Below are 57,671 nucleotides of genomic sequence, written 5' to 3'. Positions count from 1 at the left end.
ATAATATCAATAAAAAACAGTCCGCGGGGGCATTATTATTATTTTTGACAGGTAATAATCTGAGGTTTGTTAATTTATATAAAACGTTGAAAAAAATTTAAAATTATCTGAGTTAATCCTTATTTAGGCTTATAAAAAGGGCGGGAATCGGTTAGAATATCGCCGTTAATATCAGTGATAGCCGGTAAGCACTCCGGTTGGATTGATGTTTAATATATTGTTATTACAGGATTTTATTGTTCATTCTTCCCTGTGTGAACGCGCGGTGGAAGAGAGACTTTCTCACCACCACTGGCCGCTTTTCCGGAGCGACGCATGACACCTGGCTGGCCGTGGTAATAAATAACAATGAGAAATACGAACAATATATTACTCCGTGGTTCTGCGCATTTGCCCAGACGAGTACTTTGGCATGTAATAACGTTCGTCCAGTTGTTTATCCGCCATCTGACGGTGAGCACGAGGCTCAGGGAATAGCCGGAAACCTGGCGTAAAGCATCAACAAGGCAGGTCAGCGTTAGCCACCTGTAAGTGAAGAAAGATGATTAATACAACACGTCCGATACTCAACCTTGATCTCGATCTGCTGCGCACCTTTGTGGCGGTCGCTGATTTGAACACCTTCGCCGCCGCCGCCGCCGCAGTGTGTCGTACCCAGTCCGCGGTCAGCCAGCAAATGCAACGCCTGGAGCAGCTGGTCGGCAAAGAGCTTTTCGCCCGTCACGGGCGTAATAAACTGCTGACTGAGCAAGGCATCCAGCTACTGGGCTATGCCCGCAAGATCCTGCGTTTTAACGATGAAGCCTGCATGTCGCTGATGTATGGCAGCCTGCAAGGTGGATTGACCATCGGCGCGTCGGAAGAAACGGCCGATACCATCCTGCCGTTTTTATTAAACCGCATCGGCTGCTTCTATCCCAGAATGACGCTGGAGATCAAAGTGCATCCCCATGCCGCCATCATGGCGATGCTGGCCGAGGGGCGGGTGGATCTGGCGCTGACCACCCATCAGCCTCCCGGCTTTACCTCTTTCATCCTGAGAACGTCACCGACCCTCTGGTACTGTGCGGCGGAATATGTGCTGGCGAAAGGGGAGTCTATTCCCCTGATCCTGCTCGAAGAGCCAGGTCCATTCCGCCAGGATATTATTGCCGCGCTGGAGGCGGCCCGCGTCCCATGGCATCTGGCCCATGGCGCTTCGTCTCTCTCCGGGGTGAAAGCGGCGGTCAAAGCCGGGCTGGGCGTCACCGCGCGACCCGTCGAAATGATGAGCCCCGATTTGCGCGTGGCTGGCATCAGCGATGGATTGCCTGGCCTGCCGGATACCCGGTATGTGGTCAGTTGCAATCCGCAGACGGTGAGCGAGCTGCCGCAGGTGATTTTTCAGTCACTGAGTCAGGAGAGCGACCCCTGGCGAACGGGGCCGGCACTTACTCCGCAAGAGGGAGATAACACCTTCATTTTGTGAGGGCAATTTTCTAACAAACATCACAAAAACTGGTAACAGAATGTAAGTGAGCAAAAAGAGCCTCAGGGGAGGGTTTCCCGCCTGGTGGCTCTTTTTTTTGCACTATTATTGATGTTTTGAAAGTTTTTTTTATTTCTTTCCTGAAAAATCAGCGTATTGGCGTGACCGGGCGCTCACCTTGTCGACTTTTCCCTGCACTTTCAACACTTCCTGCTAATGTTAAAAAACCGGACGGATTGTTGCCGATTTCCTGGGGTAATTAACAAAACCGTGTCACAGATCAAGAAAATACCCCTCTTTGGGGGGAGGAATCGAGGCTAAATCCTGTCAAAATAGAAGGGATTTTTGATTTACGACGGAAACGGACACGATTCAACAACACTAAAACCGAACAGTATGCAAGGTTATTTCGCATAAAAGGGCATTTAATGTTAATGAAAAGATTCCAATGTAAATTAATGTTATGAAAACTTTTGTTAAAGTTGACAAAAGGTTAAAGAAAGGGGTAAAAAGCCACGGCATCTGGGCTTCTCACATCAACCAGGGACGCTTTTTTGCACGGTTTTTTTTATTCCTCCCGTGAAACGCTGTGGCGTTCATCTGCCAGTAAGAGCAGAGGGTTTTGGCGCTACACTTTTTTGGTTAAGCAATGCGTATGTCAACATCCACTGAAGTCATCGCTCATCATTGGGCATTCGCTATATTTCTCATCATCGCTATCGGCCTGTGCTGCCTCATGCTCGTCGGCGGCTGGTACCTTGGCGGTCGCGCGCGCGCGCGTAGCAAAAACACGCCGTTTGAATCGGGGATCGACTCCGTTGGTTCGGCCCGCTTACGTCTTTCTGCGAAGTTTTATCTGGTTGCCATGTTCTTCGTTATCTTCGACGTGGAAGCCCTGTATCTCTACGCATGGTCGACTTCTATCCGCGAGAGCGGCTGGGTCGGCTTTGTGGAAGCCGCAATTTTCATTTTAGTGCTACTGGCTGGTCTGGTTTATCTCGTTCGCATCGGCGCACTGGACTGGACGCCTGCGCGTTCCCGTCGCACGCTGGTTAACCCGGAAACAGACAGTCCCACTAACCGTCATATGCAGTAAAAGCGAGGCAATAAGATGGATTATACGCTCACCCGCATAGATCCTAACGGTGAGAACGACCGTTACCCCCTGCAGAAACAGGAGATCGTCACCGACCCCCTGGAGCAGGAAGTCAATAAAAGCGTGTATATGGGGAAACTCGAGCACGCGCTGCATGACATGGTGAACTGGGGCCGTAAGAACTCAATTTGGCCGTATAACTTCGGCCTTTCTTGCTGTTATGTGGAAATGGTGACGTCATTCACTGCGGTGCATGACGTTGCGCGTTTTGGGGCAGAAGTTCTGCGCGCCTCTCCGCGTCAGGCGGACCTGATGGTGGTCGCTGGAACCTGCTTTACCAAAATGGCGCCGGTTATTCAGCGTCTGTACGATCAGATGCTGGAGCCGAAGTGGGTGATCTCCATGGGCGCCTGCGCTAACTCCGGCGGCATGTACGACATCTATTCCGTCGTCCAGGGCGTGGATAAATTCATTCCGGTCGATGTGTACATCCCGGGCTGCCCGCCGCGTCCAGAGGCCTATATGCAGGCGCTGATGCTGCTGCAGGAGTCCATTGGTAAAGAACGTCGTCCGCTCTCATGGGTGGTTGGCGATCAGGGCGTTTATCGCGCCAATATGCAGTCGGAACGCGAGCGTAAACGCGGCGAACGTATTGCAGTGACCAATCTGCGGACGCCGGACGAGATTTAATTTGCGCCTGCGGGCGGGAGTACCACTTCGCAAATCAATCTACAACAACGCGAAGTCTCGCCCGGCAGTCACCACGGACCTTTTGCAATGGTGAACAATATGACCGATTTAACCGCGCATGACGCCGCACCAGCCTGGCAAACCCGCGATCACCTTGATGACCCGGTGATCGGCGAACTGCGCAACCGCTTTGGGCCGGATGCCTTTACCGTTCAGCCAACCCGCACCGGCGTACCGGTGGTGTGGGTGAAGCGTGAGCAACTGCTTGAGGTGGGTGATTTCCTGAAGAAATTGCCGAAGCCTTACGTGATGTTGTTTGACCTGCACGGCATGGACGAACGTCTGCGCACCCACCGCGATGGCCTGCCCGCCGCGGATTTTTCCGTTTTCTATCATCTGATTTCTATCGACCGCAACCGCGACATCATGCTCAAGGTGGCGCTGTCTGAAAATGATCTGCATCTGCCGACTTTCACCAAACTGTTCCCCAACGCCAACTGGTATGAGCGTGAAACCTGGGAAATGTTTGGCATGACCTTCGATGGCCACCCGAACCTGCGCCGTATCATGATGCCGCCGACCTGGGAAGGCCACCCGCTGCGTAAAGACTATCCGGCGCGCGCTACCGAATTCGATCCGTTTGAGCTGACCAAAGCCAAGCAGGATCTGGAGATGGAAGCGTTGACCTTCAAACCGGAAGAGTGGGGCATGAAGCGCAGCACCGACAACGAGGACTTCATGTTCCTCAACCTCGGTCCGAACCACCCGTCGGCCCACGGTGCATTCCGTATTATTCTGCAGCTGGATGGCGAAGAGATCGTCGACTGCGTACCGGACATCGGTTATCACCACCGCGGCGCCGAGAAGATGGGCGAGCGTCAGTCCTGGCACAGCTACATCCCGTATACCGACCGTATTGAATACCTCGGCGGCTGCGTCAACGAGATGCCGTACGTGCTGGCGGTGGAAAAACTGGCCGGGATCACCGTGCCGGATCGCGTGAATGTGATCCGCGTGATGCTCTCCGAACTGTTCCGCATCAACAGCCACCTGCTGTATATCTCGACCTTTATTCAGGACGTCGGCGCGATGACGCCGGTCTTCTTCGCCTTTACCGATCGGCAGAAAATTTACGATCTGGTGGAAGCGATTACCGGGTTCCGTATGCACCCGGCGTGGTTCCGCATCGGCGGTGTCGCGCACGATCTGCCGCGTGGCTGGGATCGCCTGCTGCGGGAATTCCTCGAGTGGATGCCGAAGCGTCTGGATTCTTACGAGAAAGCCGCGCTGCGCAACACTATTCTGAAAGGCCGTTCCGTCGGCGTGGCAGCCTATACCGCCAAAGAGGCGCTGGAGTGGGGCACCACCGGCGCAGGCCTGCGCGCCACCGGTATCGGCTTCGACGTGCGTAAATGGCGTCCTTATTCTGGCTATGAAAACTTCGACTTCGAAGTCCCGACCGGGGGCGGCGTCTCTGACTGCTACACCCGCGTGATGCTGAAAGTCGAAGAGCTGCGCCAGAGCCTGCGCATTCTTCAGCAGTGCCTCGATAACATGCCGGAAGGCCCGTTCAAAGCGGATCACCCGCTGACCACGCCGCCGCCGAAAGAGCGCACGCTGCAGCATATCGAAACCCTGATCACCCACTTCCTGCAGGTATCGTGGGGCCCGGTGATGCCGGCCAACGAATCCTTCCAGATGATTGAGGCGACCAAAGGGATTAACAGTTACTACCTGACCAGCGACGGCAGCACCATGAGCTACCGTACCCGCGTGCGTACGCCGAGCTTTGCGCATCTGCAGCAGATCCCGTCGGCGATCCGCGGCAGCCTGGTATCCGACCTGATCGTCTATCTGGGTAGTATCGATTTTGTTATGTCAGACGTGGACCGCTAATTATGCACGAGAATCAACAACCACAAACCGAGGCTTTTGAGCTGAGTGCGGCTGAGCGTGAGGCTATTGAGCACGAGAAGCACCACTACGAAGACCCGCGTGCGGCGTCCATCGAAGCGCTGAAAATTGTCCAGAAACAGCGCGGCTGGGTGCCGGATGGGGCGATCTATGCGATCGCCGATGTGCTGGGGATCCCGGCCAGTGACGTCGAAGGCGTGGCAACATTTTACAGCCAGATTTTCCGTCAGCCGGTTGGCCGTCACGTGATCCGCTACTGCGACAGCGTGGTGTGCCATATCACCGGTTATCAAGGTATTCAGGCTGCGATTGAGAAGAAGCTCAATATCAAGCCAGGGCAGACCACCTTCGATGGCCGCTTCACGCTGCTGCCGACCTGTTGCCTGGGCAACTGCGACAAGGGACCGACCATGATGATTGATGAGGATACTCACAGTCATCTGACGCCGGAGGCAATTCCTGACCTGCTGGAGCAGTACAAATGAAAACCGTAATTCGTACTGCGGAAACGCATCCGCTCACCTGGCGTCTGCGCGACGACAAGCAGCCGGTATGGCTGGACGAATATCGCAGCAAAAACGGTTACGAAGGGGCACGTAAAGCCCTGACCGGGATGGCGCCGGATGAGATTGTCACGGCGGTAAAAGACGCTGGCCTGAAAGGGCGCGGCGGCGCGGGCTTCTCCACGGGTCTGAAGTGGAGCCTGATGCCGAAAGACGAATCCATGAACATCCGTTACCTGCTGTGTAACGCCGATGAAATGGAGCCGGGCACCTATAAAGACCGTCTGCTGATGGAGCAGTTGCCGCACCTGCTGGTGGAAGGCATGCTGATCTCCGCGTTTGCGCTGAAAGCGTACCGCGGCTACATCTTCCTGCGCGGCGAATATATCGAAGCGGCCCAGCATCTGCGTCGTGCGATTGCCGAAGCCACTGAAGCGGGCCTGTTGGGGAAAAACATCCTTGGCACCGGGTTTGACTTCGAACTGTTTGTCCACACCGGGGCAGGGCGCTATATCTGCGGTGAAGAGACGGCGCTGATCAACTCCCTGGAAGGCCGGCGTGCTAACCCGCGCTCCAAGCCGCCGTTCCCGGCGAGCTCCGGCGTGTGGGGCAAGCCGACTTGCGTCAACAACGTGGAAACCCTGTGCAACGTGCCGGCGATCCTCGCCAACGGCGTCGAGTGGTACCAGAACATTTCCACCAGCAAAGATGCTGGCACCAAGCTGATGGGCTTCTCCGGCCGGGTGAAGAATCCGGGCGTCTGGGAGCTGCCGTTCGGCACCACCGCGCGTGAGATCCTCGAAGATTACGCCGGCGGCATGCGCGATGGCCTGAAGTTTAAAGCCTGGCAGCCGGGTGGGGCAGGGACCGACTTCCTGACCGAAGCGCATCTTGACCTGCCGATGGAGTTCGAAAGCATTGGTAAAGCGGGCAGCCGTCTGGGCACCTCGCTGGCGATGGCCGTTGACCATGAGATCAATATGGTCTCGCTGGTGCGTAACCTCGAAGAGTTCTTTGCCCGCGAGTCCTGCGGCTGGTGTACGCCGTGCCGTGATGGTCTGCCGTGGAGCGTGAAGATCCTGCGCGCCCTGGAGCGCGGCGAAGGCCAGCCTGGCGATATCGAAACGCTTGAGCAACTGTGTCGATTCCTGGGCCCGGGTAAAACCTTCTGCGCGCACGCGCCGGGCGCAGTCGAACCGCTACAGAGCGCGATTAAATATTTCCGCGAAGAATTCGAGGCTGGCATTAAGCAGCAGTTCAGCAATACCCATGCAATCAACGGGATTCAGCCGAACCTGCTTAAGACGCGCTGGTAATCAAAGGTTTTTTATTTTTGGAAGCACGCAAATGGCTACGATTCATGTAGACGGCAAAGAATACGAGGTCAACGGGGCGGACAACCTGCTAGAGGCTTGTCTCTCTCTTGGTCTTGATATTCCCTACTTTTGCTGGCACCCGGCGCTAGGGAGCGTCGGTGCTTGCCGCCAGTGTGCGGTGAAGCAATATCAGAACGCGGAAGACACGCGTGGTCGCCTGGTGATGTCCTGTATGACTCCGGCATCCGACGGCACCTTTATTTCTATTGACGACGGCGAAGCGAAGCAGTTCCGCGAAAGCGTGGTGGAGTGGTTGATGACTAACCACCCGCACGACTGCCCGGTCTGTGAAGAAGGGGGCAACTGCCACCTGCAGGATATGACGGTGATGACCGGCCATAGTTTCCGCCGCTATCGTTTCACCAAGCGTACCCACCGCAATCAGGATCTGGGGCCGTTTATTTCGCACGAAATGAACCGCTGCATCGCCTGTTACCGCTGCGTGCGCTACTACAAAGATTATGCCGACGGCACCGACCTGGGCGTCTATGGCGCGCACGACAACGTCTACTTCGGTCGCCCGGAAGATGGCACCCTGGAAAGCGAGTTCTCCGGCAACCTGGTGGAAGTCTGCCCGACCGGCGTCTTCACCGACAAAACGCACTCCGAGCGTTACAACCGTAAGTGGGACATGCAGTTTGCGCCGAGCATCTGCCAGCAGTGTTCCATCGGCTGCAACATCAGCCCGGGCGAACGCTATGGCGAGCTGCGTCGTATCGAAAACCGCTATAACGGGACCGTTAACCGCTACTTCCTCTGCGACCGCGGTCGCTTCGGCTATGGCTATGTCAACCTGAAAGACCGTCCGCGTCAGCCGGTGCAGCGCCGCGGCGACGATCTGATTACTCTCAACGCCGAGCAGGCGATGCAGGGGGCAGCAGATATCCTGCGCCAGTCGAAGAAAGTGATCGGTATCGGCTCCCCGCGCGCCAGCATCGAAAGCAACTTCGCGCTGCGCGAGCTGGTTGGCGCCGACAACTTCTATACCGGCATCGCCAAAGGCGAACAAGCGCGCCTGCAGATGATGCTGAAAGTGCTGCGTGAAGGCGGGATCCATACCCCAAGCCTGCGCGATATCGAATCCTACGATGCGGTACTGGTGCTGGGCGAAGACATTACCCAGACCGGCGCGCGCGTGGCCCTGGCAGTCCGCCAGGCGGTGAAAGGGAAAGCACGCGAAATGGCAGCGGCGCAGAAAGTAGCCGACTGGCAGATCGCCGCGATCCTCAACATCGGGCAGCGCGCCAAGCACCCGTTATTCGTCACCAACATCGATGACACCCGCCTGGATGACATTGCCGCGTGGACCTACCGCGCGCCGGTGGAAGATCAGGCGCGTCTCGGCTTCGCCATCGCTCATGCGCTGGACGACAGCGCGCCAGCGGTTGACGGCCTGAGCCAGGACCTGCAGGGCAAAGTCGATGTCATCGTCCAGGCGCTGGCCGGGGCGAAAAAACCACTGATTATCTCCGGAACCAACGCCGGCAGCATGGAGATCATCCAGGCCGCCGCTAACGTCGCAAAAGCGTTGAAAGGCCGCGGCGCCGACGTCGGCGTGACCATGGTCGCCCGGGCGGTGAACAGCGTCGGTCTGGGCATGATCGGCGGCGGTTCGCTTGAAGAGGCGCTGGACGAACTGGAAAGCGGCGCCGCAGACGCGGTTATCGTGCTGGAAAACGACCTTCACCGTCATGCTTCCGCCGCGCGCGTTGACGCTGCGCTGGCGAAAGCCCCGCTGGTGATGGTGGTTGACCATCAGCGCACCGCGATTATGGACAAAGCGCACCTGGTGCTCTCTGCCGCAAGCTTTGCGGAAAGCGACGGGACTGTGGTGAACAACGAAGGCCGCGCCCAGCGTTTCTTCCAGGTTTACGATCCGGCTTACTACGATGCGAAAACCGTGATGCTGGAGAGCTGGCGCTGGCTGCATTCGCTGCACAGCACCGTCAACAACCGTCAGGTTGACTGGACGCAGCTGGACCACGTCATCGATGCGGCGATTGCCGCGCTGCCGCAGCTGGCGGGCATTAAAGATGCCGCGCCGGATGCGACCTTCCGCATCCGCGGTCAGAAGCTGGCGCGTGAACCACACCGCTACAGCGGCCGCACGGCGATGCGCGCCAACATCAGCGTGCACGAGCCGCGTCAGCCGCAGGATAAAGACACCATGTTCGCCTTCTCCATGGAAGGGAACAACCAGCCGTCCGCCCCGCGTTCGCAGATCCCGTTCGCCTGGGCGCCGGGCTGGAACTCCCCGCAGGCATGGAACAAGTTCCAGGATGAAGTGGGCGGGAAACTGCGCCACGGCGATCCGGGTGTTCGACTGTTTGAAGCGTCCGCCAACGGGCTGGAGTATTTCACCGCGGTGCCGGCCAGCTTCCAGGCGGAAGAGGGCAAATGGCGTATCGCGCCGTATTACCACCTGTTTGGTAGCGATGAGCTGTCACAGCGCGCGCCGGTGTTCGAGAGCCGGATGCCTGAGCCGTACATCAAGCTGAATCCGGCGGATGCCGCGAAGCTGGGCGTTAACGCGGGGGCAATGCTCTCCTTTAGCGTGGAAGGCCAGACCCTGCGTCTGCCGCTGGTTATCTCTGAAGGCCTGACCGCAGGACAGGTTGGCTTACCGATGGGCATGCCGGGCATTGCGCCGGTGCTGACCGGATCGCGTATTGATTCACTGCAGGAGGCGAAAGCATGAGCTGGTTAACGCCGGATCTTATCGACATTCTGTTAAGCATCCTGAAGGCCGTGGTCATTCTGCTGGTGGTCGTCACCTGCGGCGCGTTCATGAGCTTCGGCGAGCGTCGTCTGCTCGGCTTGTTCCAGAACCGCTACGGACCTAACCGCGTCGGCTGGGGCGGTTCGCTGCAGCTGGTCGCCGACATGATCAAGATGTTCTTCAAAGAGGACTGGATCCCGCGCTTCTCCGATCGCGTGATCTTTACTCTGGCGCCGGTTATCGCCTTTACCTCGCTGCTGCTGGCCTTTGCTATCGTGCCGGTCAGCCCGACGTGGGTGGTGGCTGACCTGAACATCGGCATCCTGTTCTTCCTGATGATGGCAGGCCTGGCGGTCTATGCGGTGCTGTTCGCCGGCTGGTCGAGCAACAACAAATACTCGCTGCTGGGGGCGATGCGTGCTTCCGCGCAGACCCTGAGCTACGAAGTGTTTCTCGGTCTCTCCCTGATGGGCGTGGTGGCGCAGGCGGGGTCATTCAATATGACCGATATCGTCAACAACCAGGCGCATCTGTGGAACGTCATTCCGCAGTTCTTCGGCTTCGTCACTTTCGCCATCGCCGGCGTGGCGGTGTGTCACCGTCACCCGTTCGACCAGCCGGAAGCGGAGCAGGAACTGGCCGATGGTTACCACATTGAATATTCCGGCATGAAATTCGGTCTGTTCTTCGTCGGTGAATACATCGGTATCGTCACCGTTTCAGCGCTGATCGTCACGCTGTTCTTCGGCGGCTGGAATGGCCCGTGGTTACCACCTTTCATCTGGTTCGCGCTGAAAACCGCGTTCTTCATGATGATGTTCATTTTGATCCGCGCATCATTACCGCGTCCGCGCTATGACCAGGTAATGTCCTTTGGCTGGAAGGTATGCCTGCCGTTAACGCTGGTCAACTTGTTGGTAACGGCGGCTGTCATTCTCTGGCAGGCGCAATAAGGGGTGAATTGAACATGACCTTAAAAGAATTATTGGTGGGGTTCGGCACCCAGGTCCGTAGTATCTGGATGATTGGCCTGCATGCCTTCGCCAAACGTGAAACCCGGATGTATCCGGAAGAGCCGGTCTATCTGCCGCCGCGCTACCGCGGCCGCATCGTGCTGACCCGCGATCCGGACGGTGCAGAGCGCTGCGTTGCCTGTAACCTGTGTGCGGTAGCCTGCCCGGTGGGCTGTATCTCGCTGCAGAAAGCAGAGACCAAAGACGGCCGCTGGTATCCGGAGTTCTTCCGCATCAACTTCTCACGCTGCATTTTCTGCGGCCTGTGCGAAGAAGCGTGCCCGACCACGGCGATCCAGTTGACCCCGGACTTCGAACTGGGTGAATACAAGCGTCAGGATCTGGTGTACGAAAAAGAGGATCTGCTGATTTCCGGTCCGGGCAAATACCCGGAATATAACTTCTACCGGATGGCGGGTATGGCAATCGACGGCAAAGATAAAGGTGAAGCGGAAAACGAAGCTAAGCCAATCGACGTCAAGAGCCTGTTACCGTAAGGAGAGGGCAATGGAATTCGCTTTTTATATCTGTGGCCTGATAGCCATCCTCGCAACCTTGCGGGTCGTCACCCACACCAATCCGGTACATGCGCTGCTGTACCTGATTATTTCGCTGCTGGCGATTGCCGGGGTGTTCTTTTCGCTGGGCGCTTACTTTGCTGGTGCGCTGGAAATCATCGTCTACGCCGGGGCCATTATGGTGCTGTTCGTCTTTGTGGTGATGATGCTCAACCTGGGCGGCAGCGAGATCGAACAGGAGCGCAAATGGCTGCAGCCGGGGATCTGGATTGGCCCGGCCATCCTTTCCGCAGTGCTGCTGGTGGTTATCGTTTACGCCATCCTGGGTATTAACGACCAGGGTATCGACGGCGCGGCGATCAACGCCAAAGAAGTGGGTATTGCGCTGTTTGGGCCGTACGTCCTGGCGGTGGAGCTGGCCTCCATGCTGCTGCTGGCGGGCCTGGTGGTCGCCTTCCACATCGGCCGCGAAGAGCGTGCCGGCGAGGTGCTGAGCAACCGCGTGAACGACAGCGACAAAAGAAAAACGGAGGAACACGCATGATCCCCTTAACACATGGACTGATCCTCGCGGCCATCCTGTTTGTGCTTGGTCTGACGGGGCTGGTGATCCGCCGCAATCTGCTGTTTATGTTGATTAGCCTGGAAATCATGATTAACGCCGCCGCGCTGGCCTTTGTGGTGGCGGGTAGCTACTGGGGCCAGGCAGATGGTCAGATAATGTATATCCTCGCCATCAGCCTCGCGGCTGCGGAAGCGAGTATCGGCCTGGCGCTGCTGCTGCAGCTCCATCGTCGCCGCCAGAACCTGAACATCGATTCAGTAAGTGAGTTGCGTGGATGAACATGCTTGCCTTAACCATTCTTTTGCCATTGATTGGCTTTGTGCTGCTGGCCTTCTCCCGCGGGCGCTGGTCGGAAAACCTTTCCGCCACCGTTGGCATGGGGTCGGTAGGCCTGGCGGCGCTGGTCACCGCGTACGTTGGCGTCGATTTTTTCGCTAACGGCAAACAGGCGGTCAGCGTACCGCTGTGGAACTGGATGTCGGTCGGTGATTTCAACATCGGCTTCAACCTGGTGCTGGATGGCCTGTCGCTGACCATGCTCTCTGTGGTGACCGGCGTCGGCTTCCTGATCCACATGTTCGCCTCCTGGTACATGCGCGGCGAAGAGGGCTACTCTCGCTTCTTCGCTTACACCAACCTGTTTATCGCCAGCATGGTCGTTCTGGTGCTGGCCGATAACCTGCTGTTGATGTACCTGGGTTGGGAAGGCGTGGGTCTCTGTTCTTACCTGCTGATCGGCTTCTACTATACCGATCCGAAGAACAATGCCGCAGCGATGAAAGCCTTCGTGGTCACCCGCGTCGGCGACGTGTTCCTCGCCTTCGCGCTGTTCATTCTTTATAACGAACTGGGTACCCTGAACTTCCGTGAAATGGTTGAGCTGGCGCCGCAGCACTTCGCTAACGGCAGCACCACGCTGCAGTGGGCGACGCTGATGCTGCTCGGCGGCGCGGTAGGTAAATCCGCTCAGCTGCCGCTGCAAACGTGGCTTGCCGATGCGATGGCTGGCCCGACGCCGGTCTCCGCGCTGATCCACGCGGCCACCATGGTGACCGCGGGCGTGTACCTGATTGCCCGTACCCACGGCCTGTTCCTGATGACGCCGGAAGTGCTGCATCTGGTGGGTATCGTTGGTGCGGTAACGCTGGTGCTGGCGGGCTTCGCCGCGCTGGTGCAGACCGACATCAAACGTGTGCTGGCTTACTCGACCATGAGTCAGATTGGCTACATGTTCCTCGCGCTGGGCGTACAGGCATGGGATGCGGCGATTTTCCACCTGATGACCCACGCGTTCTTTAAAGCGCTGCTGTTCCTGTCGTCTGGCTCGGTCATTCTGGCCTGCCATCACGAACAGAACATCTTCAAGATGGGCGGCCTGCGCAAATCTATTCCGCTGGTGTATGTCTGCTTCCTGGTGGGGGGCGCGGCGCTGTCCGCTCTGCCGCTTATCACCGCAGGCTTCTTCAGTAAGGATGAGATTCTGGCGGGCGCGATGGCCAACGGCCATATCAATCTGATGGTGGCGGGCCTGGTCGGCGCCTTTATGACCTCGCTGTACACCTTCCGTATGATTTTCATCGTGTTCCACGGTAAAGAGCAAATTCACGCGCACGCAGGGAAGGGGATTACCCATCATCTGCCGCTGATCGTTCTGCTGGTGCTGTCCACCTTTGTTGGCGCGCTGATTGTGCCGCCGCTGGAGGGCGTACTGCCGCAGACCACTGAGCTTGCGCACGGCAGCGTGATGACGCTGGAAATTACCTCCGGGATTATCGCGATTGCCGGCATCCTGATCGCCGCATGGTTGTGGCTGGGTAAACGTACCCTGGTGACCTCCATCGCCAACAGCGCGCCTGGCCGCTTCTTCGGTACCTGGTGGTTCCATGCCTGGGGCTTCGACTGGTTATACGACAAGGTGTTCGTGAAACCTTTCCTCGGGATTGCCTGGCTGCTGAAGAGCGATCCGCTGAATGCGTTGATGAATATCCCGGCGATTCTGTCCCGCTTCGCAGGCAAAGGTCTGCTGGTGAGCGAGAACGGTTATCTGCGCTGGTATGTGGCATCAATGAGCATCGGCGCGGTGGTGGTGCTGGCGCTGCTGATGGTATTGCGTTGAGTTTGAGGATTGGGATTGTTTCGCCCGGCGGCGCGGTGCTTGCCGGGCCTACGGGACCGTAGGTCGGGCAAGCGTTAGCGTCACCCGACAAAACAAGCCTCAATCCGAAGTGAATTTTCTGTGAGAATTCGTTGAAAATCAGGTCGTAAAGGACAGGCGTTATCGGCGAAGTCAGAGTGGACACCGCCTGCGCGGAGCAACCGGAGCGTATTAAAATGCGTGAGGATTGTGAGCACAGCCGACGTTCGCTATGACGAGTAAGATAGCCTGAACCGGACTTAAATAAGGAATAAAAATCACCATGTTATTGCCTTGGTTGATATTAATCCCCTTTATCGGCGGCTTCCTGTGCTGGCAGACCGAACGCTTTGGCGTGAAAGTGCCGCGCTGGATCGCGCTGATTACCATGGGACTGACGCTGGCGCTTGGCCTGCAGCTGTGGATGCAGGGCGGCTATTCTCTGACGCAATCCGCGGGTATTCCGCAATGGCAGTCGGAATTCGTGCTGCCGTGGATCCCACGCTTCGGCATTAGCATCCATCTGGCGATCGACGGCCTGTCGCTGCTGATGGTGGTGCTGACCGGTCTCCTCGGCGTGCTGGCGGTACTCTGTTCGTGGCGTGAAATCGAAAAATACCAGGGCTTCTTCCACCTCAACCTGATGTGGATCCTGGGCGGCGTCATCGGCGTGTTCCTCGCCATCGACATGTTCCTGTTCTTCTTCTTCTGGGAAATGATGTTGGTGCCGATGTACTTCCTGATCGCGCTGTGGGGCCACAAAGCCTCTGACGGTAAAACGCGTATCACGGCGGCCACCAAGTTCTTCATTTATACCCAGGCGAGCGGTCTGGTGATGCTGATCGCCATTCTGGCGCTGGCCTTCGTCCACTTCAACGCGACCGGCGTGTGGACCTTCAACTATGAAGATCTGCTGAAAACGCCGATGTCCCACGGCGTGGAATACCTGCTGATGCTGGGCTTCTTCATCGCCTTCGCGGTGAAAATGCCGGTGGTACCGCTGCACGGCTGGCTGCCGGACGCCCACTCCCAGGCGCCAACTGCCGGTTCCGTCGACCTCGCGGGCATCTTGCTGAAAACCGCGGCCTACGGTCTGCTGCGCTTTGCGCTGCCGCTGTTCCCGAACGCCTCCGCCGAGTTTGCGCCCATCGCCATGTGGCTGGGCGTGATTGGTATCTTCTACGGCGCGTGGATGGCCTTCGCCCAGACCGATATCAAACGTCTGATCGCTTATACCTCCGTTTCCCACATGGGCTTCGTGCTGATTGCTATCTACACCGGCAGCCAGCTGGCTTATCAAGGGGCGGTGATCCAGATGATCGCCCACGGTCTGTCCGCGGCGGGTCTGTTTATTCTGTGCGGCCAGCTGTACGAACGTCTGCACACCCGCGATATGCGTCAGATGGGCGGTTTGTGGAGCAAAATTAAATGGCTGCCGGCGATGTCGATGTTCTTCGCTGTCGCCACCCTGGGGATGCCGGGCACCGGTAACTTTGTCGGCGAATTTATGATCCTGTTCGGCAGCTATAAAGTGGTGCCGGTGATCACCGTTATCTCGACCTTTGGTCTGGTATTCGCTTCCGTTTATTCGCTGTCGATGCTGCATCGCGCCTACTTCGGTAAAGCGAAAAGCGAAATCGCGGCGAAAGCGCTGCCGGGGATGTCCCTGCGTGAACTGTCTATCATCTTGCTGCTGGTGGTGCTGCTGGTGCTGTTGGGCTTCTTCCCGCAGCCGATCCTCGACACCTCGCATGCTGCGATGAGCAACATTCAGCAGTGGTTTGTTAATTCTGTTTCTACTACAAGGCCGTAATTCGCCATGACAATAACTCCACAACAACTGATCGCACTGCTACCGCTGCTGATCGTCGGCTTGACGGTGGTGGTTGTGATGCTCTCCATTGCGTGGCGACGCAATCATTTTCTCAATGCCACGCTGTCGGTTCTCGGGCTTAACGCTGCGCTGGTCTCGCTCTGGTTTGTTGGTCAGAACGGGGCGATGGACGTCACGCCGATGATCCGCGTTGACGGCTACGCCATGCTCTACACCGGGCTGGTGTTGCTGGCGAGCCTCGCGACCTGTACTTTCGCCTACCCGTGGCTTGAGGGTTACAAGGACAACAAAGAAGAGTTCTACCTGCTGGTGCTGATCGCCGCGCTGGGCGGCATTCTGCTGGCCGGTGCGAATCATCTGGCGGCGCTGTTCCTCGGTATCGAACTGATTTCGCTACCGCTGTTCGGCCTGGTCGGCTACGCCTTCCGCCAGAAGCGTTCGCTGGAAGCGAGCATCAAATACACTATCCTCTCCGCTGCAGCCTCGTCTTTCCTGCTGTTCGGTATGGCGCTGGTGTATGCGAACTCCGGCAACCTGTCCTTCCTCGCGCTGGGTAAAAGCCTGGCGGACAATACGCTGCACGAGCCGCTGCTGCTGGCGGGCCTCGGTCTGATGATCGTCGGTCTTGGCTTTAAACTGTCGCTGGTGCCGTTCCATCTGTGGACGCCGGACGTTTACCAGGGCGCGCCTGCGCCGGTCTCCACCTTCCTGGCGACCGCCAGCAAGATCGCCATCTTCGGCGTGGTGATGCGTCTGTTCCTGTACATGCCGGTGGGCAACAGCGAAGCGGTACGCGTGGTGCTGGGCCTGATCGCCTTCGCCTCTATCATCTTCGGTAACCTGATGGCGCTGAGCCAGACCAACATTAAGCGTCTGCTCGGCTACTCTTCCATCTCCCACCTCGGTTATCTGCTGGTGGCGCTGATCGCCCTGCAGAGCGGCGAAATGTCGATGGAAGCCGTGGGCGTTTACCTGGCCGGTTACCTGTTCAGCAGCCTGGGCGCGTTCGGCGTGGTCAGCCTGATGTCCAGCCCGTACCGCGGTCCGGATGCGGACTCGCTGTTCTCCTACCGCGGCCTGTTCTGGCACCGTCCGATTCTGTCGGCGGTCATGACGGTGATGATGCTGTCGCTGGCCGGTATTCCGATGACCCTCGGCTTTATCGGTAAGTTCTACGTGCTGGCCGTCGGTGTGCATGCGCACCTGTGGTGGCTGGTTGCCGCAGTGGTTGTCGGCTCAGCGATTGGTCTCTACTACTATCTGCGAGTGGCAGTGAGCCTGTACCTGAGCGCACCGGAGCAACTGAACCGCGATGCGCCGTCGAACTGGCAGTACAGCGCTGGCGGTATCGTGGTGCTGATCTCCGCCCTGCTGGTGCTGGTGCTTGGTATCTGGCCGCAGCCGCTGATTAGCATCGTGCAGCTGGCGACGCCGCTGATGTAATCTGCGCTATAAATAAAAAAACCGCCGGGATGGCGGTTTTTTTATGCCCGGATTTTACGCCATCTTGTAGACCATAAAGTCTTCCGCCAATAGCGTATTGGCGAAAATCTCCCGGCATTCCGCCAGCATCTTCAGACAGCCTTCGGCATCGTAGCGCGAGCTAAAGTGGGTAGCGATTAGCGTGCCGACCCCCGCTTCTTTGGCAAGCGCCGCGGTCTGCTGGCTTGAGGAGTGGCCGCGGCTATTGGCTTTCTCCGCCATCGCCTGCTCAAGGGTGGTTTCGTGGACCATCACATCCGCCCCGCGAGCCATCTCCAGCGCCTGCGGGCAGGGGGCGGTATCGCCAAAGATGGCCAGCGTTTTACCCGGCGTCGCTGGCCCCAGATAGCGGCTGCCGTCGATGACCCGGCCATCTTCCAGCTCAACGCGCTGGCCGAGCTTGAGTTGATGAAACAGCGGCCCCGGACGCACGCCATCGGCAATCAGTTGGGCGGCGTCGAGGGTGCCGGGCTTGTCATGCTGCTCAATGCGATACCCGTAGCACTCCACCGGATGGCTGAGCGGGTACGCAGTGACCCGATAGCCCTCTTCGTCGAACACCAGACCAGGGCCGACTTCGATGATGGTGAGCGGATAGTCGGTCCACGAACCGCTCAGACGCAGCGCGGTCTCAACAAACTCTTTGAGCCCTTTTGGCCCGTAGAGGGTGAGGGGCAGAGAGTTCCCCTGCATCGAGCGGCTGCACAACAGGCCGGGCAGGCCGAACAGGTGGTCGCCGTGCAGGTGAGTGATGAAAATTTTATTCAGTTTGCCGGGGTGATAGGGCGTGCGAAGAAACTGATGCTGGGTCCCTTCACCGCAGTCAAACAACCACATTTCGGCGCGGGTCGGCTGTTGCAAATTCAGTATTATCGACGTCATATTACGCGTACGGGTCGGCACCCCGGCGGATGTTCCTAAAAAAGTTAATTCCATCGTCCAGTGTCCTCAGGGCGAGTCGCAAAGTATCAGTATATCAATAAGGAGCTACAGATGATGACCTGGCAGGATCTCCACCATAGTGAACTCACCGTTCCCCAGCTGTATGCGCTGCTGAAATTGCGCAGTGAAGTTTTTGTCGTGGAGCAGCAGTGCGCCTATCAGGATGTCGACGGCGATGATTTGGTCGGTGAAAATCGCCATCTGCTCGGCTGGCGCGATGGCGAACTGCTGGCCTACGCGCGGATCCTCAAAAGCGAAGAGGAGTTTGCGCCGGTGGTGATTGGCCGGGTTATCGTTAGCCCCGCCGCCCGCGGTGAGAAGCTCGGCTATCAGCTGATGGAGCAGGCGCTGGCCAGTTGTCAGCAGTACTGGCCGCAAAAGGCAATTTACCTCGGGGCGCAGGCGCACCTGCAATCCTTTTACGCCCACTTCGGTTTTACGCCGGTGACCGAGGTCTATGATGAGGATGGCATCCCCCACATTGGCATGGCGCGAGAAAAGCGCGCTATCTGACCCCTCTGCACCCTCGTCCACACGCTGCTTTGGCCCGGCGAGCGGGTAAGATAAAACCCGCTCCCTCGTCATGGGTACTGCTATTCCGCCGTCGAACCCCTTATAATGTGGGGTTTTACTACCGTGGAGGTTTGCGTGCTGTCTGTTTCCACTGCGCTGGCCCGTTTGCAAGACGGCCTGGGTGAGTCTTTTCCAGACTCGCCCGGCACGCGAATTATCGATATTGCCTTTCCGCTGAATGATGCCTTCGATCCGCTACTATGGTGCGGCCAGCAGGCGCAATGGCCGCAGTTTTACTGGCAGCAGCGCAATGGCGATGAGGAACTGGCGACGCTGGGGGCGGTAAAAACCTTTCCCTCGCTCGACGCGGCCAACCGCTTTTTACGCCAGACCGGGCGGCAGAATCTGCGCATCTGCGGCCTGAACGCGTTTGAACCGCAGCAGGGCAGACTGGTGCTGCCGCGTCTGGAGTGGCGCCGGTGCGGCGGCAGGGCCGTGCTGCGGCTGGTGCTGCATAGTGATATCTCCCTGCGTGAGGATGCCGCGACGGCCCGCGTGTTTCTCGCCAGTCTGACCACCACTCAGGCGACCCCTGGCGCTATCCCGCCGCTACTGAGCGAGCGCCATTCATCTGACTATTCTCAATGGCAGGCAATGATTGCGCGGGCGACTAAGGCGATTAGCGCCGGTGAAATGGATAAAGTGGTACTGGCGCGGGCAACCGACCTGCAGTTTGCCGCGCCGCTGGACGCCGTGAGCATCATGGCGGCCAGCCGCCGCAGCAATCTTAACTGTTTTCATTTCCTGATGGCGTTTAATGCCCGGCAGGCATTTTTCGGCTCCACGCCGGAACGGCTGTGGCGCCGGCGCGGCGCGCTGCTGCGCACCGAAGCGCTGGCAGGGACCGTCGCGAACCATCAGGAAGACGCGAAGGCGCAGCAACTGGCCGACTGGTTGATGAAAGATGACAAAAACCAGCGGGAAAATATGCTGGTGGTAGAGGATATCTGCCAGCGCCTGCAGAGTGAGGCCTCGACGCTGGACGTCCTGCCGCCGCAGGTGGTGAGACTGCGTAAGGTGCAGCATCTCAGGCGCTGCATCTGGACCGAGCTGGCGGCGCCTGACGACAGCCGCTGTCTGCTGCAGCTGCAGCCCACCGCCGCAGTGGCCGGCCTGCCGCGTCGGGCGGCGCTGGCATTCATTCAGCGCCATGAACCCTTTGCCCGCGAATGGTATGCCGGGTCCGCCGGCTATCTGTCGCTGGCGCAAAGCGAGTTTTGCGTGGCGCTGCGTTCGGCGAAAGTGGACCACGACACCCTGCGGTTGTATGCCGGAGCGGGGATCGTCAGCGGCTCCGATGCGCAGCAGGAGTGGCAGGAGATTGACAACAAAGCGGCCGGGCTGCGCTCGCTGCTGTGTCCATAAGGCGGGAATGACGATGCATATCAAAACGTCGTCACTTTGCCTTATCTATACTTAGCATCAATATTTGATACCGGACAATTTCATGTCAGTAAGCGCATTTAACCGACGCTGGGCGGCGGTGATCCTGGAAGCTTTAACGCGCCATGGCGTGCAGCATATCTGCATCGCGCCGGGTTCGCGCTCGACACCCTTAACCCTGGCGGCGGCGGAAAACCGCGCCTTTATCCATCATACCCATTTCGACGAACGCGGCCTCGGCCACCTGGCGCTCGGCCTGGCGAAGGCCAGCCGGCAGCCGGTGGCGGTGATAGTCACCTCCGGGACCGCCACCGCAAACCTCTATCCGGCGCTGATTGAGGCGGGCCTCACCGGCGAAAAGCTGATCCTGTTGACCGCCGACCGTCCACCGGAGCTGATCGACTGCGGCGCGAACCAGGCGATCCGCCAGCCCGGAATGTTTGCCTCCCATCCGTCGCAGACGATTTCTCTGCCGCGTCCCTCGCAGGATATTCCTGCCCGCTGGCTGGTCTCAACCATCGACCAGGCGCTGGGGGCGCTGCACGCCGGCGGGGTGCATATCAACTGTCCGTTCGCCGAACCGCTGTATGGCGATATGGATGAGACCGGCGTGGAGTGGCAGCAGCAGCTCGGCAACTGGTGGCAGAGCGATAAACCCTGGCTGCGTCAGGCGCTGCAGTTAGAGAGCGAGAAGCAGCGCGACTGGTTCTTCTGGCGGCAAAAACGCGGCGTCGTCGTGGCGGGGAGAATGAGCGCCGCGGAAGGGAAAAAAGTGGCTGAGTGGGCGCAAACTCTCGGCTGGCCGCTGATCGGCGATGTCCTGTCGCAGACCGGGCAGCCGCTGCCGTGCGCCGACCTGTGGCTGGGCAACGGTAAAGCGGTCAGCGAACTGGCGCAGGCGCAGATCGTGGTGCAGCTCGGCAGCAGCCTGACCGGCAAACGCGTCCTCCAGTGGCAGGCGACCTGTGAGCCGGATGAATACTGGCTGGTGGATAATCTGCCAGGCCGCCTCGACCCGGCGCAGCACCGCGGCCGCCGTCTGCTCGCCAGCGTTGAGCGCTGGCTTGAGCTGCATCCGGCGGAAAAACGCCAGCCGTGGGCGACGGTGATCCCGCAGCTTGCCGGGCAGGCGTGGCAGGCCGCGGTCGCCAGCAATGAGCCTTTTGGCGAAGCGCAGCTGGCGCAGCGCATTCGGCGCTATCTGCCGGAGCAGGGGCAACTGTTTGTCGGTAACAGTCTGGTGGTGCGCCTGATCGACGCCCTGGCGCAGCTACCGGCCGGGTATCCGGTTTACAGCAACCGCGGCGCCAGCGGGATTGATGGTTTAATCGCCACCGCCGCCGGCGTGCAGCGCGCCAGTGCGCGGCCGACGCTGGCGATCGTCGGCGATCTGTCGGCCTTATACGATCTTAACTCGCTGGCCCTGCTGCGCCAGGCGTCGGCGCCGCTGGTGCTGATCGTGGTAAATAACAACGGCGGACAGATTTTCTCTATGCTGCCGACACCGCAGGACGAGCGCCGCCAGTTCTATTTAATGCCGCAGGACGTGGATTTCAGCCACGCGGCGGCGATGTTCGGCCTGGCCTATCATCGTCCCGATGACTGGCAGTCGCTGGATGAGGCGCTGGCGGGTGCCTGGCGCAGGGCGGGGGCGACGGTGATTGAGCTGGCGGTCAACGAGACTGACGGCACGCAGACTCTCCAGCAGCTGCTGGCGCAGGTAAGCCGCCTGTGACCCTCAGCGCCGCGGTCGACAACGGCCAGTCAGGTTATCCCTGGCTGGTGTTTCTGCACGGGTTTTCCGGCGACCGCGACGAGTGGCGTGAAGTGGGCGACGCTTTTCCCGCCTGGCCGCGTCTGTATCTCGATCTGCCGGGCCACGGCGGCTCCGCGGATATCGCGGTGCAGGACTTTGCCGGGGTCAATACTCTGCTGCTGGCTACGCTTAATAGTTACAACATCCTTAACTACTGGCTGATTGGCTACTCACTGGGCGGCCGGGTGGCGATGAACTTCGCCTGTCAGCCGCGTGCGGGCCTGCGCGGCCTGATCGTTGAAGGCGGCCATCCTGGCCTGCAGGATGCAGAAGCGCGGCAGGCGCGGCGCAGCAATGACCGCGCCTGGGCAGAACGTTTTCGCCGCGATCCGTTGGCGCAGGTCTTTGCCGACTGGTATCAGCAGCCGGTTTTTGCCTCACTGGATGCCGCGCAGCGCGAGTCATTGGTCGCCTTACGTAGCCGCAATAACGGCGCCACGCTGGCGGCGATGCTGCAGGCAACCTCCCTTGCCGGGCAGGCCGATCTGCGCGCGCCTCTGCAGGCGCGCGATTTTCCTTTTCACTACCTGTGTGGCGAACGCGACGCGAAGTTTCGCGCCATCGCGCAAGCGCTCGCTGCCGATACCCATATCATTCACCATGCCGGACACAACGCGCACCGGGACAACCCCGCCGCGGTGATTGCTTGTCTGGCGCAGATTCTGGCAAGTTAACTGAAGGACATTCTATGATCTCTCTTGATGAAGCAATGCTCTATGCCCCTGTGGAATGGCACGATTGTTCCGAAGGCTATACCGATATTCGCTATCACAAATCGGCCGACGGCATTGCCAAAATCACCATCAACCGCCCACAGGTACGCAACGCCTTCCGCCCGCTGACCGTCAAAGAGATGATTCAGGCGCTGGCGGATGCCCGCTATGACGACAATATCGGGGTGATTGTCCTGACCGGTGAAGGTGAGAAAGCCTTCTGCGCCGGCGGCGACCAGAAAGTTCGCGGCGACTACGGCGGCTATCAGGACGACTCCGGCGTTCACCACCTTAACGTGCTCGACTTCCAGCGCCAGATCCGCACTTGCCCGAAACCGGTGGTGGCGATGGTAGCCGGCTACTCTATCGGCGGCGGCCACGTGCTGCATATGATGTGCGATCTGACCATCGCGGCGGACAATGCCATCTTCGGCCAGACCGGGCCAAAAGTCGGCTCCTTTGATGGCGGCTGGGGCGCCTCCTATATGGCGCGTATCGTCGGGCAGAAAAAGGCGCGCGAAATCTGGTTCCTGTGCCGTCAGTATGACGCCCAGCAGGCGCTGGACATGGGGCTGGTGAATACCGTAGTTCCGCTGGCGGAGCTGGAAAAAGAGACCGTGCGCTGGTGCCGTGAAATGCTGCAAAACAGCCCAATGGCGCTGCGCTGCCTGAAAGCGGCGCTGAACGCCGACTGCGACGGCCAGGCCGGTCTGCAGGAGCTGGCGGGCAACGCCACCATGCTGTTCTACATGACGGAAGAAGGGCAGGAAGGCCGCAATGCCTTCAACCAGAAACGTCAGCCGGACTTCAGCAAATTTAAACGGAATCCATAATGCGCGTTTCGCAGGTTTACCGCTGGCAGATCCCGATGGACGCGGGCGTGGTTCTGCGCGAACGGCGGTTAAAAACCCGCGACGGGCTGTTCATCCGCCTGCAGGAGGATGAACGCGAAGGCTGGGGGGAAATTTCTCCCTTGCCGGGATTCAGTAACGAGACGCTGGAAGAGGCGCAAACAGCGCTGCTGGCGTGGGCGCAGGCCTGGCGCGACGGCGCGGAACCGCCGCTTCCCACACTGCCTTCTGTCGCTTTTGGTATTAGCTGCGCGCAGGCGGAGCTTTACGGCGAACTACCGCAGGCCGCGGATTATCGCGCAGCGCCGCTCTGTTCCGGCGATCCGGATGAGCTGTTCGCCAAACTGGCGGCGATGCCCGGCGAGAAAGTCGCTAAGGTGAAAGTGGGTCTGTGGGAGGCGGTCCGCGACGGCATGGTGGTTAATCTGCTACTGGAAGCCATCCCCGATCTCCAGCTGCGGCTGGATGCCAACCGGGCGTGGACGCCGCTTAAAGCGCAGCAGTTCGCCAAATACGTCAATCCCGCATATCGCCAGCGCATTGCGTTTCTTGAGGAACCCTGCAAAACGCGGGAGGATTCGCGGGCCTTTAGCCGCGAGACGGGGATCGCTATCGCCTGGGATGAAAGCCTGCGCGAGGCGGATTTCCGCTTTGTCGCGGAGCCCGGCGTGCGCGCGGTGGTGATCAAACCGACGCTGACCGGCAGTGTGCAAAAGGTTCAGCAACAGGTCGCCGCGGCACACGCCCTGGGGCTGAGCGCGGTGATTAGCTCGTCAATCGAGTCCAGCCTCGGGTTAACCCAGCTGGCGCGGGTTGCCGCCTGGCTGACGCCGCAGACCATCCCCGGACTCGATACGCTGGCGCTGATGAGCGCCCAACTGGTACGGCCGTGGCCGGAGAGTACGCTGCCGATGATCAACATTGATGCGCTGGAGCCGCTGCTGTGATGTTTTCCGACTGGCCATGGCGCCACTGGCGCCAGTTACGCGGTGAGGCGCAGGCGTTACGCCTGAACGATCGGCTGCTGACCTGGCGTGAGCTATGCGCGCGGGTTGACGCGCTGGCGGCCGGCTTTGCCGCGCAGGGCGTTATGGAAGGTCATGGCGTGGCGCTCCGGGCCTACAACCAGCCGGAGACGCTACTCGCCTGGCTGGCATTGCTGCAGTGCGGGGCGCGGGTGTTGCCGCTGAATCCGCAGCTGCCAGAGGTGTTGCTGCAGGAACTGCTGCCTGCGTTAAACGTCCAGCATCAGCTGGTGCTGAATGGTGCTGCGCTACCGGGGGATTTACCGGCGTTAACTCTGCAGGCGGCCGAAGGCGTCCATGCCGTTTGCTGGCATGGCGAACGGCTGGTGTCGATGACGTTAACCTCCGGCTCAACCGGCCTGCCGAAAGCGGCGGTACATAGCGCCAGCGCCCATCTGGCCAGCGCCGCTGGCGTGCTGGCGCTGATGCCGTTTGCCGCAGAAGACGACTGGCTACTGTCGCTGCCGTTGTTTCATGTCTCCGGGCAGGGGATCATCTGGCGCTGGCTGCTGGCCGGCGCGCGAATGACGGTGCGCGACAAGCAACCGCTGGCGCAGATGCTGCAGGGCTGTACCCATGCTTCGCTGGTGCCGACTCAGCTGTGGCGCCTGCTGAATGATAATGCTGCGCTTTCCCTCAAGGCGGTGCTGCTCGGCGGCGCAGCGATCCCGGTCGAATTGACTGAGCGTGCCCTCGCGCAGGGAATACGCAGTTTCTGCGGCTACGGCCTCACCGAGTTCGCTTCCACGGTCTGTGCCAAAGCGGCCGACGGCGCGGCGGATGTGGGCGAACCGCTGCCGGGGCGGGAGGTGAAAATTGTTGCCGGCGAGATCTGGCTGCGGGCGTCGAGTATGGCGGCGGGTTACTGGCGCGACGGTCAGCTATTGCCATTAACCAATGATGAAGGCTGGTTTGCGACGCGCGATCGCGGGGAGTTACACAATGGTCGGCTGACGGTTGTTGGACGACTGGATAATCTTTTTTTTAGTGGCGGCGAAGGCATTCAACCGGAGGAGGTTGAGCGCGTGATACTCGCCCATCCGCAGGTACAACAGGTATTTATTGTACCGCTGGATGATGCCGAATACGGCCAACGCCCGGTCGCGGTGGTGGAATGCGATGACGGCTGCGAGTTGAGCGCGCTGGCAGCATGGAGCGCTGAACGGTTAGCGCGTTTCCAACAGCCGGTACAGTGGCTACGGCTGCCGGACACGTTAAAGAACGGTGGGATTAAGATTTCCCGTCAGGCGCTGCGCGAATGGGCCAGACAGCAGACGTATGCGACCGTATCGTAGCCACCCGCCATATCCCGCGACATAACGCCGGGTGGGTTGAACGCGGTATGCTGGACTAAAGTAGCCCTTTCTGGCTGAGCGTAACGCGGGTGGCGGCATTGAGATCGTAGTTTTTGAGATCGTCGGCTTTGACCCAGGCGTAATTGTCAAACTCCTCGTTGATCGTCACGTCGCGATTGGCGCTGACGCAGTCGAAGATCAGGTAGATCATATAGATCGTTTCCTGCCGACCATCCGGGTAAGTTTTGACGCGGGTATCATCGCGAAAGCTCCACGGCGCGATATGGGTAAGGATGAGTTTTTCGCCAAGCTCTTCGCGTATTTCCCGCCGCAGCGCCTCTTCAATACGCTCCCCTGGCTCCACGCCGCCGCCGGATAAGGCCCATTGCCCGGGAAAAACACCGCGGTCGGCGGCCATTTTGCAGAGCAGATACTGACCTTCATTCTGGATAAGCGGGCAAACAATCGTCCTTTGGCGCATGGTTTTTCTCCTTCACAGGGGGCGGTATGCCGATGAAATAGTTTGCGAGCCGCCTCGGTAAACCGCAAGCGAAATGCGGCCCTGGCCCTGTTGAGTGTTAAGTTAGGTGAAAATAATCGCATGGAGTTTCGCCATGGACAGGGCGCCCCATTCCCCGCATGACGCCGTATTTAAACACCTGTTGTCGCACCGGGCGACGGCAAAGGACTTCCTTGACATTCATCTCCCCGCACCGCTGCGCGCGTTATGCAATCTGAATACGCTGCAACTGGAATCAGGGAGCTTTATAGACGATGAGCTACGAGCGAGTCATTCCGATATCCTTTACTCGCTGCAAACGCAGGCGGGGGAGGGCTATATCTATCTGTTGATTGAGCACCAAAGCTCGGCGGACCGCCATATGGCCTTTCGCCTGATGCGCTATGCCATCGCCGCGATGCAACGTCATCTGGATAAGGGGCATACGCAGCTGCCGCTCGTTATCCCCCTGCTGTTTTATCATGGCCGCGTTTCGCCCTGGCCGTACCCGATGTGCTGGCTGGCAGGCTTTGCCGATCCGGACGTTGCGCGGCGGATCTATGGTGATGATTTTCCCTTAATCGATATCACCACCACCCCGGATGATGAAATCATGCGCCACCGGCGCGTGGCGATGCTGGAGCTGCTGCAGAAGCATATCCGCCAGCGCGACATGATGGACCTGCACGAGCAGCTGGTCAGCCTGTTAGCACTGGGATACACTAGCCGCAGGCAGCTAAAGACGCTGCTGCATTATCTGTTACAGGCAGGAAATGCCGCCGATCCGGTCGCTTTTTTGCGCCATCTTGCGCAAAGCGTTCCCCGGCGGTCGCACAAGGAGACGCTCATGAATATTGCCCAGTTTCTGGAACAACGCGGCCATCAGCAAGGGTTAAAGCAAGGTCTGCAACAAGGTCTGGAGCAAGGTGAGCAGCAGACCGCGGAGCGTATCGCCCGGGCGATGCTCGCTAACGGGCTTGACCTGTCCCTGGTGGCGAAACTGACCGGCCTCGCCCCGGAATGTCTGGCCCGGCTGCAGCATTAATTATTCCCTTATCCACCCGCGCCGCGCCGATCGTGCGGCGTCAGTTCTCTGTTTTCGTCAATGTGTCAGCGTTAATCATAATAAACATGAATATTCATGGCGCTGAATGGGCGGTTCGTCATGCTGGCAACGCCCGATGCCGTAAAAAAACGCAACTGGTTACACTCTTGTGAAAATTCATTTCGCCAGGTCATTGATTCCTGACGGGTGCGCAGTAGAATTTTCAGGTTTTTTCGGGACTTCTTTGATTTTAATTTTCTGGATAGAGTAAATAATGAAAAAAAGCATTTTTATGGCGCTGGCTGGCGTCATGCTGGTTTCTTCCGCGGCCCATGCGATCAGCGTTACCGGTGAAGCAGGCGAGCATTACACCAATCTTGGCGTCGGGTTTGGCACGGAGTCTACCGGCCTGGCCGTTTCCGGTAACTGGCTGCATAGCGATAACGACGGCGACGCCGCGGGTTTAGGCCTGGGGCTCAATATTCCGCTGGGGCCGTTCCTCGCGACCGTGGGCGGTAAAGGCGTATACACCAACCCGAAACAGGGCGATGAAGGTTATGCAGCAGCGGTCGGCGGCGGCCTGCAGTGGAAAATCGGCGACAGCTTCCGCCTGTACGGCGACTACTACTACTCGCCGGATTCCCTCTCCAGCGGCATTGACAGCTATCAGGAAGCTAACGTCGGCGCCAGCTGGACCATCATGCGTCCGCTCAGCATCCAGGCAGGCTATCGCTATCTGAACCTGGCGGGCAAAGATGGCAACCGCGATAACACCATCGCCGACGGCCCGTACATCGGCGCCAGCGCCAGCTTCTAATCTCCTCCGGCGCGGTATCTTCTTGCCGCGCCAGATTTTCCTCCTCGTCAGCATCCCGCTTTGCGTTATAGTATTTGCCACCTGGCAGGCAAGGAGTGAGCAATGTTGAATGTGGAAATGCTGTCCACTGGCGATGAAGTGTTGCATGGTCAAATCGTTGATACCAATGCGGCATGGCTGGCGGATTTCTTTTTTAATCAGGGGTTACCGTTAACGCGCCGCCATACCGTTGGCGACGATCTTGATGCGCTGGTGGCGATTCTGCGCGAACGCAGCGAACAGGCGGATGTGCTGATCGTTAACGGCGGCCTTGGGCCGACCAGCGACGATCTGAGCGCGCTGGCCGCCGCCACCGCGAAAGGCGAAGAGCTTATTTTGCATCCGGAGTGGCTGGAAACCATGACCCGTTTCTTTGCCGAGCGCGGCCGGCCGATGGCGGAAAGTAACCGCAAGCAGGCGGAAATCCCCGCCAGCGCCGAGATGATCAATAACCCGGTCGGCACGGCCTGTGGCTTTGCCGTTCAGCTCAACCGCTGCCTGATGTTTTTCACCCCCGGTGTACCTTCTGAATTTAAGGGGATGGTCGAGCAGGAGATTTTACCGCGTCTGCGTCAGCGCTTTACGCTGCCGGAACCGCCGGTATGCCTGCGTTTGACCACCTTTGGCCGCTCGGAGAGCGAGCTGGCGCAAAGCCTCAATCCGCTGACGTTACCGCCTGGCGTGGTGATGGGTTACCGTTCGTCGATGCCGATTATCGAACTCAAGCTAACCGGACCGGCTGACCAGCGCGACGCCATGCTGGCCCTGTGGCCGGAAGTCCGCAAGGTGGCTGGCGACAGTCTGATTTTCGAAGGCACGGAAGGGTTACCGGCGCAGATTGCGCGCTGCCTGCAGGAGCGGCAGCTGAGCCTGACGCTCAGCGAGCAGTTTACCGGCGGCCTGCTGGCGCTCCAGCTGTCCCGCGCCGGCGCGCCGCTGCTGGCTAGCGAAGTGGTTCCGGCGCAGGAGGAGACGCTGGCGCAGGCGGCTCGCTGGGCGGCCGAGCGGCGAATAAACCATTTTGCCGGTCTGGCCCTGGCGGTGAGCGGCCAGGAGAACGATCATCTCAATGTGGCTCTGGCCACCCCTGACGGTACCTTCGCGCTGCGGGTGAAGTTCAGCGTCACCCGCCACAGCCTGGCGGTACGCCAGGAAGTCTGCGCCATGATGGCATTAAACATGCTGCGTCGCTGGCTGAATGGTCAACCGCTGGCCAGCGAACATGGCTGGATTAATGTGGTGGATTCCCTCTCGCTGTAAGTCGTTTCCCCCGGCGCGCGGGCTTCTCCCGGGCGCCGGTTGTCCAGCCTGTTGTACTCTCCTGAAAAAAATCTGTGCGTTAGGTCGCAATATTCTGCACTACATCGTCCAGCATACGGGAAAACGATTGCCCCGCGATGCCGCTCACACTTTACCGCCCGCACAATCGCAACACTGATTCCAGTATTCAGGATTGGAGTCCAGTATGTTGGAATCAACAAAAGTCCCGGCGCTGACCCGCGCGATTGAGATCCTCAATTTAATCAGCCGCATTGGCCCCTGCAGCGCAGCCACCATCATTGCCGAACTGGGGATCCCGAAAAGCACGGTTTATCTGCTGCTGGGCGAGCTAAAAAAACAGCGCTTCATCAGTATGGATAATCAGGATAACTACTGCCTGTGGACCAAGCTGGTGGAGCTGGCCGGGCAGGCGCTGAGCAAAATGGATCTGCGCGAGCTGGCGCGTCCGCGCCTCACCCGGCTGATGGATGAGTGCGGCCTGCTTTGTCATCTGGGCATCATCGATCAGGGTAACGCCTACTACATTCTTAAAATTGAGTCTCCCGCCACCATTAGCGTGCGTTCGCACGAAGGCAAGAGCCTGTCGCTTTATCGCTCCGGGATCGGCAAATGTTTGCTGGCCTGGCAGCCCGCCAGCGTTCAGGCGTCGATTATCGACGACCTGCAGTGGGAGCGGGCCACGCCAACGACCATCACCGATGCTCAACAGCTGCGGGAAGAGCTGGGGCGGATCCGCGCCCGAGGCTGGAGCTTTGATAATGGCGAGGACTATCCGGATGTGCGCTGTGTCGCCGCGCCGGTGTTTAACGCCAATAACGACCTGACCGCCGCCATCTCGGTGGTGGGCACCCGTCTGCAAATCAATGAAGACAATCGCGATTATCTGGCCGGTAAGGCGATTGCCTGCGCGAAAGATATTTCCCGTCTGCTGGGGTGGAAAAGCCCCTTCGAACAACTCGCCTGATCATAAGGAGAACATCATGACCCTACCGAAAATTAAACACGTCCGCGCCTGGTTCATCGGCGGCGCCACGGCAGAGCAGGGCGCCGGCGGCGGCGATTACCACGACCAGGGGGCTAACCACTGGATTGACGATCATATCGCCACCCCGATGAGCAAATATAAAGAGTATGAGCAGTCCCGCCAGTCGTTTGGCATCAACGTGCTGGGCACGCTGATTGTGGAAGTGGAAGCCGACAACGGACAGACCGGCTTTGCGGTGTCGACGGCCGGGGAGATGGGCTGCTTTATCGTGGAAAAACATCTCAACCGCTTTATCGAAGGCAAATGCGTCAGCGATATCAAACTGATCCATGACCAGATGCTTAACGCCACCCTTTACTACGCGGGATCCGGCGGCCTGGTAATGAATACCCTCTCCTGTGTCGACCTGGCGCTGTGGGATCTGTTCGGGAAAGTGGTTGGCCTGCCGGTCTACAAACTGTTGGGCGGGGCGGTGCGCGACGAAATTCAGTTCTATGCTACCGGCGCGCGTCCGGACCTGGCGCAGGAGATGGGCTTTATCGGCGGCAAAATGCCCACCCACTGGGGGCCGCACGATGGCGACGCCGGGATCCGCAAAGACGTCGCCATGGTGGCGGATATGCGTGAAAAGTGCGGCCCGGATTTCTGGTTAATGCTGGACTGCTGGATGAGCCAGGACGTTAACTATGCCACCAAACTTGCCCATGCCTGCGCCCCTTATAACCTCAAGTGGATCGAAGAGTGCCTGCCGCCGCAGCAGTATGAAGGCTATCGCGAGCTGAAGCGCCAGGCGCCGGCCGGGATGATGGTGACCAGCGGCGAGCACCACGGCACACTGCAGTCCTTCCGCACCCTGTCGGAAACCGGCATCGATATTATGCAGCCCGACGTCGGCTGGTGCGGCGGCTTAACCACCCTGGTGGAGATCGCGGCCATCGCCAAAGCGCGCGGGCAGCTGGTGGTGCCCCACGGCTCGTCGGTTTACTCCCATCATGCGGTGATCACCTTCACCAACACGCCGTTCAGCGAGTTTCTGATGACCAGCCCGGACTGCGCCACGCTGCGTCCGCAGTTCGACCCGATCCTGCTCGGCGAGCCGGTACCGGAGAGAGGGCGCATTCATAAATCGGTCCTGGATAAACCCGGCTTTGGCGTCGAGCTCAATCGCGACTGCAACCTGAAGCGTCCTTATCAACACTGATTGCGTCGGGCTGCCCGGCGGCCCGCGCCTGAGGATATTATGATGAGCAACACTCTGCTGGAGAGCGTGGTGAAGAAAAACCGCGCCCGCTTAATCCCCTTTATGCTGGCGCTGTACGTGCTGGCGTTTCTTGACCGTTCGAATATCGGTTTCGCCAAAGAGACCTACCAACTGGATACCGGGCTCAGCAATGAGGCCTACGCGCTGGGGGCGGGGATTTTCTTTGTGGTCTATGCCTTCCTCGGGGTGCCGGCCAATCTGCTGATGCGCAAATTTGGCGCCAGAAAATGGATCGGCTGCACCACGCTCCTGTGGGGCGTGCTGTCGGCGGCGATGGCGTGGGCGGATACGGAAGCGAAATTCCTGCTGGTACGTACCCTGCTGGGCGCGGCGGAGGCGGGCTTCTTTCCCGGAATGATCTACCTCACTTCGCAGTGGTTTCCCCAGCAAAACCGCGCCAGCATTATGGGGCTGTTTTATATGGGGGCGCCGCTGGCCCTGACGCTGGGATCGCCTTTATCCGGTGCGCTGCTGGAGATGCATGGGTTGATGGGCCATCCCGGCTGGTTCTGGATGTTTGTCATTGAAGGCTTGCTCGCCGTCGCCGCGGGAGCGTTCACCTTCTTCTGGCTGGACGATTCGCCGCAGCATGCCCGCTTCCTGAGCATGGAGGAGAAACAGGCGCTGATAAGCGAGCTGGCGCGCGAGGAGGAGAAAAAGATTGCCTCGCGCCTGTCCGATGCGCTGCGTAACGGGCGGGTCTGGCAGCTGGCGCTGATTTATCTGACCATTCAGGTGGCGGTCTATGGTCTGATTTTCTTCCTGCCCACCCAGGTTGCTGCGCTGCTGGGCACCAAAGTCGGCTTCGTTGCCTCGGTGGTGACGGCTATCCCGTGGGTGGCAGCGCTGTTTGGCACCTGGCTTATCCCTCGCTACTCCGATCGCACCGGCGAGCGGCGCAATATTGCCGCCCTGACGCTGCTGGCGGCGGCGGTCGGGATTGCGGTGTCCGGACTGGTGGCGCCGGTGCTGGCTATCATCGCGCTGTGCGTGGCGGCGGTTGGGGTGATTGCCGTGCAGCCGGTCTTCTGGACGATGCCGACGCAGCTGCTGTCCGGCACGGCCCTGGCCGCCGGGATTGGCTTTGTTAACCTGTTTGGCGCCATCGGCGGCTTTCTGGCGCCGATCGTGCGCGTGCAGGCCGAAACTTTGTTCGCCAGCAGCGCCGCCGGACTGTTAACCCTGGCCGGCGTCGCCATTGTCGGGGTGGTCATTATCTTTTCATTGAGCCTTACCCGCGCGGTACCCCAGCGCGGCAGCGTACAGCATTGAATAAAGGAATCGCTATGAACGCACTGTTATCTAACCCCTTCAAACGGGGATTATTACGCGGTGAGACGCAAATCGGCCTGTGGCTGAGCTCCACCTCCTCCTACATGGCCGAGATCGCCGCGACCTCGGGATACGACTGGCTGCTGATCGACGGCGAGCATGCGCCGAACACCATTCAGGACCTTTATCATCAGCTTCAGGCGATTGCCCCCTACGCCAGCCAGCCGGTTATTCGTCCGGTCGAGGGCAACCGCAGCCTGATAAAACAGGTGCTGGATATTGGCGCCAGAACGTTGCTGGTGCCGATGGTCGATACCGCCGAGCAGGCGCGGGAGGTGGTCTCAGCGACCCGTTATCCGCCCATCGGTAGCCGCGGTGTTGGCGCTGGCGTGGCGAGAGCGGCGCGCTGGGGAAGGATAGAGAATTATATGGCGGAGGCGAATGACGAACTCTGTCTGCTGATACAGGTCGAGAGCCGAACCGCGCTGGAGAATCTGGACGCGATTCTTGAGGTGGACGGCATTGACGGGGTGTTTATCGGTCCGGCGGATCTTTCCGCCTCACTGGGTCACCCGGACGATGCCGGCCATCCTGACGTGCAGCGGGTGATCGAGCAGAGCATCCGGCGCATTCGCGCGGCGGGGAAAGCGGCCGGATTTCTGGCGGTCGACCCGGCGATGGCAGAAAAATGTCTTGCCTGGGGGGCCAACTTCGTCGCCGTCGGGGTGGACACCATGCTGTATACCCAGGCGCTGGACCGCCGGCTGGCGATGTTCAAACCCACCTGCGCCCAGCCGCAGGAGAAAGCGAGCTATTAACTATTGATGGCGGAGGCTGGCGCTGGGCTCAGGCGAGCGCTTGCGCCAGTACCGTCAGCGGATGCTCGCAGCGTTTGCGGGTGGACATCTCAATCTGCCACTTGCAGGTCTCGCAGTCGGTCACGACGATGTCGGCGCCGCTCTCCTCAATCTGGCGGAACAGCGGGGCGCCGATAGCCTGGGATACCGCATAATTCTCAGTTTTAAACCCGTAGGTGCCCGCGATGCCGCAGCACTGTGAATCCAGCACCTCCAGCTGCAGGCCGGGGATCAGCCGCAGCAGCTCGAGGGTATACAGCGACCAGCCCATCTTTTCCATATGACACGGGGTGTGATAGACCACCTTCAGCGGCAGCCGGCGCAGCGGTAGCGTCTTGCCGGCATCCAGCTGTTTCCAGATCCAGCGGGTGGCCAGCTCGACCCGATCGCGAAGATCGCTGTTGTCGACATCGAGGAGATGAGGGTATTCATCACGTAGCGTAAAGGTGCAGGTCGAGGAGGTGGCAATGATCGGCAGCGTGTTTTCCCGCATCGCAGCGACGTTACTCTGCGCCTGCTTATGCGCCTTGTCGAAAAAGCCGTTGGCGATCAGCGGCACGCCGCAGCATTTTTCCTTTGATAACAACTGCACACCGGTACCCAGCGCGTTGACGACGCGGATCAGATCCTTACCTAGCTGCGGGTGGTTATAGTTGACGTAGCAGCCATGAAAGAAGACCACCTGCTCAGGATACTCCGCCTGTCTGGCCGCGAGCTGGCGGTAAGCGCGGCGGAAGGTGCCGAAGCCATATTTCGGCAGCGTACGCCGGTGATCGATTTTCAGCGCCGCGTCGAGCAGGCGGCGTACCGGTTTTAAACCGGTCGTGGCGTTGACCAGGGGGGCAAAGGGAGTGGAAAGGGTGCCCATCAGGTCGGTATGGCTGAGGATGGCGTCGCGCAGGGTCGGCTTTTGCTGGCCGTACTGTGCCCGGGCGCGCTGAATGATATCGCCAATTTTCACATCCGACGGGCAGGCAACCTCGCAGCGCTTGCAGTTAATGCAGTACTTCAGCGCCTCGTCGTACAGCGCGCCATCCTTCAGACGCAGACGTTCGCCGTCCGGCCCCGCCTGTTTCGGGCCGGGATAGCGTGGATTGACCCGACTTACCGGGCAGGTGGTGGTACAGACCGTGCACTTAATGCAGCTTTCAAAACGGGTATCGTTCATGGCCGGCCTCCGGCAAGGGCGTGGATCTGTCTGGCGGCGTGCAGCGCGGTGACGGCGCAGACACCGCCGCCACAGCCGAGCTGAATGGCATCGAACCCGCCGAGCAATGAGCCAATGGCGAACAGATTATGGAACGGCTGCCCGTCCAGCAGGGGGCGCAGCAGGGCATCGGTTTTCACGCCGAACCGCTGCCACGGTTGTGAGGCGAAGAAATCGCGCTGGTACCAGCTTTCCCGTGGCAGGGTCTGCTGCAGATCGAGGCCGAGGATCGGCTCGCGCACGCTATCGCGAGTGGCGACAAGACCGTTGCTGAAAAAGCTGCCGCTGGCCAGCACGGTGAAACGCGGACGCAGTGCGACATCGCCGTGATTTCGCGTCCAGACGGCCTCGACGGCGTCCTGCTGATGGCTGATTTTCACCACTTCATCGCCAGCAAGCCAGGTGCCGCCCTCACGAATGAACTGGCGTTGCAGCTGAGAATGTAAACGCATCCCCGGCACCGAAGGCGGCAGCGTCGGCAGCAAACGCAGCGGGCAGGGCAGACGCGTCTGCAGCCAGCGGTACAGGCGATCGTCGGCGAGGCCAAAACAGGCGGGCATGATCAGCAGGTCATGCTGCTGCGCCAGCGGCAGCAGCGCTGCATGCAGGGCCGGCCATAGATTCTCATCATCCAGCACGCGGGCGATGTTAGCGGCGCGAAACTCGGTGGGGTTGTCACGCAGCACATCCAGCAGCGGTAACTCGATTTCCACCGCCGCGGCGGTAACTCCGTGTTGACCGAGTGCAGCGGCGGCGAGATATGGTTGAAAATCAGCAAAACCGCTAACCCCTACCAGGCATACGTGTTGCTGCGCGAAGGGTGCCAGCGGAACCTCTTCCGGCGACAGCCACGCCGGTCGCAACGTCCCCAGCGGGGTCACCCGCAGATGAGGTTGGCGCGCTTCGCCTTGCATGTTCGCGCCGCAGGCGGCCAGCAGGGATTCGGTCTGTGTCGCGTATTCGAGTACCGCCCCGGCGCCGAGCCGGGAATAAGGGTGTTCAGGAAGCTGTTCAGCGAGTTGCTGCAGACCTTGTGCGACGTCAGTAACGTTATCGCCGTTCGGCAGCGCCGAGAGCAGGTCTAACGACGCGGAGGAAAAATGCAGCGCGCTCTGCCCGCGGCTGATAATGACGCTGCGCAGGCCGTACTGATTCAGCGCCAGCCCGCACAACAGGCCGGCGAGCCCGCCGCCGACAATTGCGCAATCAAACTTCATCCTGGTGCTCCTGTGGCAGTCCGCACAGGCCGAGGTAGACCCAGCGGGTAAATTCGCTTTCGCGCAGTGCATCGCCCCAGGCGATGGGCTGAACGCCCTTCCAGCGTTCATTGAGAAACGCCGAGAGCTGGGTTAATGACTGCGCGGGGGTGGTGACGTTAAAGCGCTGCAGCAGTCCGGCAGCGCGGCAGGCGCAGAGTTCCCCCTGGCAGGTGCCCATGCCAATCCGGGTGCGGCGGCGCAGGTCGAGCAGGGTGTTGACCGCCAGGTTTTCCACCGCGTATTTCACTTCGCCAGCGGTAACGGCTTCGCATTCGCAGACCAGGCTACGGTGCTGGCGGCTATCGCCAAGCCAGGCCGGAGTGCGATCGCCGTGACGGTAGACGGCCGAGCCGCGCAGCGGGGTGGGGAGGGAGATAATTTTTTGCAGGGTACTTTCCGTTGGCTCCTGTGAACCGGGCAGCGGGGTCTCGGCCGTGCTACAGGGGGTGGTGTTTCCCAGCTTACGACAGACGGCGTCGGTGGCCCACTCGGCCATCAGGCGATAGGTCATCAGCTTGCCGCCGGTGATAGTAATGAAGCCTTCCATACCGTCACGCTGGGCATGGTCGAGCAGGACGATGCCGCGGCTGACGCTGCGCCCGCTGGGATCGTTATCGCTGGCCACCAGCGGGCGGACGCCGGAGTAGGCGCGGAGGATCCGGGTGCGGCCCATGATCGGCGCCAGCTTTTCGCCTTCGCGCAGCAGGGTATCGACTTCCGCCGTCGTTACCCGGTTGTCGTCAATGTCGTCATAAGGAATATGCATTGAGGTGGTGCCGATCAGCGAGATGGTATCCCCGGGCACCAGAATATCGGCGTCGGCCGGCTTACGGCAGCGGTTGATCACCAGGTTGTTAATCCGGTGGTCAAGGATCAACAGCGATCCCTTCGCCGGGAACATGGTGATGCGCAGGTCGGCATATTCCGCAATGCGCTGCCCCCAGATCCCGGCGGCGTTAACCACCACCCCGGCGTACAGCGTGCGGGCCTGGTGAAGTTGGCGGTCGTATACCTGGACGCCACAGACGCGATCGCCCTGGCGTAGCAGGCTTGTTACTTCGCAGCCGGTAAGGATCTGCGCGCCGTGTTCGCGGGCGTCGAGCATATTGGCCGCGGTGAGGCGAAACGGGTCGATGGTGCCGTCCGGGACCTGCACTGCGCCCAGCAGCGTCGGGTTGACGGCGGGCTCCCGGCGCAGCGCTTCCTGCGGGGAGAGCGGGGTAGCTTCAATGCCGGCCTGCTGGCAGGCGGTGATAAAAGTCTGCTGATACGCCAGGTCATCTTCAGGCAGGGTAATAAACAGACCGCCGGACGGTTCGATACAGTGGCGGGCGATGCGGCGCAGGATGCGGTTCTCACTGATGCATTCGCAGGCGGATTCGTTGTCGGTCACCGCATAGCGGGCGCCGCTGTGCAGCAGTCCATGATTACGGCCGGTGGCCCCGGTGGCGATATCATGGCGCTCAATGAGCAGCGTGCGTAATCCGCGTCGGGCGCAGTCGCGGGCGATGCCGGCGCCGGTTGCTCCGCCGCCGATGATAATGACCTCGCTATCAAGACGTCCCGTCATCTTCAGCTCCTCTGCTTTCGTTTAACGCCATTTAGCCACAATTCATAAGGTTATTGTTTGATTTCGAGCATATTCGCGCGTTATTTGAGCGTGTTATGTGATTTTGTGCTCACAATGGAACGTTTTGTCATATTTCTGTAACAAATTGTGCGATGTTTCACAGTATCAACTCTACGTATTGCCTACTATCGCGACCATATTTGAAGTTGGTGATTAATCTGGGATTTTGTCGTGACGTCAGTAGAAAACAGCAAGGGCCACGGAGGCTGATATGTTAAGTATTTTTAAACCCGCCGCGCATAAAGCGCGTTTGCCAGCAGCGGAGATCGACCCGCTGTATCGTCGATTACGCTGGCAGATTTTCATTGGCATCTTTTTTGGTTATGCCGCTTACTATCTGGTTCGTAAGAACTTTGCCCTGGCGATGCCTTATCTGATTGAGCAGGGCTTCTCCCGTGGCGACCTCGGTTTCGCCCTTTCCGGCATCTCCATCGCCTACGGATTTTCGAAATTCATCATGGGCTCGGTCTCTGACCGCTCGAATCCGCGCATTTTCCTGCCGGCCGGCTTGATCCTCGCCGCGCTGGTGATGTTGGTGATGGGCTTTGTACCGTGGGCGACTTCCAGCATCATGATCATGTTCGTATTGCTGTTTCTTTGCGGATGGTTCCAGGGGATGGGCTGGCCGCCGTGCGGCCGGACCATGGTGCACTGGTGGTCGCAGAAAGAGCGCGGTGGGATTGTCTCGGTGTGGAACTGCGCGCATAACGTCGGCGGCGGTATTCCGCCGCTGCTGTTCCTGCTGGGGATGGCGTGGTTTAACGACTGGCACGCGGCGCTGTATATGCCGGCTTTCGGCGCGATCCTGCTGGCGATTTTTGCCTTCGCGATGATGCGCGATACCCCGCAGTCCTGCGGTCTGCCGCCGATCGAAGAGTATAAAAACGACTATCCGGATGACTATAGCGAAAAACACGAAGAAGAGCTGACGGCGAAGCAGATCTTTATGCAGTACATTCTGCCGAACAAGCTGCTGTGGTACATCGCTATCGCTAACGTCTTCGTTTATCTGCTGCGCTACGGCATTCTCGACTGGTCGCCGACCTACCTGAAAGAGGTCAAACACTTCGCGCTGGATAAATCCTCCTGGGCCTACTTCCTCTATGAGTACGCGGGGATCCCGGGCACGCTGCTGTGCGGCTGGATGTCGGACAAAGTGTTTAAAGGCAACCGCGGCGCGACCGGCGTGTTCTTTATGACCCTGGTGACCATCGCCACTGTCGTTTACTGGCTGAACCCGCCGGGTAATCCGGGCGTGGATATGGCCTGTATGATTATTATCGGCTTCCTGATCTACGGCCCGGTGATGCTGATCGGTCTGCATGCCCTCGAGCTGGCGCCGAAAAAAGCCGCCGGTACCGCCGCGGGCTTCACCGGCCTGTTCGGCTATCTTGGCGGTTCCGTGGCGGCGAGCGCCATCGTCGGCTACACCGTCGATTTCTTCGGCTGGGACGGCGGCTTCATGGTGATGATCGGCGGCAGCGTGCTGGCGGTTATCCTGCTGGTTATCGTGATGCTTGGCGAGCGTCGTCATCATCAACAACTGAAACAAGCCTAAGGAGCGACGATGAACATGAAACTCACCGCGCTAATGAGCGGCATGATTTTGGCCAGTTCGGCACTGTGCTTCAGCGCTGTCGCAGCGGAGAAAATGGTCATCGCCCACCGCGGCGCCAGCGGGTATCTGCCGGAACATACCCTGCCGGCGAAAGCGATGGCTTACGCTCAGGGGGCGGATTACCTTGAGCAAGATCTGGTGATGACCAAAGACGACCGGCTGGTGGTGTTACACGACCATTATCTCGATCGGGTGACTGACGTTGCGCAGCGTTTCCCGCAGCGGGCGCGTCAAGATGGCCGTTTCTACGCCATCGACTTTACCCTGGCCGAGATTAAGTCGTTGAAGTTTACCGAAGGTTTTGAGCCGAAAAATGGTAAGAACGTGCAAACCTATCCCGGGCGTTTCCCGATGGGCAAATCCGATTTTCGTATTCATACCTTTGAAGAGGAGATTGAGTTTGTCCAGGGGCTGAACCATTCGACGGGTAAAAATATCGGTATCTACCCGGAAATCAAAGCGCCGTGGTTCCACCATCAGGAAGGGAAAGATATTGCTGCCAGTACCCTGAAAGTGCTGAAGGAGTATGGCTATACCAGCAAGCAGGATAAGGTTTATCTGCAGTGCTTTGACGCCAACGAGCTCAAACGCATCAAAAATGAGCTGGAACCGGAGATGGGCATGGATCTCAATCTGGTGCAGCTCATCGCCTACACCGACTGGAATGAAACTCAGCAGAAACAGGCGGACGGTAAATGGGTGAACTACAGCTATGACTGGATGTTTAAGCCGGGAGCGATGGCGCAGATCGCGCAGTACGCCGACGGTATCGGCCCGGATTACCATATGCTGGTAGCGGAAGGCTCGAAGCCGGGCGCGGTGAAGCTGACGGCGATGGTGAAAGAGGCGCATGCCAGCCATCTGCAGGTGCATCCGTACACCGTGCGCGCGGATCAGTTGCCGGAGTACGCCACTAACGTTAATCAGCTCTATGACCTGCTGTATCACCAGGCGGGCGTCGACGGCTTGTTTACCGATTTCCCGGATAAAGCGGTGCAGTTCCTGAACGCTAAACGCTAAAAAGCCGGGTGGCGGCTACGCCTTACCCGGCCTACGGTCTGGCTGAAACTGCCGGTGTTGGTGGCCTCAAAATCGCTGAGACGTTCCCGGCAGGCCGGGGCAGCCCGCATGGATGCGGCCAGAGCCCGGGAGTACAGAGGGCGGCGGCGACTGGCCGCCCTCTGTGCGCTCCCTGCGCCACGGAAAACATATTGCATAAAAATTAACCGGGAGCGCAATATCCTCTGAAGCGACACGCGATAAACGTTTTTCTCAAGCGAAAAAGTTGCAAACCGATAACAGTATCTACGAACTGCGGTTTTGTAGGTCAGGTAAGCGTAGCGCCACCTGACAAGACTACATCTCGATCTCAATATCGCCTTTCGCCCGGCAGCAGCAGGGCAAAATTTCCCCCGGCTGGATAAAGGCCAGCGGCTCGGTCAGCCAGTCAACCTGGCCGGAAACCAGACGCGTGCGGCAGGAACCGCAATAGCCTTCGCGGCACTGATATTCCACATCGATATTATGCGACTCCAGCGCAGCCAGCAGGGAAGGGTGTTCATCCTGACACTCAAGGCGAGTGTCAGAGATTTTCAGGAAAATCCGCTTCATTACAGCTGGAAGTTGCTCAGGTCGTCGGCATCGACTTCAGAATCGATCTGGCCGACGAGATACGAGCTGACCTCTACTTCCTGCGGCGCCACCTGGACGTTATCGGAGACCAGCCAGGTGTTGATCCATGGGATTGGGTTGGAGCGGGTCTGGAATGGCAGATCGAGGCCCACTGCCTGCATGCGGATATTGGTGATGTACTCGACGTACTGGCAGAGAATATCTTTGTTCAGGCCGATCATCGAGCCGTCGCGGAACAGATAGTCCGCCCACTCTTTCTCCTGCTGCGCCGCCAGCACGAACAGGTCATAGCACTCCTGCTTGCACTCTTCGGCGATTTCCGCCATCTCCGGATCGTCGCTGCCGGAGCGCAACAGGTTCAACATATGCTGGGTGCCGGTCAGGTGCAGCGCTTCATCGCGAGCGATCAGGCGGATAATTTTGGCGTTACCTTCCATCAGCTTGCGCTCGGCGAAAGCGAAGGAGCAGGCGAAGCTAACGTAGAAGCGGATCGCTTCCAGCGCGTTGACGCTCATCAGGCACAGATAGAGTTTCTTTTTCAGCTCGCGCAGATTCACGGTCACGGTTTTGCCGTTGACGGTGTGGGTGCCTTCGCCCAGCAGGTGCCAGTAGCTGGTCATTTCGATCAGCGAATCGTAATAGTGAGAGATGCCTTCCGCACGTTTCTGGATCTGCTCGTTGGTCACGATATCGTCGAACACGGTCGCCGGATCGTTGACGATGTTGCGGATGATATGGGTGTAGGAGCGCGAGTGGATGGTCTCGGAGAAAGCCCAGGTTTCCACCCAGGTTTCCAGCTCCGGGATGGAGATCAGCGGCAGCAGCGCGACGTTCGGGCTGCGGCCCTGGATGGAGTCGAGCAGCGTCTGGTACTTCAGGTTGCTGATGAAAATATGTTTTTCATGTTCCGGCAGCGCCTGGTAGTCGATGCGATCGCGGGAAACGTCAACCTCTTCCGGGCGCCAGAAGAAGGAGAGCTGCTTTTCAATCAGCTTTTCAAAGATGTCATATTTTTGCTGATCGTAGCGGGCCACGTTAACCGGCTGGCCAAAAAACATCGGTTCCAGCAGCTGATCGTTTTTCGTCTGTGAAAAAGTGGTGTATGCCATTGAAGTGAGTCCTGTTGAAATGTATTGCCCGGCGGTACTACGTTGGCCGGGCCTACACAATCGTAGGCCGGGTAAGCATCGCGCCACCCGGCAAAAATAACTTAGATCTTACAAGCGCCGCTTTCGCAGCCGTCGTCCTGGATGGACGGGGCCAGGTCATCCTGAGCGTCTTCTGCGCCATCACGGGTGTTGTGATAGTACAGCGTTTTGACACCGAATTTATAGGCGTTGAGCAGGTCTTTGAGCAACTGCTGCATCGGCACTTTTCCGGACGGGAAGCGCGTCGGATCGTAGTTGGTGTTGGCAGAGATCGACTGGTCGATAAACTTCTGCATGATACCCACCAGCTGCAGATAACCGTCGTTGTTCGGCATTTCCCACAGCAGCTCATAGGCGTTCTGCAGATTTTCGTAATCCGGCACCACCTGGCGCAGGATACCGTCCTTGGACGCTTTGATACTGACGTGGCCGCGCGGCGGCTCAATGCCGTTGGTGGCGTTGGAGATCTGCGATGAGGTCTCGGACGGCATCAGTGCGGAGAGCGTGGAGTTACGCAGACCGTGGGTTTTAATGGATTCGCGCAATGCTTCCCAGTCGAAGTGCAGAGATTCGCTGACGATGCCGTCCAGGTCTTTCTTATAGGTATCGATCGGCAGGATACCCTGCGCATAGGTGGTTTCATTGAACCACGGGCAGGCGCCCTGCTCGATAGCCAGCTCGTTGGAGGCCTTCAGCAGGTAGTACTGAATCGCTTCGAAGGTTTTGTGCGTCAGGTTGTTGGCGCTGCCGTCGGAGTAGCGTTTGCCATGCTTCGCCAGATAGTAAGCGAAGTTGATCACGCCGATGCCCAGCGTACGACGCCCCATTGCGCCGCGTTTGGCGGCCGGGATCGGGTAATCCTGATAGTCCAGCAGCGCATCCAGGGCACGCACCGCCAGCACCGCCAGCTCTTCCAGCTCGTCTAGGCTGTCAATCGCGCCGAGGTTGAAGGCCGACAGGGTGCACAGCGCGATTTCGCCGTTTTCGTCGTTGACGTCTTCCAGCGGTTTGGTCGGCAGGGCAATCTCCAGGCACAGGTTAGACTGACGCACCGGGGCGACCACCGGATCGAACGGGCTGTGGGTGTTGCAGTGGTCGACGTTCTGGATATAGATGCGGCCGGTAGAGGCGCGCTCCTGCATCATCAGCGAGAACAGCTCAACGGCTTTAATACGCTGCTTGCGAATGCTGTCGTCCTGCTCGTACTGGGTGTACAGGCGCTCGAACTCGTCCTGATCGGCAAAGAAAGCGTCATACAGGCCCGGGACATCGGAAGGGCTGAACAGGGTAATGTCGCCGCCCTTCAGCAGACGGGTGTACATCAGTTTGTTGATCTGCACCCCGTAGTCCATGTGACGAACGCGGTTGGCGTCGGTACCGCGGTTGTTTTTCAGCACCAGCAGGCTTTCCACTTCCAGATGCCACATTGGGTAGAAGAGGGTCGCCGCGCCGCCGCGAACGCCGCCCTGCGAGCAGGATTTCACCGCGGTCTGGAAATGTTTGTAGAACGGAATGCAGCCGGTGTGGAAGGCTTCGCCGCCACGGATCGGGCTGCCCAGCGCGCGAATGCGCCCGGCGTTGATGCCGATACCGGCGCGCTGGGAAACGTATTTCACAATCGCGCTGGAGGTGGCGTTGATGGAATCCAGGCTGTCGCCGCACTCGATCAGCACGCAGGAGCTGAACTGACGGGTTGGGGTGCGCACGCCGGACATGATTGGCGTCGGCAGCGAGATTTTAAAGGTCGATACCGCGTCGTAGAAACGCTTAATGTAGTCCAGACGGGTTTCGCGCGGGTAGTTCGAGAACAGGCAGGCAGCCACCAGAATATAGAGGAACTGCGCGCTCTCATAAATTTCGCCGGTAACGCGGTTTTGTACCAGATACTTGCCTTCCAGCTGCTTAACGGCTGCGTAGGAGAAGTTCATGTCGCGCCAGTGGTCGAGGAAACCGTCCATCTGCTGGAACTCTTCTTCCGTGTAGTCTTCCAGCAGATGATGATCGTATTTACCCTTCTCGACCATCTTCACCACGTGATCGTAGAGCGCCGGCGGCTCAAACTGGCCGAAGGCTTTTTTACGCAAATGGAAAATCGCCAGACGCGCGGCGAGGTACTGGTAATCCGGCGCGTCGCGGGAGATCAAATCCGCGGCGGCTTTAATAATGGTTTCGTGGATGTCCGCGGTTTTGATGCCGTCATAGAACTGGATATGGGAGCGCAGCTCTACCTGGGAAATCGAAACGTTATTCAGTCCTTCTGCCGCCCAATCCAGTACGCGATGGATTTTGTCGAGATTGATGCGCTCGGTGGTCCCGTCGCGCTTTGTCACCAGCAGACTCTGATTCATGTGGATTTTACCTGTCCGTGAAAGAAAATATCCCCCGTTTATCCACAGAAGGCCGTTGTGACTAACTCTGTGGATAAATACTATATGTAGGGGGTTGTCGATAAAAGAAACGCTATATGGTGAGTATTTTAGTAAGGAATCTTTTGAGTACAAGGGTTGATTTTGACGTTAAATTGAGGTTGCGGAAGGGTAATAATCCGCAAGTCCACGTCGCATAAGGCCTGGAGAAGAAGTCAATAAAACAGAAAAAAAAATGAAAATTTGATCGAGTGCTGATTTCTTCATCGGAAGAAATAATCACGCGGCTTGATGCCGCGCAATCATCATAAGCGCAGGTGCTGACCTCAGTCCTGTTTGGCGGTGGTATGCAACATATAGTTAACATCAACCCCCGGCGCTAACTTGAAGGTGTTGGTCAGCGGATTGTAATGCAGACCGATGATATGCTGCTCTTTCAGAGTAGTCTGATCTACCCAGCTCAGCAGCTCGGCCGGTTTGATAAACTTCTTCACATCATGAGTGCCCTTAGGCACCATCTTCATGACATATTCCGCACCGACCACCGCCATCAGCCAGGCCTTGCCGTTGCGGTTGATGGTGGAGAAGAAGACCTGGCCGCCGGGCTTCACCAGCCGCGCGCAGGCATGCACCACCGACTGCGGGTCGGGCACGTGCTCCAGCATCTCCATACAGGTCACGACGTCATACTGCTGCGGATGCTTCGCGGCATGTTCCTCAACCGTTTCCTGAACATAGTCCACCTGAATACCGCTCTCCAGGGCGTGCAGCTTCGCGACCTGCAGCGGTTCGGCACCCATGTCCAGTCCGGTGACCGTCGCACCTTCGCGCGCCATGCTCTCGGCGAGAATGCCGCCGCCGCAGCCGACATCGAGGACTTTTTTACCGAACAGGCCGCCGGAGCGTTCGGCGATATAACCCAGCCGCAGCGGGTTGATGCGGTGGAGCGGTTTGAACTCGCCCTCCAGATCCCACCAGCGCGAGGCGACGGCTTCGAATTTGGCGATTTCAGCATGATCGACGTTAGGGGCTACCGACGTTTTTTCGGCATTCATGGGCGCTTTTACTCCTTTTCTGTTCAGACCTGCGAGTATATCAGCAGCGCGCCATGAATAAACCGTATTGCTTTACCTCTATTAGCGCGGCTGTGTTATAATTTGCGACCTTTGAATCCGGGATACAGTAGAGGGATAGCGGTTAGATGAGCGACCTTGCGAGAGAAATTACACCGGTCAACATTGAGGAAGAGCTTAAGAACTCTTATCTGGATTATGCGATGTCGGTCATTGTTGGCCGTGCGCTGCCGGATGTCCGAGATGGCCTGAAGCCGGTACACCGTCGCGTACTTTACGCCATGAACGTATTGGGCAATGACTGGAACAAAGCCTATAAAAAATCAGCCCGTGTCGTTGGTGACGTAATCGGTAAATACCACCCGCACGGCGACTCCGCGGTATACGACACCATCGTTCGTATGGCGCAGCCGTTCTCGCTGCGTTACATGCTGGTGGACGGCCAGGGTAACTTCGGTTCCATCGACGGCGACTCCGCCGCGGCGATGCGTTATACCGAAATTCGTCTGGCGAAAATCGCTCATGAGCTGATGGCCGATCTTGAAAAAGAGACGGTCGATTTCGTCGACAACTATGACGGTACGGAGCGTATTCCGGACGTCATGCCGACCAAAATTCCTAACCTGCTGGTGAACGGCGCCTCCGGGATCGCCGTAGGGATGGCGACCAATATACCGCCGCATAACCTGACGGAAGTGATCAACGGCTGTCTGGCGTATGTTGACGATGAAGACATCAGCATTGAAGGGTTGATGGCGCATATTCCAGGCCCTGATTTCCCGACCGCCGCCATTATTAATGGCCGTCGTGGCATTGAAGAGGCTTACCGCACCGGTCGCGGTAAAGTGTACATCCGCGCGCGCGCGGAAGTGGAAGTGGACGCGAAATCCGGCCGCGAAACCATCATCGTGCACGAAATTCCGTATCAGGTGAACAAAGCGCGCCTGATTGAGAAAATCGCCGAGCTGGTCAAAGAAAAACGCGTGGAAGGCATCAGCGCGCTGCGTGACGAGTCTGATAAAGACGGGATGCGCATCGTGATTGAAGTGAAGCGCGATGCGGTAGGGGAAGTGGTGCTCAACAACCTCTATTCCCAGACCCAGCTGCAGGTCTCCTTCGGCATCAACATGGTTGCTCTGCACCATGGTCAGCCGAAGATCATGAACCTGAAGGACATCATCGCCGCGTTTGTACGCCACCGCCGTGAAGTGGTGACTCGTCGTACGATTTTCGAACTGCGCAAAGCGCGTGACCGGGCGCATATCCTCGAAGCGCTGGCCGTTGCGCTGGCCAACATCGACCCGATTATCGAACTGATCCGTCGCGCGCCGACCCCGGCAGAAGCGAAAACGGCGCTGGTTGCCCAGGCGTGGGATCTCGGTAACGTTGCGGCGATGCTGGAGCGCGCCGGTGATGACGCCGCGCGTCCGGAATGGCTGGAGCCAGAGTTCGGCGTGCGCGACGGTAAATACTACCTGACCGAGCAGCAGGCTCAGGCGATTCTGGATCTGCGTCTGCAGAAACTGACTGGCCTTGAGCATGAAAAACTGCTCGACGAATATAAAGAGCTGCTGGAGCAGATCGCGGAACTGCTGCACATTCTCGGCAGCGCCGACCGTCTGATGGAAGTGATTCGCGAAGAGCTGGAACTGATCCGCGACCAGTTCGGCGACGAACGTCGTACCGAAATCACTGCCAACAGCGCTGATATTAACATCGAAGATCTGATCAACCAGGAAGATGTGGTGGTCACCCTGTCGCATCAGGGCTATGTGAAGTATCAGCCGCTGACCGACTACGAAGCACAGCGTCGTGGCGGTAAAGGCAAGTCAGCAGCGCGCATTAAAGAAGAAGACTTTATCGACCGCCTGCTGGTGGCTAACACCCATGACACTATCCTCTGCTTCTCGAGCCGTGGCCGTCTGTACTGGATGAAGGTCTATCAGCTGCCGGAAGCCAGCCGCGGCGCGCGCGGTCGTCCGATCGTCAACCTGCTGCCGCTGGAAGCCGATGAGCGTATCACCGCCATCCTGCCGGTCCGCGAGTACGAAGAGGGCGTCAACGTCTTTATGGCGACCGCCAGCGGTACCGTGAAGAAAACCGCGCTGACCGAGTTCAGCCGTCCGCGTTCCGCCGGTATCATCGCGGTCAATCTGAACGAAGGCGATGAGCTGATCGGCGTCGATCTGACCTCTGGTCAGGACGAAGTGATGCTGTTCTCCGCGGCCGGTAAGGTTGTGCGCTTCAAAGAAGACGCCGTTCGCGCCATGGGCCGTACCGCCACCGGCGTACGCGGCATCAAGCTGGCGGAAAACGACAGCGTCGTCTCGCTGATTATTCCGCGCGGCGAAGGCGCGATCCTGACGGTAACGCAAAACGGTTACGGTAAACGTACCGCAGCGGCGGAGTATCCGACCAAATCGCGTGCCACTCAGGGCGTTATCTCGATCAAAGTCACCGAGCGTAACGGCTCCGTGGTGGGCGCCGTGCAGGTGGATGACTGCGATCAGATCATGATGATCACCGACGCCGGGACGCTGGTTCGTACCCGCGTTTCCGAAGTGAGCATCGTGGGCCGTAACACCCAGGGCGTGATCCTCATCCGCACCGCGGAAGATGAAAACGTGGTGGGTCTGCAGCGCGTGGCAGAGCCGGTGGACGACGAAGAACTGGATGCCATCGACGGTAGCGTAGCGGAAGGCGATGACGATATCGCCCCGGAAGCGGATACCGATGACGACATCGCCGAAGACGAAGAGTAATCGTCCCAGGTAAATGTTCTGAAAGGGCCGGGTATTCTCCCGGCCCTTTTTGCATTAAGATTGCGGCAAAGCTGGTTTACCGCTACTTTAACCCCATTCTGTTGAGTCCCTGACGGCCGAGCATCGCCACATTGAAATATCTTGCCTCGTTTCATACAACCCTGAAGGTTTCACGTTATCTGTTCAGAGCGCTGGCGGTATTACTGTGGCTGCTGATTGCGTTTGTCTCTGTGTTCTATATCGTCAATGCCCTGCACGAGCGGGAAGCCGAGATCCATCAGGAGCTCAATCTCAACGCCGATCAGGCCCAGCGCTATATTCAGCGTACGGCGGACGTGATTAAAGAGCTGAAGTACGTCGCCGGTAACCGCTTGTCGGCAGGGGACGCGGTAGCGCAAGGGCAAAACGGCGATATCGCGGTGCCCAACTTTGAACCCCTGTACCCAGATTCCGACTGCAGCGCGATGAGCAGCACCTGGCGTAATTCGCTGCAATCACTGGCGTGGTTTATGCGCTACTGGCGGGATAATTTTACCGCTGCCTACGACCTTAACCGCATCTTTCTCATTGGCAGCGATAACCTCTGCATGGCCAACTTTGGCCTACGGGACGTGCCGATTGAGCGCGATCAGGCGCTGAAAGTCCTGCATCAGCGCATTGAGCAATATCGCAACGCGCCGCAAAACGAGCGCGGCAACAACCTGTTCTGGATAAGCCAGGGCATGCGCCCCGGCGTGGGCTACTTTTATGCCCTGACCCCGGTCTATATGGCCAACCGTCTGCAGGCGATGCTCGGCGTGGAGCAGACCATCCGTATGGAGAGCTTCTTCACGCCAGGCAGTTTGCCGATGAGCGTGACGATTTTTGACGATAACGGCCAGCCGCTGATCTCGTTGGCCGGCGCGGAAGGCAAAATCCAGAGCGAAGCGAAGTGGATGCAGGAGCGGATGTGGTTTGGCTACAGCGCAGGTTTTCGCGAGCTGGTGCTGAAAAAAAGCCTGGCGCCGTCCTCCTTAAGTATCGTCTATTCCGTTTCGGTGGACCAGGTGCTGGAGCGGATCCGCATGCTCATCATCAACGCCATCATTCTCAATATTCTGACCGGAGCAATGCTGTTTGCGCTGGCGCGAATGTATGAGCGGCGCATTTTTATCCCGGCGGAAAATGATGCGCAGCGACTGGAAGAGCATGAACAGTTCAACCGCAAAATCGTGGCCTCAGCCCCGGTGGGGATCTGTATTCTGCGCACCGTCGACGGGACCAATATTCTCAGTAACGAGCTGGCGCACAACTACCTGAATATGCTGACCCATGAGGATCGCCAGCGGCTGACGCAGATCATCTGCGGCCAGCAGGTCAACTTTGTCGATGTGCTGACCAGCAACCATACCAACCTGCAGATTAGCTTTGTCCATTCGCGTTATCGCAATGAAAACGTCGCCATTTGCGTGCTGGTGGACGTTTCCGCCCGCGTGAAAATGGAGGAGTCGCTGCAGGAGATGGCCCAGGCGGCTGAACAGGCCAGCCAGTCGAAATCGATGTTCCTTGCGACCGTCAGCCATGAGCTGCGTACCCCGCTATACGGCATCATCGGTAACCTCGATCTGCTGCAGACGAAGGCCCTGCCGAAGGGCGTTGATCGCCTGGTGACGGCGATGAACAACTCTTCCAGCCTGCTGCTGAAAATCATCAGCGATATTCTCGATTTCTCGAAAATCGAGTCTGAGCAGTTGAAGATCGAGCCGCGGGAGTTTTCCCCGCGCGAAGTGATGAACCATATCTCTGCTAACTATCTGCCGCTGGTGGTACGCAAGCAGCTGGGTCTGTACTGCTTTATCGAGCCGGATGTCCCGGAGCAGATGTCCGGCGACCCGATGCGCCTGCAGCAGGTGATCTCTAACCTGCTGAGCAATGCGATTAAGTTCACCGACACCGGCTGTATTATCCTGCACGTCCAGTGTGCGGGGGATTATCTGCAGATCAGCGTCCGCGATACCGGGGAGGGGATCCCGGCGAAAGAGGTGTTGCGCCTGTTCGATCCCTTCTTCCAGGTGGGGACCGGCGTGCAGCGAAACTTCCAGGGCACCGGCCTTGGCCTGGCGATCTGTGAAAAGCTGATCAGCATGATGGATGGCGATATCGCCGTGGAAACGGAGCCGGGGATGGGCAGCCGTTTTACCATCCGTATCCCGCTGTATGGCGTGCAGAACACACCGCAGGTGACGGCGGATGGTTTCGCAGGCAAGACCTGCTGGCTGGCAATCCATAATACCTCGCTGGCGATGTTCGTCACGTCGCTGCTCAGCTATCACGGCCTGACGGTACGCCGCCATGCCGGAGAAACGCCGGACGCCGACGATGTCTTGCTGACTGACGATGAAGCGCAGGCGGGTTGGCGGGGAAGTGCGATGGTCATCTTCTGCCGCCGCCATATCGGCATCCCGCAGGAGCGAGCGGCCGGAGAGTGGCTGCACAGCGTGACGACGCCGCATGAACTGCTGCCGCTGCTGGGGCGTATTTTCCACGTCGCCCTCGACAGCGCGGAGAATAGCCGGGCGCTGATGGCGCCGGACGCGCAGATCGGTAATAACGACGACATGATGATCCTCGTGGTCGACGATCACCCGATTAACCGCCGTCTGCTGGCGGATCAGCTGGGATCGCTCGGCTACCAGTGCGTGACCGCTAACGACGGGGTCGACGCGCTCAACGTACTTAGCAAACAGCATATCGATATCGTGCTCAGCGACGTCAACATGCCCAATATGGATGGTTATCGTCTGACGCAGCGCATTCGTCAGCTTGGCCTGACGCTGCCGGTGATCGGCGTCACCGCCAATGCCCTGGCGGAAGAGAAGCAGCGCTGTCTTGAATCGGGGATGGACAGCTGCCTGTCCAAGCCGGTCACCCTCGACGTGCTGAAGCAAACGCTGACGGTGTATGCGGCGCGGGTACGTAACGGGCGGGAATAACGGGGAGCTCCGTCTCGCCGGGGCGAGACGGAGAAAACAAAGGGATTACTCTTTATCCGTCGAACTTAGCGAGACGGAGGAGAGGTAGTTCAGCAGCGCAATGTCGTTTTCCACGCCCAGCTTCATCATTGCCGACTTCTTCTGGCTACTGATGGTTTTGATGCTGCGGTTGAGCTTTTTGGCGATCTCGGTCACCAGGAAGCCTTCAGCGAACAGACGCAGCACTTCGCTCTCTTTCGGCGACAGGCGTTTATCGCCATAGCCGCTGGCGCTGATTTTTTCCAGCAGACGAGAGACGCTTTCCGGTGTGAATTTCTTCCCTTTCTGCAGCGCGGCCAGCGCTTTTGGCAGGTCGGTCGGCGCTCCTTGCTTGAGAACGATCCCTTCGATATCCAAATCCAGCACCGCGCTGAGGATCGCCGGGTTGTTGTTCATGGTCAGAACAATGATCGACAGATCCGGGAAGTGGCGCTTGATGTATTTAATCAGCGTGATCCCGTCGCCGTATTTATCACCGGGCATGGACAGATCGGTGATCAGCACATGGGCGTCCAGCTTCGGAAGATTGTTGATAAGGGCCGTGGAGTCTTCAAACTCGCCAACGACGTTCACCCACTCAATTTGCTCAAGTGACTTACGAATACCGAACAGTACGATCGGATGGTCATCGGCAATAATTACGTTCATAGTGTTCATGTATAAGGCTACCTTCTACAGCAAGCTCTTGACGTAAACGTCAATGTCGCTGATATATTTTTCTATGCCTTGCGCATCCTTTTCGCGAATCAGATGCTCAAGCGTTTCACATAACTGCTTGCCGGGTATCAGATTAAGCATAGCAAATGCCCCTTTGAGGCGGTGGGCGGTTTGCGCCAGAGCAGCAAAATCGCCCGCTTCGATTTCAGTATACAATCTCTGAACATCATCCGGTACCGTATCGGCAAACAGTGCGTAATAGCCGCTGGCATGGAGTTCGGCGTTACTCTCGTTTCCTGAGGTGGCGGGCTGAACCGCCTCCTCCGCCAGCTGCTGCTCAATAAGCTGCAGGATAGCCTCCTGCATCGCCGTGCTAATATTAAAGTTGACCCGCAGTTGTCCCGGGCCGATCTTGCGTATCCCGACCTCATCATCGCTTAAAAGCAAGCCCGAAGCAGTAAGATTAGACGGATTATCCGTTAAATACAGATCGAACGCTTGACTTGTCGCCCGATCGTCCGGCGTGATGCACGACGCCCCCCAGCTCTCCAGCTGGCGGGTGACAATCCGCCGCACTTCACTGGAAGTCACATCCAGCAGGACGATAACGTCATCCAGCAGATGTTCGCCCGCCTCTGGCGCCTCTTCGCTGGCCGGCATTTTCAGGTGCAGGGTATAGCGCGTTCCCAGCGACTCCCGCGCTTTGATGGTCAACTGCCCACCCAGTTTGCGCGTCATGCGGTCGCACAGCCAGAAGGTGAGGGCGTTCGCCTTGCCGTACAGATCGCTCTGGGTCTCGTTGAGATACGGGAAGTGCAAATTGTCGATCTCGTTTGCCGAGACGCCGTTGCCAGTATCCAGAATGCGGAAGGTCAAACGATCGCTGGCCGACTCGTCCTGACAAACGTCGAGGGTGATCTTGCCGATAGGCGTGGTGGTGATGGAATACTGGATTAACAGCACCAGTGTGCGTCGCAGGGCTTCACGGTCACCGTAGCGCTGCTCACCGGCAGGGAGCGCGTTATTGATCAGCAGCTGCAGACCCTTGCGCTTCATCGCCGGCAGAACTTCCGGTACAACGTCATCGATCAGTTCCTGAACCGAGAACAGCGCCTGGCTGGTTTTCCAGGTGTCGCTTTCCAGCAGATTGGCGAGCTGAATGTCATCGATCAGTTTGACCAGCTCATCGGCATGCTGCGCCAGCGTCCGGTTCTCTGCGCTGTCGAGCGCCGCCGCCTCTGCCGCCAGGTTCAGCGCGGGCTGCTTCAGGGCGCTGCCAATATGCTGCATAAAGGCCGCCCGCCCCTGCTGGTTTTTCTCATACAAGCGCTGGGCCTGCTTGAGCTTTTTATTGACCAGCACTTCGCGGTCCTGGTCTCGGATAATCAGGATCTGCGTGCGCGGGGCTACCTGGCTGCGATACTGGCGGATTTCATACTGCTCATTATTGACGGTAGCCTGAATCACCCCCTGATGCTGGTCCGCCATATTGGTGATGTTCTGCAGATTCAGGTGCGGAAGCAGATGGTCGGCAATAGGGTTGCTGATAAGGGTTCGGTTGGCTTCCTGATCGTGAACCAGTAGCCCCAGCGGCAGCAAAGAAACAATTTCTTCATTTATAGCGCGCAGCAGACGCAGTTCGCTGTTGGCGGCGGAAGGGAGCCCGGCGCCAGACGGACTGCTGCGTCCTTTAAAGTGACGAAAGGTGGTAAAACCAAACAGCGCCAGCGCCAGCAGGCCAATGTTGAGCAGCAGCGGCAGAAGAATATTCTGCAGGGCGGCCAGCAGCATGCTGCTCAGCGGTACCGTCCAGAGCAACTGCATACCGGTAGTGCTGATATCGGTGGCGATGTCGATCTGCATGCCGTTAAAGGTGATCCCGATATGGTCGGTCGTCTCTTTGTCAGGATTGGTGGCAAGGTTTTGCGACGGGTCTGGCTCGATACGGAAGCTGTCCAACGCCATGCCTGGCGGGATCAGATCGTTAATCGGCAGGTCGAAAGCGACCACCGTGGCCAGATGTCCAGGCTGGTTGAAGGTGGTGCGTAACGTAAAGTAGTGCGCGTTCTGCCAGGCGAGATGGCGCAGCGGCGAGAAGGTCTCGCGCTCATCAAGGGTATTGGCCTGCAGCAGCATCTCCGCGCGCCGGGATTCCACGACGCTACTGATCGTTGACTCTTTAAAGCTTGAGGAGAGGTCCTTCAACGGCAGGGTTGAGACCAGAATCAGGCTATTATCCAGACCATTGAGATAGTACATCGACCATGGGATGGTTTCCGCACCCCACAAAATATCGAGATAATCGGACATTTTCTGCGTCATCTCGAGGGTCGAGCTGTCGTGGGAGCCAAAAATCAGCGCTTCGGTTTTACGCCGGGGCTTCTCAAGGTAGTAGACGTCCTGTTTTAAACGCGTCTCCTGCAAGCCACCGCTCGCAGCGTTAGCCGAGGTCGCGGCGATATTGTCGTAGATCTGCCAGGTGGCATAGCGCCAGGTGTCAATGCGCTGGTGCAAGGCGTGGGAGACATCAACCACCTGATAGCTCTTCTCTTTCAGCCAGGCATTGACGGCACTTTGAATCATCACCCCCATCGTCGCCAGCAGGACAATAACCATCAAAATGAAGAAGCGGCTGATGTTGCCGGGGATCAGGGAGAATTTTTTCGGGGTCATCTTGTGGCTGAACGACTCATCATTGTTTGTAAACAGGATGTAGCGCCAGAGTAACTGGCAACAAAGCAGATGCTGCAGGCAGTATAAAGGCTAATGGCGTAAATCCATACTACAGAATGGTGCCAGCGGCGCGATACTCTCCAGGAATTATCTTAGAATCGAAGCGCCAATGAAACCGCGCCAACAACGCTGACCAGTCGCGATATTGACAAAGTACAGGCGGAAGAATCGCACGAAATAACAAGACATTGGCTGAATAAGGGCAATTGACAGGCTAATTGATTGATTAATAGTCGTTAGGGAATTTTTTGCCGTAGCACAGATAAATTAAAGTTGTGTAAAGAAGGGTAAAAAAAACCGGATGCGAGGCATCCGGTTGAAATAGGGGTAAACAGACATTCAGAACTGAATGACGGTAATAAATAAAGTTAATGATGATAGCGACTGTTATTTTAGTCACCAATGATAGTTTTGTTTTACCATTCAGTGCTATAGAGTTATTTGTGTGTATGTGATTGATTGTGAACCAATAAATATTTTTTTTGATTATTAGTGCGTATTTCCCAGACCATTTTGTGGTGCAAAAAGTTCCGCCATTTTTACAAATTGAAACATCTTGTGGGCATTTTGAAACATCTTAGAAGTTTTAGTATCATATTCTTGTTGGATTATTCTGCATTTTGCAGCACAATGAAATAGCCGACTGATTAGAAGGGTAATCAGTAAGCAGTGGCATAATAAAAGGCATATAACAAACAGAGGGTTAATAACATGAAAGTTAAAGTACTGTCCCTCCTGGTACCGGCTCTGCTGGTAGCAGGCGCAGCAAATGCGGCTGAAATTTATAACAAAGATGGCAACAAATTAGACCTGTACGGTAAAATCGATGGTCTGCACTACTTCTCTGACGACAAGAGCGTAGACGGCGACCAGACCTACATGCGTGTAGGCGTTAAAGGCGAAACTCAGATCAACGACCAGCTGACCGGTTACGGCCAGTGGGAATACAACGTTCAGGCGAACAACACTGAAAGCTCCAGCGATCAGGCATGGACTCGTCTGGCATTCGCCGGTCTGAAATTTGGCGACGCGGGTTCTTTCGACTACGGTCGTAACTACGGCGTGGTATACGACGTAACGTCCTGGACCGACGTTCTGCCGGAATTCGGCGGCGACACCTACGGTTCTGACAACTTCCTGCAGTCCCGTGCTAACGGCGTTGCAACCTACCGTAACTCTGACTTCTTCGGTCTGGTTGACGGCCTGAACTTTGCTCTGCAGTACCAGGGTAAAAACGGCAGCGTCAGCGGCGAAGGCGCGACCAACAACGGTCGTGGCGCGCAGAAACAGAATGGCGACGGCTACGGTACTTCTGTAACTTATGACATCTTTGATGGCATCAGCGCTGGTTTCGCGTACTCTCACTCTAAACGTACCGACGATCAGAACAACCTGGTTCTGGGTAACGGCGACAACGCTGAAACCTACACCGGTGGTCTGAAATACGACGCGAACAACATCTACCTGGCCACTCAGTACACCCAGACCTACAACGCGACCCGCGCCGGTTCCCTGGGCTTTGCTAACAAAGCACAGAACTTCGAAGTGGTTGCTCAGTACCAGTTCGACTTCGGTCTGCGTCCGTCCGTGGCTTACCTGCAGTCTAAAGGTAAGGATCTGGAAGGCTACGGCGACCAGGACCTCCTGAAATATGTTGATGTTGGCGCGACTTACTACTTCAACAAAAACATGTCCACCTATGTTGACTACAAAATCAACCTGCTGGACGACAACAGCTTCACCCGCAACGCCGGTGTTTCTACCGACGACGTGGTTGCACTGGGCCTGGTTTACCAGTTCTAAGTCGCAAGCTGCACAAGAAAAAGGCGCCTCTGGCGCCTTTTTTTATGTCTGGTTTAACCTCGCTGGTATACTCTTGTCGCCCTGGTAAGAGGAGCCTCGACTAATGGACATGACTTTCTTTCGCGCCGCACTGCTGGGCGCCTGCGTACTGCTCTCTGGCTGCGATTCAGCCACCACCCCTGCGACCCCGGCTTCGACGGCCACCGTGCTGGATGGCAAAACCATGGGCACCTTCTGGCGGGTCAGCGTCATTGGCGTGGATGAGGCAAAGGCCGAGGCGTTGCGCGCCAAGGTTCAGGCCCAGCTGGATGCCGACGATCGCCTGCTCTCGACCTGGAAAAACGACTCGGCGCTGATGCGTTTCAACCACGCGGCGGATACCCGGCCCTGGCCAGTGAGCGAAGCGATGGCGGACATCGTGACGCTGTCGTTGCGGATTGGCGCCAAAACGCACGGCGCGATGGATATTACCGTGGGGCCGCTGGTCAATCTGTGGGGCTTTGGCCCGGATAAACAGCCGGTCACCACCCCGGATGCCCAGGCGATAGCCGCGGCGAAGGCGCGCACCGGCCTGCAGCATCTGCAGGTTATCAATCAGAGCGGCAGGCAATTCCTGCAAAAAGATATCCCCGATCTGTTTGTCGATCTCTCCACGGTGGGGGAGGGCTATGCTGCCGATCACCTCGCGCGATTGATGGAGCAGGAGGGGATCTCCCGCTATCTGGTGTCGGTGGGCGGGGCGTTGGTGAGCCGCGGGATGAACGGCGAAGGCAAGCCCTGGCGGGTGGCGATCCAGAAACCGACCG

Annotated in this window: 45 protein-coding genes (1 of these 45 only partly in view); 34 read left to right on the top strand and 11 right to left on the bottom strand. The window is 58.3% G+C overall.

Annotation, left to right across the window (positions count from 1 at the left end; genetic code table 11):
- Positions 1-541 precede the first annotated feature (541 nt).
- From AS136_RS07690 to nuoN, 14 genes are all read left to right on the top strand, one after another.
- On the top strand, positions 542-1,468 hold the full coding sequence (locus AS136_RS07690; RefSeq protein ID WP_008803945.1) for a LysR family transcriptional regulator: 927 nt from the start codon (positions 542-544) through the stop codon (positions 1,466-1,468).
- A 649-nt stretch (positions 1,469-2,117) separates the two neighbouring features.
- On the top strand, positions 2,118-2,564 hold the full coding sequence (gene nuoA, locus AS136_RS07685) for an NADH-quinone oxidoreductase subunit NuoA (protein ID WP_002913181.1): 447 nt from the start codon (positions 2,118-2,120) through the stop codon (positions 2,562-2,564).
- 15 nt (positions 2,565-2,579) lie between these two features.
- Complete coding sequence (gene nuoB, locus AS136_RS07680) at positions 2,580-3,254, top strand: NADH-quinone oxidoreductase subunit NuoB (protein WP_002913178.1); 675 nt, start codon at positions 2,580-2,582, stop codon at positions 3,252-3,254.
- Between the two features lie 87 nt (positions 3,255-3,341).
- A complete protein-coding gene (gene nuoC / locus AS136_RS07675) occupies positions 3,342-5,150 on the top strand; it encodes an NADH-quinone oxidoreductase subunit C/D (RefSeq protein ID WP_008803946.1) in 1,809 nt (602 codons plus the stop codon).
- A 2-nt stretch (positions 5,151-5,152) separates the two neighbouring features.
- Positions 5,153-5,653 carry an NADH-quinone oxidoreductase subunit NuoE gene (gene nuoE / locus AS136_RS07670; RefSeq protein ID WP_002913160.1) on the top strand — a complete coding sequence of 167 codons (501 nt, stop codon included), beginning with the start codon at positions 5,153-5,155 and terminating at the stop codon, positions 5,651-5,653.
- A complete protein-coding gene (gene nuoF / locus AS136_RS07665) occupies positions 5,650-6,987 on the top strand; it encodes an NADH-quinone oxidoreductase subunit NuoF (protein WP_002913158.1) in 1,338 nt (445 codons plus the stop codon). The genes nuoE and nuoF overlap by 4 nt, the downstream gene beginning before the upstream one ends.
- 31 nt (positions 6,988-7,018) lie before the next feature.
- Positions 7,019-9,745, top strand: a complete 2,727-nt coding sequence (nuoG, locus tag AS136_RS07660) for an NADH-quinone oxidoreductase subunit NuoG (RefSeq protein WP_012967511.1) — start codon at positions 7,019-7,021, stop codon at positions 9,743-9,745.
- The gene (gene nuoH / locus AS136_RS07655) at positions 9,742-10,719 is read left to right on the top strand and encodes an NADH-quinone oxidoreductase subunit NuoH (RefSeq protein ID WP_002913156.1); all 978 of its coding nucleotides are present in this window, start codon (positions 9,742-9,744) and stop codon (positions 10,717-10,719) included. Before nuoG ends, nuoH begins: the two co-directional genes overlap by 4 nt.
- 14 nt (positions 10,720-10,733) lie before the next feature.
- Positions 10,734-11,276 carry an NADH-quinone oxidoreductase subunit NuoI gene (gene nuoI / locus AS136_RS07650; RefSeq protein ID WP_008803948.1) on the top strand — a complete coding sequence of 181 codons (543 nt, stop codon included), beginning with the start codon at positions 10,734-10,736 and terminating at the stop codon, positions 11,274-11,276.
- Between the two features lie 10 nt (positions 11,277-11,286).
- Complete coding sequence (gene nuoJ / locus AS136_RS07645; RefSeq protein ID WP_004201743.1) at positions 11,287-11,841, top strand: NADH-quinone oxidoreductase subunit J; 555 nt, start codon at positions 11,287-11,289, stop codon at positions 11,839-11,841.
- On the top strand, positions 11,838-12,140 hold the full coding sequence (nuoK, locus tag AS136_RS07640; protein WP_002913148.1) for an NADH-quinone oxidoreductase subunit NuoK: 303 nt from the start codon (positions 11,838-11,840) through the stop codon (positions 12,138-12,140). The genes nuoJ and nuoK overlap by 4 nt, the downstream gene beginning before the upstream one ends.
- On the top strand, positions 12,137-13,978 hold the full coding sequence (gene nuoL / locus AS136_RS07635) for an NADH-quinone oxidoreductase subunit L (RefSeq protein WP_012540986.1): 1,842 nt from the start codon (positions 12,137-12,139) through the stop codon (positions 13,976-13,978). The genes nuoK and nuoL overlap by 4 nt, the downstream gene beginning before the upstream one ends.
- Before the next feature lie 301 nt (positions 13,979-14,279).
- Positions 14,280-15,809 carry an NADH-quinone oxidoreductase subunit M gene (nuoM, locus tag AS136_RS07630; RefSeq protein ID WP_008803950.1) on the top strand — a complete coding sequence of 510 codons (1,530 nt, stop codon included), beginning with the start codon at positions 14,280-14,282 and terminating at the stop codon, positions 15,807-15,809.
- Between the two features lie 6 nt (positions 15,810-15,815).
- Complete coding sequence (nuoN, locus tag AS136_RS07625) at positions 15,816-17,273, top strand: NADH-quinone oxidoreductase subunit NuoN (protein ID WP_008803951.1); 1,458 nt, start codon at positions 15,816-15,818, stop codon at positions 17,271-17,273.
- A gap of 54 nt (positions 17,274-17,327) precedes the next feature.
- On the opposite strand, the gene rnz is transcribed toward nuoN, so the two are convergent.
- Entirely contained in the window at positions 17,328-18,248 is a 921-nt protein-coding gene (gene rnz / locus AS136_RS07620; protein ID WP_012967513.1) for a ribonuclease Z, read from the bottom strand.
- 57 nt (positions 18,249-18,305) lie between these two features.
- On the opposite strand from rnz, the gene AS136_RS07615 reads away from it, so the two are divergent.
- The 7 genes from AS136_RS07615 (at position 18,306) to menE (ending at position 25,910) form a co-directional block, all read left to right on the top strand.
- On the top strand, positions 18,306-18,767 hold the full coding sequence (locus AS136_RS07615; protein WP_032730853.1) for a GNAT family N-acetyltransferase: 462 nt from the start codon (positions 18,306-18,308) through the stop codon (positions 18,765-18,767).
- Between the two features lie 135 nt (positions 18,768-18,902).
- Entirely contained in the window at positions 18,903-20,192 is a 1,290-nt protein-coding gene (gene menF, locus AS136_RS07610) for an isochorismate synthase MenF (RefSeq protein ID WP_023323053.1), read from the top strand.
- 82 nt (positions 20,193-20,274) lie between these two features.
- Entirely contained in the window at positions 20,275-21,945 is a 1,671-nt protein-coding gene (gene menD / locus AS136_RS07605) for a 2-succinyl-5-enolpyruvyl-6-hydroxy-3-cyclohexene-1-carboxylic-acid synthase (protein ID WP_012967516.1), read from the top strand.
- A complete protein-coding gene (gene menH / locus AS136_RS07600) occupies positions 21,942-22,700 on the top strand; it encodes a 2-succinyl-6-hydroxy-2,4-cyclohexadiene-1-carboxylate synthase (RefSeq protein ID WP_008803956.1) in 759 nt (252 codons plus the stop codon). The genes menD and menH overlap by 4 nt, the downstream gene beginning before the upstream one ends.
- A gap of 14 nt (positions 22,701-22,714) precedes the next feature.
- Complete coding sequence (gene menB, locus AS136_RS07595; RefSeq protein ID WP_008803957.1) at positions 22,715-23,572, top strand: 1,4-dihydroxy-2-naphthoyl-CoA synthase; 858 nt, start codon at positions 22,715-22,717, stop codon at positions 23,570-23,572.
- Entirely contained in the window at positions 23,572-24,537 is a 966-nt protein-coding gene (menC, locus tag AS136_RS07590; RefSeq protein ID WP_008803958.1) for an o-succinylbenzoate synthase, read from the top strand. Before menB ends, menC begins: the two co-directional genes overlap by 1 nt.
- Positions 24,534-25,910, top strand: a complete 1,377-nt coding sequence (gene menE / locus AS136_RS07585; protein ID WP_032738877.1) for an o-succinylbenzoate--CoA ligase — start codon at positions 24,534-24,536, stop codon at positions 25,908-25,910. Before menC ends, menE begins: the two co-directional genes overlap by 4 nt.
- Before the next feature lie 55 nt (positions 25,911-25,965).
- Here menE and nudI read toward each other — a convergent pair whose 3' ends face one another.
- Positions 25,966-26,391: a nucleoside triphosphatase NudI gene (gene nudI / locus AS136_RS07580; protein WP_016161584.1), complete on the bottom strand. Its 426-nt coding sequence runs from the start codon at positions 26,389-26,391 to the stop codon at positions 25,966-25,968.
- 133 nt (positions 26,392-26,524) lie between these two features.
- On the opposite strand from nudI, the gene AS136_RS07575 reads away from it, so the two are divergent.
- The 7 genes from AS136_RS07575 to yfaU all read left to right on the top strand — a co-directional run bounded on the left by AS136_RS07575 (position 26,525) and on the right by yfaU (position 33,927).
- Entirely contained in the window at positions 26,525-27,454 is a 930-nt protein-coding gene (locus AS136_RS07575; protein ID WP_012967520.1) for an Rpn family recombination-promoting nuclease/putative transposase, read from the top strand.
- A gap of 274 nt (positions 27,455-27,728) precedes the next feature.
- Positions 27,729-28,271 carry a YfaZ family outer membrane protein gene (locus AS136_RS07570; RefSeq protein ID WP_004201712.1) on the top strand — a complete coding sequence of 181 codons (543 nt, stop codon included), beginning with the start codon at positions 27,729-27,731 and terminating at the stop codon, positions 28,269-28,271.
- Positions 28,272-28,373: 102 nt separating this feature from the next.
- Complete coding sequence (locus tag AS136_RS07565; protein WP_063266734.1) at positions 28,374-29,570, top strand: nicotinamide mononucleotide deamidase-related protein YfaY; 1,197 nt, start codon at positions 28,374-28,376, stop codon at positions 29,568-29,570.
- Positions 29,571-29,775: 205 nt separating this feature from the next.
- On the top strand, positions 29,776-30,555 hold the full coding sequence (locus AS136_RS07560; RefSeq protein WP_023323050.1) for an IclR family transcriptional regulator: 780 nt from the start codon (positions 29,776-29,778) through the stop codon (positions 30,553-30,555).
- A 16-nt stretch (positions 30,556-30,571) separates the two neighbouring features.
- Complete coding sequence (rhmD, locus tag AS136_RS07555) at positions 30,572-31,777, top strand: L-rhamnonate dehydratase (RefSeq protein ID WP_016161581.1); 1,206 nt, start codon at positions 30,572-30,574, stop codon at positions 31,775-31,777.
- A gap of 42 nt (positions 31,778-31,819) precedes the next feature.
- Positions 31,820-33,109 carry an MFS transporter gene (locus tag AS136_RS07550; protein WP_032691232.1) on the top strand — a complete coding sequence of 430 codons (1,290 nt, stop codon included), beginning with the start codon at positions 31,820-31,822 and terminating at the stop codon, positions 33,107-33,109.
- Positions 33,110-33,123: 14 nt separating this feature from the next.
- Positions 33,124-33,927, top strand: coding sequence for a 2-keto-3-deoxy-L-rhamnonate aldolase (yfaU, locus tag AS136_RS07545; protein ID WP_012540990.1), 804 nt, complete (start codon positions 33,124-33,126; stop codon positions 33,925-33,927).
- 28 nt (positions 33,928-33,955) lie between these two features.
- Here yfaU and glpC read toward each other — a convergent pair whose 3' ends face one another.
- From glpC to glpA, 3 genes are read right to left on the bottom strand one after another with little or no spacing between them, the layout of a single operon-like run.
- A complete protein-coding gene (gene glpC, locus AS136_RS07540) occupies positions 33,956-35,134 on the bottom strand; it encodes an anaerobic glycerol-3-phosphate dehydrogenase subunit GlpC (protein ID WP_023323049.1) in 1,179 nt (392 codons plus the stop codon).
- Positions 35,131-36,390, bottom strand: coding sequence for a glycerol-3-phosphate dehydrogenase subunit GlpB (gene glpB, locus AS136_RS07535; RefSeq protein WP_023323048.1), 1,260 nt, complete (start codon positions 36,388-36,390; stop codon positions 35,131-35,133). Before glpB ends, glpC begins: the two co-directional genes overlap by 4 nt.
- A complete protein-coding gene (gene glpA / locus AS136_RS07530) occupies positions 36,380-38,002 on the bottom strand; it encodes an anaerobic glycerol-3-phosphate dehydrogenase subunit A (RefSeq protein WP_023323047.1) in 1,623 nt (540 codons plus the stop codon). Before glpA ends, glpB begins: the two co-directional genes overlap by 11 nt.
- Positions 38,003-38,273: 271 nt before the next feature.
- Here glpA and glpT point away from each other — a divergent pair, with 271 nt between their 5' ends.
- Together glpT and glpQ are read left to right on the top strand one after the other, a co-directional pair.
- Positions 38,274-39,620 carry a glycerol-3-phosphate transporter gene (gene glpT / locus AS136_RS07525; protein WP_002913019.1) on the top strand — a complete coding sequence of 449 codons (1,347 nt, stop codon included), beginning with the start codon at positions 38,274-38,276 and terminating at the stop codon, positions 39,618-39,620.
- A gap of 9 nt (positions 39,621-39,629) precedes the next feature.
- Entirely contained in the window at positions 39,630-40,700 is a 1,071-nt protein-coding gene (gene glpQ / locus AS136_RS07520; RefSeq protein ID WP_023323046.1) for a glycerophosphodiester phosphodiesterase, read from the top strand.
- A gap of 336 nt (positions 40,701-41,036) precedes the next feature.
- On the opposite strand, the gene yfaE is transcribed toward glpQ, so the two are convergent.
- The 4 genes from yfaE to ubiG all read right to left on the bottom strand — a co-directional run bounded on the left by yfaE (position 41,037) and on the right by ubiG (position 45,881).
- Entirely contained in the window at positions 41,037-41,291 is a 255-nt protein-coding gene (gene yfaE, locus AS136_RS07515) for a class I ribonucleotide reductase maintenance protein YfaE (RefSeq protein WP_002913017.1), read from the bottom strand.
- On the bottom strand, positions 41,291-42,421 hold the full coding sequence (gene nrdB / locus AS136_RS07510; RefSeq protein WP_004140835.1) for a class Ia ribonucleoside-diphosphate reductase subunit beta: 1,131 nt from the start codon (positions 42,419-42,421) through the stop codon (positions 41,291-41,293). The genes yfaE and nrdB overlap by 1 nt, the downstream gene beginning before the upstream one ends.
- A gap of 101 nt (positions 42,422-42,522) precedes the next feature.
- On the bottom strand, positions 42,523-44,808 hold the full coding sequence (gene nrdA / locus AS136_RS07505; protein WP_008803972.1) for a class 1a ribonucleoside-diphosphate reductase subunit alpha: 2,286 nt from the start codon (positions 44,806-44,808) through the stop codon (positions 42,523-42,525).
- Positions 44,809-45,152: 344 nt separating this feature from the next.
- Positions 45,153-45,881, bottom strand: coding sequence for a bifunctional 2-polyprenyl-6-hydroxyphenol methylase/3-demethylubiquinol 3-O-methyltransferase UbiG (gene ubiG, locus AS136_RS07500; RefSeq protein WP_008803973.1), 729 nt, complete (start codon positions 45,879-45,881; stop codon positions 45,153-45,155).
- Between the two features lie 146 nt (positions 45,882-46,027).
- Between ubiG and gyrA the strand changes: the two genes are divergently transcribed.
- The gene (gene gyrA / locus AS136_RS07495) at positions 46,028-48,661 is read left to right on the top strand and encodes a DNA topoisomerase (ATP-hydrolyzing) subunit A (protein ID WP_008803974.1); all 2,634 of its coding nucleotides are present in this window, start codon (positions 46,028-46,030) and stop codon (positions 48,659-48,661) included.
- Between the two features lie 131 nt (positions 48,662-48,792).
- Positions 48,793-51,633, top strand: a complete 2,841-nt coding sequence (rcsC, locus tag AS136_RS07490; RefSeq protein ID WP_023340561.1) for a two-component system sensor histidine kinase RcsC — start codon at positions 48,793-48,795, stop codon at positions 51,631-51,633.
- A 45-nt stretch (positions 51,634-51,678) separates the two neighbouring features.
- On the opposite strand, the gene rcsB is transcribed toward rcsC, so the two are convergent.
- On the bottom strand, positions 51,679-52,329 hold the full coding sequence (rcsB, locus tag AS136_RS07485; protein ID WP_004201684.1) for a response regulator transcription factor RcsB: 651 nt from the start codon (positions 52,327-52,329) through the stop codon (positions 51,679-51,681).
- A 15-nt stretch (positions 52,330-52,344) separates the two neighbouring features.
- The gene (gene rcsD, locus AS136_RS07480; RefSeq protein WP_023323044.1) at positions 52,345-55,002 is read right to left on the bottom strand and encodes a phosphotransferase RcsD; all 2,658 of its coding nucleotides are present in this window, start codon (positions 55,000-55,002) and stop codon (positions 52,345-52,347) included.
- Positions 55,003-55,773: 771 nt separating this feature from the next.
- Here rcsD and AS136_RS07475 point away from each other — a divergent pair.
- A complete protein-coding gene (locus AS136_RS07475) occupies positions 55,774-56,865 on the top strand; it encodes a porin OmpC (RefSeq protein ID WP_008803977.1) in 1,092 nt (363 codons plus the stop codon).
- A gap of 103 nt (positions 56,866-56,968) precedes the next feature.
- Positions 56,969-57,671 carry the 5' portion of an FAD:protein FMN transferase ApbE gene (apbE, locus tag AS136_RS07470; RefSeq protein WP_008803978.1) on the top strand. It continues 350 nt past the right edge of the window, so 703 of the gene's 1,053 nt are visible here — the first part of the coding sequence; it begins with the start codon at positions 56,969-56,971; its stop codon lies off the right edge, out of view.

It is taken from the genome of Klebsiella sp. D5A (assembly GCF_001620885.1).
Taxonomy (GTDB): Bacteria; Pseudomonadota; Gammaproteobacteria; order Enterobacterales; family Enterobacteriaceae; genus Klebsiella; species Klebsiella variicola.
This window is presented reverse-complemented; position numbering and strand designations above follow the sequence as displayed.

Coding starts and splice junctions, on each gene's coding strand:
- AS136_RS07560 (WP_023323050.1), top strand. CDS start 29,776: ATGTTGGAATCAACAAAAGTCCCGGCGCTGACCCGCGCGATTGAGATC.
- glpT (WP_002913019.1), top strand. CDS start 38,274: ATGTTAAGTATTTTTAAACCCGCCGCGCATAAAGCGCGTTTGCCAGCA.
- nuoN (WP_008803951.1), top strand. CDS start 15,816: ATGACAATAACTCCACAACAACTGATCGCACTGCTACCGCTGCTGATC.
- nuoB (WP_002913178.1), top strand. CDS start 2,580: ATGGATTATACGCTCACCCGCATAGATCCTAACGGTGAGAACGACCGT.
- ubiG (WP_008803973.1), bottom strand. CDS start 45,881: ATGAATGCCGAAAAAACGTCGGTAGCCCCTAACGTCGATCATGCTGAA.
- nrdA (WP_008803972.1), bottom strand. CDS start 44,808: ATGAATCAGAGTCTGCTGGTGACAAAGCGCGACGGGACCACCGAGCGC.
- rcsD (WP_023323044.1), bottom strand. CDS start 55,002: ATGACCCCGAAAAAATTCTCCCTGATCCCCGGCAACATCAGCCGCTTC.
- rhmD (WP_016161581.1), top strand. CDS start 30,572: ATGACCCTACCGAAAATTAAACACGTCCGCGCCTGGTTCATCGGCGGC.
- gyrA (WP_008803974.1), top strand. CDS start 46,028: ATGAGCGACCTTGCGAGAGAAATTACACCGGTCAACATTGAGGAAGAG.
- AS136_RS07565 (WP_063266734.1), top strand. CDS start 28,374: ATGTTGAATGTGGAAATGCTGTCCACTGGCGATGAAGTGTTGCATGGT.
- menB (WP_008803957.1), top strand. CDS start 22,715: ATGATCTCTCTTGATGAAGCAATGCTCTATGCCCCTGTGGAATGGCAC.
- glpC (WP_023323049.1), bottom strand. CDS start 35,134: ATGAACGATACCCGTTTTGAAAGCTGCATTAAGTGCACGGTCTGTACC.
- nuoC (WP_008803946.1), top strand. CDS start 3,342: ATGGTGAACAATATGACCGATTTAACCGCGCATGACGCCGCACCAGCC.
- AS136_RS07615 (WP_032730853.1), top strand. CDS start 18,306: ATGATGACCTGGCAGGATCTCCACCATAGTGAACTCACCGTTCCCCAG.
- nuoK (WP_002913148.1), top strand. CDS start 11,838: ATGATCCCCTTAACACATGGACTGATCCTCGCGGCCATCCTGTTTGTG.
- nuoA (WP_002913181.1), top strand. CDS start 2,118: ATGCGTATGTCAACATCCACTGAAGTCATCGCTCATCATTGGGCATTC.
- yfaU (WP_012540990.1), top strand. CDS start 33,124: ATGAACGCACTGTTATCTAACCCCTTCAAACGGGGATTATTACGCGGT.
- glpA (WP_023323047.1), bottom strand. CDS start 38,002: ATGACGGGACGTCTTGATAGCGAGGTCATTATCATCGGCGGCGGAGCA.
- rcsB (WP_004201684.1), bottom strand. CDS start 52,329: ATGAACACTATGAACGTAATTATTGCCGATGACCATCCGATCGTACTG.
- nuoG (WP_012967511.1), top strand. CDS start 7,019: ATGGCTACGATTCATGTAGACGGCAAAGAATACGAGGTCAACGGGGCG.
- AS136_RS07550 (WP_032691232.1), top strand. CDS start 31,820: ATGAGCAACACTCTGCTGGAGAGCGTGGTGAAGAAAAACCGCGCCCGC.
- nuoF (WP_002913158.1), top strand. CDS start 5,650: ATGAAAACCGTAATTCGTACTGCGGAAACGCATCCGCTCACCTGGCGT.
- nuoJ (WP_004201743.1), top strand. CDS start 11,287: ATGGAATTCGCTTTTTATATCTGTGGCCTGATAGCCATCCTCGCAACC.
- glpQ (WP_023323046.1), top strand. CDS start 39,630: ATGAACATGAAACTCACCGCGCTAATGAGCGGCATGATTTTGGCCAGT.
- glpB (WP_023323048.1), bottom strand. CDS start 36,390: ATGAAGTTTGATTGCGCAATTGTCGGCGGCGGGCTCGCCGGCCTGTTG.
- rnz (WP_012967513.1), bottom strand. CDS start 18,248: ATGGAATTAACTTTTTTAGGAACATCCGCCGGGGTGCCGACCCGTACG.
- AS136_RS07575 (WP_012967520.1), top strand. CDS start 26,525: ATGGACAGGGCGCCCCATTCCCCGCATGACGCCGTATTTAAACACCTG.
- AS136_RS07690 (WP_008803945.1), top strand. CDS start 542: ATGATTAATACAACACGTCCGATACTCAACCTTGATCTCGATCTGCTG.
- nuoM (WP_008803950.1), top strand. CDS start 14,280: ATGTTATTGCCTTGGTTGATATTAATCCCCTTTATCGGCGGCTTCCTG.
- nuoH (WP_002913156.1), top strand. CDS start 9,742: ATGAGCTGGTTAACGCCGGATCTTATCGACATTCTGTTAAGCATCCTG.
- AS136_RS07475 (WP_008803977.1), top strand. CDS start 55,774: ATGAAAGTTAAAGTACTGTCCCTCCTGGTACCGGCTCTGCTGGTAGCA.
- AS136_RS07570 (WP_004201712.1), top strand. CDS start 27,729: ATGAAAAAAAGCATTTTTATGGCGCTGGCTGGCGTCATGCTGGTTTCT.
- nuoL (WP_012540986.1), top strand. CDS start 12,137: ATGAACATGCTTGCCTTAACCATTCTTTTGCCATTGATTGGCTTTGTG.
- menC (WP_008803958.1), top strand. CDS start 23,572: ATGCGCGTTTCGCAGGTTTACCGCTGGCAGATCCCGATGGACGCGGGC.
- menD (WP_012967516.1), top strand. CDS start 20,275: ATGTCAGTAAGCGCATTTAACCGACGCTGGGCGGCGGTGATCCTGGAA.
- nuoI (WP_008803948.1), top strand. CDS start 10,734: ATGACCTTAAAAGAATTATTGGTGGGGTTCGGCACCCAGGTCCGTAGT.
- nudI (WP_016161584.1), bottom strand. CDS start 26,391: ATGCGCCAAAGGACGATTGTTTGCCCGCTTATCCAGAATGAAGGTCAG.
- nuoE (WP_002913160.1), top strand. CDS start 5,153: ATGCACGAGAATCAACAACCACAAACCGAGGCTTTTGAGCTGAGTGCG.
- nrdB (WP_004140835.1), bottom strand. CDS start 42,421: ATGGCATACACCACTTTTTCACAGACGAAAAACGATCAGCTGCTGGAA.
- yfaE (WP_002913017.1), bottom strand. CDS start 41,291: ATGAAGCGGATTTTCCTGAAAATCTCTGACACTCGCCTTGAGTGTCAG.